Genomic DNA, 57,154 nt, shown 5'->3' with positions numbered 1-57,154 from the left:
TCACTGGTGGCCGTGCGCGTGCGATGCGCAAGCGGCACCTGCTTGCGCTTGCTGCGGAAAGCCTTCAGGCGATCCACCTGCTCACCGCGCAGCTGATGATGCTGGCGCACCGCCTCGGCGAGCTGGTTCTGCACGGAACGCTGTTCACGCGCGGCGTTGTCACGCGCGTTGGACGTCTTCAGGCGCTTCTCGCGCACATCTTCGTAATGCTGCTCGGCGGCCACATGGCTGTCGGCCGTGCGCTGCACGTCTTCCTGCAAGCGCGGCTGCTGCTCGCGGGCTTCGTTGAATTCATCGGCACGATCGGCGAGCTGGCTGCTGGCGCTGGCGCCACGCAGCACGCCTTCGGCATCGCTGGCCTGGGCCATGGCCTGCTTGCGCTCTTCGGCGATCTCACGCAGGCGGGTTTCGACCTCGCGCAGTTTCGCTTCGCCATCGCGCAACTGGCGATCGCGTGCCGCTGCACCGAAGTACATGTCGTCCACGCCAAGATGGCGGCCGCCGCGGCGTTCGCGGAAATACCCTTGCGGCGTGATCCAGTCCTGCTCGCGACCGAACTTCGAGCCTTCGGCGATATCGTCGACGCGGCGGATGCGGTCGAGATTGCGCAGCAGCCAGTCAGGCGCTGCGGCGGAGAATTCCACCACTTCCAGCAGCGAGCCGCGCGTGGCGGCATCGGCCGGCGCGCGGTCGGCCACCACGAAATGCTTGTAGCGCAGCTGTTCGCCGAGCTTCCAGGCCTTTTCGCGGTCGCGCGGGTCGTCCAGCAGCACGACATGGCGATACCCCGCCAGCACGGCTTCCACGGCGGGCTGCCAGCGCGGCTCGATGATTTCGACGATCTCGCTCAGCATGCTGTGGCGGATGCCGGCCTCGTCGAGCGCGCGACGGAACGCGGCTTCGAAATCCGGGGTGTAGCGCCGCCCGCTACGCCATGCGGCGAGCTGCGTGGTGAGCGTGGTGAGCGACTGGCGAAGGTGGGTTTCCTCGCCTTGCAGCACCGTGATCCTGGCGCGGGCTTCGCGGGCAATATCGGCCAGGCGTTCGTGATCGGCGCCGCCCTGTGCGGCGATCATGTCACGCAACCGGGTTTCCTGGCGGATCAGCAGGTCGTTCTGGGCCAGCGCGGCACGCGCGGCGTCGAGGCTCTTCTGCGTGGCCTGACGGCCGATGTCGGCTTCATGCTGTTCGCCGCGCAGCGCTTCGCCGGTGGCGTCCAGCTCGGCCAGTTGGCGGGTGAGTTCGACATCGCGCTGTTCCAGCTCGCTGGCGCGGCGCTTTACGCCGTTGAGCTGCGGACGTGCACCACGCACGCTCGCGCCGAGATCGGCCAGCTCGGTGCGCGGCAGGATATCGGCTACCAGCGTGACGCGCTCGCTCTTGAGTGCGTTCCATTCCTGGAAGGAACGGGCGCGCGCTTCGGCTTCCTGCAGGCTCACGCCAATCAGCGAAAGCTGGTGTTCCAGGCCATGCTGTTCGCGGTCGGCTTCGTCCTGCTCGTTGCGTGCGCGCTGGTAGTCATCGAGTACCACCTTGTCGCCGAACACGTCGAACACGAGATCAAGCAGCGCCTTGGGCGGCAGCTGGCAGAGCTTGTCGGTGGCGCCCTGTTCCAGGGTGAGCACGCGGCGGATCGCCTGCGACAGGCCCGCGCCTTCCAGGCGCACGCGGTAGTCGCGCAGGCCCATGAAGTCGTTGCGTGCCTCGATCTCTTCCACGCTCACGTCGCCGCCGAGCACGGCGTACTGGCGGGTCCACTCGCCACCCTTCTTCTGGATGCGGCAGGCGAGGGTGACCTCGCGGTCCATGATCGGGAAGAAAGGGCGCTCGCCGTTGGGGCCGGGGATATTGCCGACACGGGCCCGCAGCCACGCGAAGGGCTTGCCGTTATGACGCAGGTAGCTCTTGTAGTCGCGGTTGCCGGCGCAGTCGATGGTGAGCAGCGTGCGCAGGGCATCGAGCAGGGTCGTCTTGCCGGAGCCGTTGGGGCCCACGACGGTGACGATGTTGGTGTCCAGCGGCAGGCTGAAACGCTGCCAGTAATCCCAGTGGACGACTTCGAGGCTGCGGAAATCAAACATCGGTGTGTTCCTCCACGCCGGTGTCGTCCAGCGGCTCGTCGTCGGCGTCGTCTACCGGGCCGGCGGATGCGGCGCGCGATGCGGCATCGGCCAGCAGGTCGCCCAGCGCGCCATCGAGGATGCGGCGGGCGGTGCGTTCGTAGTCGAAGGCGAGGTCGAGCAGCGGACCTTCCGCCACTTCGCCCTTGCGGCGCACGATGAAGCCCAGGCGGTTCAGCGTGCCCAGGTTGAAGTTCACGCGCGTCTTGCCGCCGAGCTTGTCGGCGAAGTCGGCGATGAGCGTGCGTTCGGCGATCACCGGGGACAGCGTGGGATCGCGCGGGATGGGCTTTTCTTCGGCGAACATCTGGCTCTGCGACGCGGCGGCATCGGCATCCTGTCGTTCCACCTGGCGCTGGCGCTTGGGCAGCACGATGAGCGCCCAGATCACCACGAGCAGGGCAACGCCGTCACGGTCGAGCTGCAAGGTGTTGGAGATCCAGCTGTCGCTGCCGCCGAACACGGCGCGTTCGCTCTTGCGCGCCACGGCCAGGCCGATATACGCGGCGTAGGGGTGCTCGCGCAGTTGCAGGCCCACGGCGTCGAGGCGGCGGTCCAGTTCATCGCGGTACGCCGGGTCGAGCAGCGCCTTGCGCGCCTGTATGTCATCGCGCGGCAGCCAGCGTTGGGCGAGCAGCCGGGTTACCAGGCTGGCGGTATCGTCATGCATCGGTGGTGTCCTTCGCGTCGCCGCGCGGACGCAGGCGTCCGGCGCTGACCAGCGCGATCTGGGGCAGGTCGGGATCGATCAGCACGGGCTCGATTTCGAGCGCCAGCGGCAGGCGGGCGAGGTCGGCCGTGCCGCCTTCCAGCGCCGCCGACTCGGGGTCGCCGAGCAGGCCAAGCAGGGACAGGCGGTAGGCCGACAGCGCGTAGTCGTCGCCGATCAGGGTCTCCGATAGCTCGCGCGGCGCGGCGATGCCGGCCAGTTCCGCGTGCCAGTCTTCGAGGTGGCGAAGGTCTTCCTCGCCCATGGGCAGGTCGGCCGTGTCCGGCGGTTCTTCCGCGCCCGGCAGGGTGGTGACCTCGGCGGCCAGGCGTTCGCGTTCGAGCAGTTCGAATTCCGCGACGTCGAGCGCGATCTGGTCGTGGATGAAGGGCGCGGGCAGGGGCAGCAGGAGCTGGCCGTCCTCGAAGCCGGCCAGCGTGTCGGCATCCTGTGCGCGCAGCCAGCCGACCAGGTCCGACGACGACAGGCCGGTACGGCCCAGGTGCACGCGGTGCTGGTCGATCTTGTTGAGTTCGCGCTGGAAGGTGCCGGCCTGGCGGAGCAGGGCGCTTTGCGCACGACCGACCGCCTGGGCCAGGCGATGCGCGGCCGGTTCCATCTCGTCGCCCTCGGTGATGGCCGCGACGACGCTCGTGCCTTTCTCCACCCAGGTCCACACCGATTCCAGGCGCTCGGCGGCGCGGCGGATGCGGTGTTCGGAACCGGAGAGCACGGCGCGGTCGAAGTCGTCCTTCAGCTCGGTGAGGCGCGAGAGCAGGTGACCCAGTTCATCGGTGGAAATGCGGCCCACGGCCTGTCCGGCGGCGAGCTGGGCGGTGAGGTAGCCCAGGCCGTCGTCGTCACCGTTCTCGAATTCCAGCATCGTCGCCAGCGCGGCCAGCGCCTTGCGGCCGATCGTGCTGATCCGGTAGCGCATCGTCTCGTTTTCCCACGCGATGAGCTCGTGGTCCTTGAGGCGTTGCACCACCGTTTCGAGCTTCACCGGCTCGACATAGGCGAACTGGTCGCGGATTTCCTGCGGTGCCCAGTCCGGTGCATGCGGGCGGTTGCCCAGCGTGCGAAGCACCAGCAGGCGCAGCAGCACCTGTTCCTCGGTGCCGTGGAACAGCGCCGAGAAGGTGCGCAGCAGGGGACGCCCGCGCAGCAGCGGGAAAAACTCGGGAACATCCTCTGCGACGACGCCGTCGCGGAAGATATCCTGCAGGCGTTCGTCGTGGACGGTAGTGTCAGTGGGTCCGTTCAAGTTCAGCGGCGGTCGACGCCGACGAACCGGAGGAATTCGCCGCGTGTGCGCGGGTCTTCCCGGAAGCTGCCCAGCATCTGGCTGGTGACCATCGACACGCCGCGCTTGTGCACGCCGCGGGTGGTCATGCATTCGTGGCTGGCGTCGATCACCACGCCGACACCGCGAGGACGCAGGGTGTCTTCGATGCAGTGGGCGATCTGTGCGGTGAGTTTTTCCTGCACCTGGAAGCGGCGGGCGAAGCCATCCACCACGCGGGCGAGCTTGCTGATGCCGACGACGCGGTCGGTAGGCACGTAACCGACATGAGCGCGGCCGATGATCGGGGCCATGTGATGTTCGCAGTGGCTTTCGAACTCGATGTCGCGCAGCACGATCATCTCGTCGTAGCCGGCCACTTCCTCGAAGGTGCGGCGCAGGTATTCCGCCGGATCTTCGTCGTAGCCCTTGAACCAGTCGCCGTAGGCCTTGACCACGCGCTTGGGCGTATCGAGCAGGCCTTCGCGTTTCGGATCCTCGCCGGCCCACAGGAGCAGGGTGCGCACGGCTTCCTCGGCCTGTTCGCGGGTGACCGGACGGGACCTGGACTCGTCGCTCATCGGGGCGAATTCCTTACAAGAGACAATCGCGTATTGTAGCCCGCCCACCACCCGATTACCTCACCCCCCGTCGTTCCAGCGAAAGCTGGAACCCAGCGCGATGCAGCCGGTTGTCGCGATAACGCCCCTACGCCAAAGCCGATGCAGCGCCCTCGCCATGCTGACAAACCGGGGCGCTGGGTTCCTGTTTTCACAGGAACGACGGGTGGGGGAGCTAACGCAACCCCGCCCGAAGCCGTCGTTCCAGCGAAAGCTGGAACCCAGCGCGGTGCAGCCGGTTGTCGCGATAACACCCCCTACGCCAGAGCCGATGCAGCGCCCTCGCCGTGCTGGCAAACCGGGGCGCTGGGTTCCTGTTTTCACAGGAACGACGGGTGGGGGAGGTGACGACACCCCACCCGAAGCCGTCGTTCCAGCGAAAGCTGGAACCTAGCGCGATGCAGCCGGTTGTCGCGATAAAGCTCCCTACGCCAACGCCGATGCAACGCCCTCGCCTTACTGGCAAACCGGGGCGCTGGGTTCCTGTTTTCACAGGAACGACGGGGTTAGAGGCCTTCCGACTCGCTATCGCCCTCGCCCGGTTCCTCGTCGGGTACCAGGTCGAGTACACGCTGCGACTCGTCGCCGCCCAGGGTTTCCACGCCGCGCAGCTTGCGCTCGATGGCCCGGGTGCGGACCTCGGCGCCGTCGATGCTCTTGCGCACCGTATCGAGCTGTTTGCGGGTCTTTTCCAGCACCACGCCGAACTTGCCGAACTCGTTCTTCACAGCCCCCAGCACCTGCCAGACCTCGGATGAACGCTTCTCGATGGCCAGGGTGCGGAAGCCCATCTGCAGGCTGTTGAGCAGGGCGGTGAGGGTGGTCGGGCCGGCCACGGTGACCCGGTGCTCGCGCTGGAGCTGGTCGGACAGGCCCGGCCGGCGGATCACCTCGGCGTACAAGCCTTCGGTGGGCAGGAACAGGATGGCGAAATCGGTGGTGTGCGGCGGGGCCACGTACTTGCTGCGGATGCGCTTGGCTTCCTCGCGGACGCGCAATTCCAGGGCCTTTCCGGCGCTGAGGATGCCATCGGCATCGGCGGCATCCTGGGCGTCCAGCAGGCGCTGGTAGTCCTCGACCGGGTACTTGGCGTCGATCGGCAGCCACACGGGCTCGCCGTCGTCGGTGCCGGGCAGGCGGATGGCGTATTCCACGCGCTCGGCCGAGCCGGGTACCGTGGCCACGTTGGACGCGTATTGCTCCGCGATAAGGATCTGCTCCAGCAGGGCGCCGAGCTGCACTTCGCCGAACGTGCCGCGGGTCTTTACGTTGGTGAGCACGCGCTTGAGGTCGCCCACGCCGGCGGCCAGTGCCTGCATTTCGCCCAGGCCTCGCTGCACGGCTTCCAGTCGCTCGGAAACAAGCTGGAACGATTGCCCCAGGCGGGTTTCCAGCGTGGACTGGAGCTTTTCGTCCACCGTGGCGCGCATCTGTTCCAGCTTGGCGGCGTTGTCCTGCTGGATGGCGGCGAGGCGGGTTTCCAGCGTGGCACGCACATCGGCGAGGCGCTTCTCGTTATCCGTGGTGAGTGCCGCCAGGCGCTGGTCGATGCGTTCGCCGAAATGCTTCAGCGTGAGCGAGGATTCCTCGCGGGTCTTGCGCGAGTCGTCGGCCAGGCCCATGCGCAGCGATTGCAGGCCGTTGTCGGTGCGCTCGGTGAGCTGGTCGAGACGACGGCTGAAGCCTTCGATGCGTTCCTGCTGCAGGGTGGAAGCGGCCTGCAATTGCTCCTGCACGTGCCCACGGAACTGGCCGAAGCTGTCGCCCAGTTCGCTGCGGCCTGCGCGCTGTTCTTCACGCAGCACGGCTTCGAGGCGGCGGGAATCATCGCGCAGGGCGTCGAAGCGAGCGGCGCCGTCATCGGTGGCGCGGCTGCGGGTGAGCAATACCACCAGCAGGCCCAGGCAGGCCAGGGCGATGACAAGAAGGGCGATAAGGAGAAGGGATTCGAGCGTCATGCCCCAAGGTTACCCGCTAAATATTGTAGGAGCGCGCCTTGCGCGCGACCGGCATGGCGATAATCTTCACATCATCGCGAACACCGGTCGCGCGCAAGGCGCGCTCCTACAGGGATACTAGATTTCGCGGTTGCCGACGATGACCACGTCGGCCGGGCGGCTGGCGAACAGACCCACGCAGACCACGCCGGTGATCTGGTTGAGCTTGGTTTCCAGGCCCACGGGATCGGCGATGCGCCAGCCGTGCACGTCGATGATCCAGTTGCCGTTATCGGTGGTGACGCCATCGCGCCACACCGGCTGGCCGCCCATGGCCACGATCTCGCGCGCCACGAGGCTGCGCGCCATCGGGATCACCTCGATGGGCAGCGGGAACTTGCCCAGCACATCGACCTGCTTGGTGGCATCGATGATGCACACGAACTTGTCGGACGCCGCGGCGACGATCTTCTCGCGCGTGAGCGCGGCGCCACCGCCCTTGATGAGGCGCTTGTGCGGGTCGCACTCGTCGGCGCCATCCACGTACAGGTCGAGGCGGCCGGCGGCGTTCAGGTCGAGCACGTCGATGCCCAGCTTGCGCAGGCGCTCGCTGGAGGCCTCGGAGCTGGACACGGCCGCCTTGATCTTGTCGCGATACTGCGTAAGTTCGTCGATGAAGAAATTCACCGTGGAACCCGTGCCGACGCCGATGATGCCGCCCTTGAACGCGCCGTTGCCGACGTATTTCAGGGCAGCCGTTTCGGCGGCAAGTCGCTTCTCATTGTCCTGGCTCATCGTTTTTCCAGCGTGAGGATGAAATCCCAGTCGCCCTTGGCGACCGGCATCACGGAGAGGCGGTTGCCCTTGCGCACCAGCGGCATGTCCACCAGTTCGTCGCGACCCTTCAGCTCGTCGAGCGAGATGGTGCGCTTGAGCTTGCGCTCGAATTTCACGTCCACGAGGAACCAGCGCGGTTCTTCGCGCTTGCTCTTCTCGTCGTAGTACTTCGACTTCGGGTTGAACTGGCTTTCGTCCGGATAGGCCGTGGAGGCCACCGTGGCGAGGCCGACGATGCCCGGCACGTCGGTATTGGAGTGGTAGAAAAAGATTTTGTCGCCAACCTTCATGCCGTCGCGCATGAAGTTGCGCGCCTGGTAGTTGCGAACGCCGTCCCAGGGCTCGGTGCCCTTGCGTTCCAGGTCGTCGATGGAAAAGGCGTCCGGCTCGGACTTCATGAGCCAGTACTTCATGCCTTCACGCCCGTGCAGTCGATAAGCTCTTTCTCGGTGGCCACGTAGTCGAGCGCGATGTCCCACTCCGCGGTTTCGAGGGTGGGCACTTCCTGGAACGAATACCCCACGCCCACCAGCAGGGGCTGGGCCGGGCGCTCCTTGTCGCGGAGGAATTCGAAGCTGCGGTCGTAGTAGCCGCCGCCAAAACCCAGGCGATTGCCGCGACGGTCGAAGCCGAGCAGCGGCACCAGCACCAGCTCCAGCTTGTCGGCCTCGATGATGCGCTCGGAGGCCTTCGGCTCGGGAATGCCCAGCTCGTTGGCCTCCACATCCTCGCCCGTGGTCCACGGGGCGAAGCGCAGACGGCGCTTGCCGCCCACCTTGGTGACGATGGGCAGGTAGAAGGTCTGCCCGCGCTCGGCCAGCGGCGCGATGGCGAGGTTCAGCGGCAGCTCGCCGCCCGTGGCCCAGTAACCGGCCACGTGCTTGTCGGTAAGGAATTCGGGGAGCTGTTCCAGCGAGGCACGCAGGCCCTGGGCTGCGGCGACGCGCTCGGCGGGTTTCAGCTCACGGCGCCGCTGGACGAGGTCCGCGCGCAGTTCACGTCTCTCGGGGAGCTTTGACATGGGTGGTTCAGCCGAACGGCACAGGCGGGATTGCCGTCGAGCCGCTCCCTCCGGTGCCGCGGAGGGAACGCTGACCGGTCGCGTGAGACCGGCCGGCGAAGAAAAGGGAGGCGTCCTCCGCCCTGCCGTTGCGCACCAAACGACCTTGATCCAAAGGATCAGGTGGGAGAACCACGTGACTTCAAGGCTTTCCGCACTTGGCGGACATGCGCAACCGTCACGTAAGGTCGACCCGGGGTCGTATGTAGGAACAAGGCAAATGTAAAGTGCACTGTCGAACAGCGCAGAGAACGCCCGACGCTTATTTTACAGAGCCGTCGACGAGCGCATCAAGCTTCTTTCGCAGGGCGGCCAGTCCGTCGGTCAGCACCTGTTCCTGCGAGGTCTGCTCCTTTCGGAGCGTAAGCAGCTCGTGGGCGATGCTCACGGCCGCCAGGACGGCGATGCGGTCGAAGCCGGGCACCTTGGCGTTTGACTTCAGCTCGCGCATCTTGCCGTCGAGGAACTGGGCCGCGGCGACGAGTCCGGCGCGCTCATCGGGCGCGCAGGCGATATGGAATTCGCGATCGAGCAGGCGCAAGGCCACCGGTTCGCTGGTCATGGCATTCATGCTTGGTCTGTCAGCCCGTGTTCTCAAGCGCCTTGAGGCGCTGGATCATCGCTTCCACACGGCTGCGCGCCTGTTCGTTGCGCGCCATGAGGCTGGCCCGTTCACCGGCCAGTTGTTCCTGGCTGTGCCGCAGGCTGCGGTTTTCCTCGGAGAGGCGGCGAACGGTATCGACGAGCCGGTCGAGCGTAGCGCTCAGGGCTTCCAGTTCGGTCTTGAAGGCGTCCGGGGTCGTCATGAGGCGGACTATAACAGGGGAGTTGGCAGCCCGGCAGGTCCGATGCGATGACGGGTGCATTAGAATTCATGGTCTTATCCTGAAGGAGTGCCCCTGTCATGTCGGCCAACCTCACCGTCGATCCAGAAGACATCGCCGAGCTGATCGGGCGCTGCAAGCTTGCCACCAACGTCAGCGAGTTCCACGGCTCCCTGGTGGGCTTCATCAGTTCGGGCGGTCATTTCCCGGGCGACTCCGTGCTCGGCGCGCTGCAACTGGAGCCGGATCCCGCTCCCAGCGCCGATGAGACGGCCATGCTGGTGCGCCTGCGCCACCAGACGCAGGAATGGCTCGCCGATCCGGAGCTTACGTTCTCTCCCTGGCTGCCGGACGACGACGCCCCCATCGCCGAGCGTGCCGATGGCCTGACGGACTGGATCCGCGGCTTCCTCGGCGGACTGGGCCTCGGTGGCTCGGTCGCGCGCAACCAGAACATGAGCGACGACGCGAAGGAGATCCTGAAGGACATGGCCGCCATCGCCGCCACGGAATTCGAATTCGACGCCGACGACGACGTCAACGACGAAAGCCTGATCGAGCTGGAAGAATTCGTCCGCGCGGGCGCCATGCTGCTGCATGCGGAGCTGGCGACGGGCCCGCACCCCACGAGCGACACGCTGCATTGATAGCGCCTGCCGAATACGCCCGGCGGCGCCGGGAGCTCATGCGCATGGTCGGCGAGGATGCGGTACTGATCCTCGCCGCCGCTCCCGAGCGCATGCGCAATGCCGATGCGCCGTGGCCGTACCGGCAGGACTCCGATTTTCACTACCTCACCGGCTTTGGCGAGCCGGAGGCGGTGCTGGCCCTGCTGCCCGGTCGCGCGCACGGTGAGACGGTGCTGTTCTGCCGTGAGCGCGACGCCGAACGCGAGCGCTGGGACGGCGAACGCATGGGCACGGATCGTGCCGCACGCGAGCTGAAACTCGACGACGCGTTTCCCATCGACGATATCGACGACATCCTGCCCGGGATGATCGAAGGCCGTTCGCGGGTGTACTGCCATTTCGGCCAGGAGCCCGACTTCGATGCCCGGCTGCTGGCCTGGATGCGGCGCCTGCGCACCGCGCGCGGCGGTGGCGTGGCACCGAAGGACCTGGTGGCACTGGGTCATCTTCTGCACGACATGCGCCTGTTCAAGTCGCGCGACGAACTGGCCCTGATGCGCCGCGCGGCCGAGGTGGCCGGTGCCGCGCATCTTGCGGCCATGGCCATGGCGCGGCCCGGTGTCGCCGAATACGAGATCGAAGGGGAAATCCTCCGCACCATTCGCAGTCGTGGTGCGGTGCCTGCGTTTCCGCCCACGGTGGCGGGCGGTGCCAATGCCTGCATCATGCATTACCAGCAGAACCGCGCCATGCTGCGCGATGGCGACCTGCTGCTGATCGATGCGGGTGCGGAAGTGGAGTGCTATGCCTCCGATATCACGCGCACGTTCCCCGTAGGTGGTCGCTTCTCGAAAGAACAGCGCGCGTTGTACGACATCGTGCATGAAGCGCAGCTCGCGGCCATCGACGCCGTGCGTCCCGGCCGCTCGTTCGCCGACTCGCATGAGGCCGCGGTGCGGGTCATTGCCAGCGGGCTGTGCGCACTGGGCCTCATCAAGGGCAGTGTGGATCGTGTAATCGCGGAGGGCGCCTACAAGCCGTATTTCCCGAGCAAGACGGGCCACTGGCTCGGCCTCGACGTGCACGACGTGGGCGATTACCGCATCGACGGCGAACCGCGCGTGCTGGAAGAGGGCATGGTGCTCACGGTAGAGCCGGGCATCTACGTGCCACCGGACGATCGCTCGGTACCCGAACGCTGGCGTGGCATCGGCATCCGCATCGAAGACGACGTGATCGTCACCCGCGGCGCCCCCGAAGTGATGACGGCGATCGTCCCCAAGTCCCCCGATGCCCTGTAGGAGCGCGCCTGCGCGCGACCGGGGTTATCGCAAAGCCGGTTGCGCGCAGGCGCGCTCCTACAGAAGTAGGTGATCGCGATATCTGGCAAAGAAAAAGGCCGCCTCACGGCGGCCTTTTCATCTCACGGTCCCTTCGGCAGCACATCCTTGCGTCGATGTGCCTCGTCATCCGAATGCACCTCGTACCACATCGCATTCAGCACGGCGAAGCTGCAGGCGAGGCCGAGGCCGAGAATCCAGGCGAAATACCACATGGCGGCGCTCCTTCAGTACATGCTGTGCGACTTGCGCACGTGTTCGAGAGTGACCCGGCCGCGCATCACGCGGAAGACCCAGCCGGTGTAGAGCAGGATGATCGGCATGAACACCACGGTCACGCAGAGCATCAGGAACAGCGTACCTTCGCTCGACGAGGCATCCCACACCGTGAGGCTCGATGTCGGGCTGGTGGCCGATGGCATCAGGAACGGGAACAGCGCGAAGCCCGCCGAGAGGATCGTACCGGCCACCGCCAGGCTGCTGCAGAAGAAACCCATGAAGCCGCGACGACCGATGAACACCTGAAGACCCAGCGCGCCGGCAAAGGCGATCACGGGAGCGGCCCAGAACAGTGGGTGCGTCAGGTAGCCCGCAAACCACGAGCCACCCATGGCCACCTGCTTGGCCAGCGGATTCGACACGCCATCGGTCACCACCGGACCGGCCACCGCATAGCCGGGAATGCCGTAGGCCAGCCACACGCCGGCGAGCACGAACAACACCACGTACACCAGCGAAGCGATACGCGAAACACGCACCGCGCGCTCGGCGATGACGTGGTCGGCCTTCATCGCCGCCCATGCCGCACCGTGCGCCAGCAGCATGCTGAGGCTCACCAGCCCGCTCAGCAGCGCGAACGGACGGAACAGCTGGAAGAACGTGCCATCCCAGGTCATGCGCAGGTCGCCGTCGAAGTGGAACGGCAGGCCCAGGAACAGGTTGCCGAAGGCCACGCCACAGACCAGCATCACGATGACGCCCGATGCCACCAGGGCGTAGTCCCACACGGCCTTCCACGTGGCGTTGTGCACCTTCTCGCGGAAGTTGAATCCCACCGGTCGGATGATGAAGGCCACCAGCAGCACGAACATCGCCACGTACAGCCCCGAGAACGAGGCGGCGTAGAGCAGCGGCCACGCGGCGAATACCGCGCCGCCGCCGAGAATGAACCACACCTGGTTGCCTTCCCACGTGGGCTCGATGGTTTCAAGTAGCACCACGCGTTCGTGTTCGTCCTTGCCGAGCACGCGCAGCAGGGCGGCCACGCCGAAGTCGAAGCCATCCATGATGGCGAAGCCGATCAGCAGGATGCCGATCAGAGCCCACCAGATGATGCGCAGGGTTTCGTAATCGAACATGTCGTTCTCCTTTACGCCGTCTGCGCCGTGGTGGGAATGGCATCCGGCTTCTTCGGCCACATGCCGAGGCCGTCCGGTCCCTTGCGGGCAAACTTCACCATGAGGTAGCCGTCGATCACGGCAAGCGCGGTGTAGAACAGCACGAAGCCGCCGAGCGAGATCCATACCTGTCCGCTGGTGAGCGACGAGGCGCCCAATGCGGTGGGCAGCACGCCCTCGATGGCCCACGGCTGGCGACCGTACTCGGCCACGATCCAACCCAGCTCCGCCGCTACCCATGGCAACGGCAGGCTCCACAGTGCCACGCGCAGGAAGCGGCGGCCTTCAAGGCGGCGCTTGCTGGCGCGCCAGAACGCGTAGCCGAACAGGAAGATGAACCAGAAACCGCAGGCGACCATGATGCGGAACGACCAGAACAGCACCGGCACGTTGGGAATGGTGCTGTCGGCCGCCTTCTGGATGTCGTCCGGCGAAGCCTTGCGCGGATCATCCATGAAACGCTTCAGCAGCAGCGCGTAGCCCATGTCCTTGTCGTGCGCGGCGAGGATGGCCTTGGCCTGCGCATCGTTCTTGTTCTCGCGCAGGATCAGCATCGCATCGTAGGCCTTGATGCCGTCGGCGATGCGCACCTTGGCATCGTCCACGAGGTCGGCGATGCCCAGGATCGGCTCGTCGATGGAGCGCGTGCCCATCAGGCCCATCACCCAGGGAATCTTCACGGCCGCGTGGGTCTGGTGGTTCTTCACGTCGGGCAGGCCGAACAGCGTGAACGCCGCCGGTGCCGGTTCGGTTTCCCACATGGCCTCGATGGCGGCCATCTTCATCTTCTGGTTTTCCGAGACGGTGTAGCCCGACTCGTCGCCCAGTACCACCACGGACAACGAGGCGGCGAGGCCGAAGCTGGCCGCGACCGTGATGGAGCGCTTGGCGAAGTCGATGTTGCGCCCGCGCAGCAGGTACCACGCACTGATCGACAGCACGAACATCGCACCCATGGTGTAGCCCGCGCTTACGGTATGCACGAACTTCGACTGGGCGACCGGGTTGAAGATCACCTCCTTGAACGAGGTGACCTCCATGCGCATCGTCTCGGCGTTGAAGGCTGCGCCCACCGGGTTCTGCATCCATGCGTTGGCGATGAGGATCCACAGCGCCGACAGGCTGGTGGCCAGGGCGAGGAACCAGGTCACCAGCATGTGCTTCAGCGGCGAGAGGCGATCCCAGCCGAAGAAGAACAGGCCGACGAGGGTGCCTTCGAGGAAGAAGGCCATCATGCCTTCGATAGCCAGCGGGGCACCGAAGATGTCGCCGACGTAGTGGGAGTAGTAGGCCCAGTTCGTGCCGAACTGGAATTCCATGGTGACGCCGGTGGCGACACCCATGGCGAAGTTGATGCCGAAGAGCACGCCCCAGAACTGGGTCATGCGCTTCCATACCTCGCGCCGGGTCATGACGTACACACTTTCCATGATGGCAAGCATGAAGGCCAGGCCCAGCGTCAGTGGCACGAAAAGGAAGTGATAAAGCGCGGTCAGCGCGAATTGCAGGCGCGATAAGCCGACGACATCGGGGTCGACAATCATGGCTGGGTTCCCTGGGTAGAGGCAGAAGCGGGTGCGAGTGCGCGGCTGACGCCGGCGGGCGAAACATCGGCCCGGGGCAGCGGGCGTATGGCCACGTACCAGATGAGCATGAGCACCGCGAGTTTGGCGACGACGATCACCGAAAGCTCGAAAACGAGCTTCTTTAGTGGTTTGTCGCGCCATCGGCGGCGTTTGGTCGGAATGTCGTCAACCATGTGTACGACTCCAGCAATTCCCTTGAATATTCGCCTGGCATCGTAAGCCTGGCGGTTCCGACGCGAGCCATGGCCGATTGTCGCAACGGGCTGACCGCGTATCCTTGCGTTTTCCCCTGTCGCCACAGCATACGCTTCGATGACCCAGAGTAAAGTGCGTTACGCCTCAGTCGATGTACTACGCGGTATCACCGTCGCCGCCATGTTGCTGGTGAACGATCCAGGAGACTGGGGCCATGTCTGGTGGCCCCTGGAGCATGCCGGGTGGAATGGCTTCACTCCCACCGATCTGGTTTTTCCCCTGTTCCTTTTTATCGTGGGCGTGTCGGTCTCGCTCGCCATCGTGCCGCGTGTCGAAGCGGGCGCACCGAAGGCACCGATTCGGCATGCGGCGATACGCCGCGCGCTGCGCATTGCCGGATTGGGGCTGCTGTTGAACGTGGTTGCGTGGCTGGCCATACCGGATGCACACCTGCGCCTGCCCGGGGTCTTGCAACGGATCGGCCTGTGTTTCGCTGCCGCATCGCTACTGGCGATCCATGTGGGGGCATGGACCCGCGACCTGCTGGCGCTGGGGTTGCTGGCCGGCTATGGGGCGTTGCTGTTGATCGGCGGCATGGAGCCATGGACCAACCTGCCCAGCCGGGTGGATACGGCCGTGTTCGGGCCCTTTGTCTATATGACCGACCCGGCGACCGGCCGAGGGCATGACCCCGAGGGGTTACTGGCCACCCTGCCGGCGCTGGCCAGCACCCTGCTGGGAATGCGGGCGGGCGCGTGGCTGGTGCGGGGCGAGGTCCGCCGGCTGGTGATCGCTGGCGTGGTGTTGCTGGCCGCAGGCTGGCTGGCGCAGGGGGTGTGGCCGCTCAACAAGAACCTGTGGACGCCGAGCTATGCCCTGTGGGCCGGGGGCTGGTCGTTCCTGTTGCTGGCGGCAGCCCACATGCTGGTGGACCGTCGCGGCTGGCGACTGCCGGGCCGGGCATTCGGCGTGAATGCCATTGCGGCGTATGCGGGGTCCGGGCTGATGGTCTACATCCTGATCGCCCTGGGCATCACCGAGCCGTTGTACCACTGGGCCTTCGCGTCATGGATGACGCCGCTCTTCGGGCCGTATGTCCCCTCGGCCGCCTGGGGCGTGGCGTTTGTCGCCGTGTGGTGGCTGGTGGTCCGCTGGATGGACCACCGTCGTATCTACCTGAAGGTGTAAAGCGACCGCCCCCTCCCCACCCGTCGTTCCTGTGAATACAGGAACCCAGCGCCCCGGTTTGCCAGCACGGCGAGGACGTTGCATCGGCTCTGGCGTAGGGGGTGTTATCGCGACAACCGTCTGCACCGCGCCGGGTTCCAGCTTCCGCTGGAACGACGGCTTCGGGCGGGGTTGCGTTACCTTCCCTACCCGTCGTTCCTGTGAAAACAGGAACCCAGCGCCCCGGTTTGCCAGCACGGCGAGGGCGCTGCATCGGCTCTGGCGTAGGGGGTGTTATCGCGACAACCGGCTGCATCGCGCTGGGTTCCAGCTTTCGCTGGAACGACGGCTTCGGGCGGGGTTGCGTTACCTTCCTACCCGTCGTTCCTGTGAAAACAGGAACCCAGCGCCCCGGTTTGCCAGTAAGACGAGGGCGCTGCATCGGCTCTGGCGTAGGGGGTGTTAGCGCGACAACCGGCTGCATCGCACTGGGTTCCAGCTTTCGCTGGAACGACGGCTTCGGGCGGGGTTGTCGTTACCTTCTACCCGTCGTTCCTGTGAAAACAGGAACCCAGCGCTCCGGTTTGCCAGTAAGGCGAGGGCGCTGCATCGGCTCTGGCGTAGGGGGTGTTATCGCGACAACCGTCTGCACCGCGCTAGGTTCCAGCTTTCGCTGGAACGACGGCTTCGGGGGCGTTTTCCCAACTTGCCAGCCGTCGTCCCTATGTGCGCGACGCTTACTTCAACAGCGCGAACGCATCCCGCGTCAGGTTTTCCGGCTCGCCCGTGGTGCACACCACATCGTCCTCGATGCGGATGCCGCCGTACTTGCGGAAGCGATCCACCCTGGCCCAGTCGATATCCGCAGCCACCGGCTTGTCCTTCAGTTCGGCCAGCAGCATGTCGATGAAGTACAGGCCCGGTTCGATCGTCACCACCATGCCCGGTTCGAGCTGGCGGGTGAGGCGGAGATAGGGATGACCATCCGGTCGGGCGATGGTGCCGCCGGTTTCCGAGGCCTGGAAGCCGGCCACATCGTGCACCTGCAAACCGATGCCATGACCCAGGCCGTGCGGGAAGAAGGCTGACGACACGCCCGATTCCACGGCACTCTCCGCACTCATGCGAATGAACCCGTGCTCGCGCAGCACACCCGCGATCACGTGATGCGCATGCACGTGCAGCTCGGGATAGCTCTGCCCCGCACGCACCTTCGCCACGAACGAACGCTCGGCGGCGTCCATGGCATCGATCAGCTCCTGGAACTCACCCGCACCCTTGCCCGCATAGGTACGCGTGATATCGCTGGCATAACCCGAGGCGCTGGCACCGGCGTCGATGAGGAACGAGCGGTTTTCCGCCGGGGCGCTGCGATCGAAGTGCGTGTAATGCAGCACGGCGCCATGCTCGTTGAGGCAGACGATGCTGGAGTAAGGCAGCTCGGCGTCGATCTGGCCCACGGCCGCCAGATAGGCCTGGTGGATGCCGATCTCGCTCTGACCATCACGGAAAGCCTGCTCGGCCGCACGATGCCCACGCGTGCCGCGGCGGCTGGCCTCGCGCATCAGCTCCAGCTCGTACGGCGTCTTGAACGAGCGGTGGTAGTGCAGGTGATCGACCACTACCGATGGATTGTTCGGCACCACCGAATCCAGCATCGTGTCGCCGATGATCGCGCAGCGCGACTGCATGGCCGGCAGTTCGGCCAGGGCATCGACGGGCTTGCGCACGATCACGATATCGAAGTGCTCCACCCAGTAGCCGGTAGGCGCTTCGGGCACCACGTGCCAGTAGTCGCGCGGCTGCAGGAACACCAGCTTGGGCTTGTGCCCGGGGGTGTACACCAGCCAGCTGCCCGGGGCATCCACCAGCGGCAGCCAGTGCTTGAAATGCGGGTTGACCACGAACGGGTAGTCCTGGTCATCGAGGAACTTCGTGATCGGCTGGCCGGCGGGTATCACCAGGTGGTCGAAACCACCCCGGGCCAGCGCCGTGTCCGTGCGCTCGCGCAGGGTGGCAAGGTGCTGGGGATAAAGCGCTGCCAGCGCGTCGTTCATCGGTGTTCTCCGGGAGAAGTGGGGCGGGGGAAACGCCAATGGTGCGCTCATGCCGCCGCCACGCCAACCCCGCGCGCCGGATCAGGCGCGGGCAAACACCAGCACGAAGTCACCCGCGAGGTCACCCAGGCTCTGGCGCAGCGCCGTGGCACTGTGGTCGCTGTGACCGGCCAGGCTGCGCAGGTGGGCGCCGAAGAGGGTGATGGCGAAATGCCCCACGGCGAAGTCGTGATCGGGCGAGCGCCAGTCGGCCAGCGGCGTCCAACTGGCGCAGGCGGGGCAGGCGACATAGGCCGAGTCCGGCGCATCGCACCACACGGCCAGGGCTTCTTCCAGGGCATCGCTGCCTTCCTCGCCCGGGGCCAGCACGGCGCGGCAATCGGGGCAGCGGATCCGGAATCCGGCGTCGTAACGACAGAAGATCCCGTTTTCCGGCCCGCCTTCGACGAGATATGCGCCTTCCTCGCCCTCGACCCAGCGATTCCCGGCGGCGTGCAGGCCGATGGCGAGAATGCCTTGCTCGCGCAGGTCCTCGTCGATGGTGCGGAAACGCGGCTCACCGGCGCCGAACAGATGTGGCGAGATCACGCCCTTGCCGACCAGACGCAGGTACAGGTCGGTGGCGGCGGCTGCGGCGTCGTCGCGCTGGAGTCGTGAATCGACCAGGATGGTGGTGGCATCGCTCATGGGTGGATGGTGAGGCGCGCGCCGGTCTACGTAAAGCACGTGTCACGTCATTCGTTCAGTCCGCCTGCGGTCCGATCCATTCCTCGATGAGGTGCAGATGCGCATCCACGATGGCGACGATGCGATGTCCCGACCAGCACTGGGTCGCCGAGGACGCCTGTTCGCGCCACAGTTCGTGGATACCCACTTCGAGCGTCCGCTCCCTTTCGCGCAGGGCAGGCAATGAAAAACGCACCTGGCGCACCGCGCCCGGAGCCGTATCGCCCACGCCCAGCAGCATGAGCCCACCCACCGACAGGTCGCACAACTGCCCCAGTTCCACGCCCGTCATCGCATCGGTGACGGTGATGGGACTGGTCACGCGCTTGCGCGGCGAACGGCGCTGTTCGGCATCGTGTGTCATGCATGGCCCGCCGAGTGTGCGCCGTCGCGGCGCAGGTGGCGGGCCACGGCACGCCATGCGCGATCAACCGGCGGTGTGCGATGTTCGTTCCATTCGCGGGCATCACCGCGCGCTATCTGCGTGGCAAGGCGGGTAAGGTCCATGTCGTCCACGCGCACGCCACGCGAATCCACGAGCAGGCAGCGGGCCGTGGGCGGGGAAAACCAGGCCAGCTTGCGCCGCACGGGGCGGCCGTCCGGCCTGCGGAACTCGAACCACGTTCCGAAACGCGTGCGAGCAAAGCCCTCGTAGATGGCCTGGGAGGCCGGATCGAGCGGAACCGGTTGCACGGGCGGCAACGGTTCGCCATGTGCCGTGCCTTCACCGAGGCGCGGCCTCTGCTTCAGGCGCATGGCGATATCCATCTGCGAGGGCGTTTCCTGGCCCGGCGCATCGAAAACGCCGGCCACCACCTGTGCGGCTTCCGAGGTGGACATGCCCAGGTGTTCCAGCCCGCGTTCGATATCGTGGCGAAGGCGTTGCGGGTCGCCCTGCTTTGCGAGCAACTGCTCGGTGATACCGAGGCAGTGCAGGAAGGATTCGCCTGTTTCGCCACCGCGCAGCAGGTGAAGCGCAAGGACATCCGTCCAGGTCCGTTCCAGCAGGATGCGCAGCACGCCGCGGGGTTCGTTCCGTTCGGTCATGCGTTCGGCCATCAGCTCGGTGGCGTGCTGGCGCGCGCGTTCCAGGCGGTCGCGGCCTTCCATGGCTTCGATCTGTCGCCGCTCGGCGACATGCGCCTTGCGGGTGAGCTGGGCCAGATGCTGTTCGATGTCCTCGCGCCAGGCAGGATCGATGGTCTGCGCCTGTCCCGCATCGGTCACCAGGCGCTCCAGCCTTGCACTCAGTGCCTCGTCCGCTTCGCCTTCCGCCGGGTCGAGCCATGGCTGGGCCGCCCGGCTCACGGTGTCGAGCAACTGGCGTGCCGGATGGGTCGGGTCGTCGAAAAAGCGCCGGTCGTCCATGGCGGAGCGCAGCACGGACCATTGCAGGCTGCCCAGCACGGCCAGGGCAGGACCTTGCCGGGGCAGCTCCCGGGCGAGGTTGTCGAACAGCAGGGCGACGAGGGTGACCGTGTCGTCCTGTAGCTCGGTGAGGCTGGCGGGCGGGGCGCCGGCCGGGCGCGTACGGTCGATCGCCGCCAGCAGTTCATCGTGCAGGCTGCGGGCATCGAGGATGTCGCGACGCTCGACCTGGCTGCCCTGCATGGCCTTGCCTTGAAGAGCATGCAACGCCGCCTGCCATTCGGCGCTCGTCGCAAGCCGGGCACGTATGCGGGTGCCGTGGTCGTGTTCCACATGATCGGCGAGCAGCGTGCGCAGCCCTTCGAGCACGCTGGTGGCGTCATGTGCCCGGTGGGTATCCGATGAGGCTTCCCCCGTGGCCCGCAGGGCAGGCGGCTGTACCACGCGAACGGTGGGGTAGATCCGGAAGCCGGGAAGAATGCCGTGGGAGAGGTAGTGCCCGTTCAAGGCCTCGTAGAAGGTTTCACTGTGGGCCAGCACCTGGGCGTCGATGGCCTGGTACAGGATGATCCGGTGCGCGGCCGGCAACGTCAGCGCTCTCGCGGCGTCCTCCAGCGCGGCCACGAGTGCGCGGGGGCCGAAAGGCAGTGCGGCTCCCTCCAGGGGTGCCGCGCCGGCCAGCACCGCCATGCGATAGCCGAGCTCGAACAGGCTGCCGGCGCTGCGCGACTCGGCCCGCGAGGCCATGCTGGACAAGGTGGCAGCCTGCTCCTGCTCACTGGCGTCGAGCAGGCTCAGTGAGGGGTGATCGTCATGCGAGGGATGGACGCCGGAATGCGCCCCGAGGCGCCGGAAGCGTTCCGCCACCCCGGCGGCAAAGCGATTGCGGAAGGCCGGCCCTTCGCGCTCCAGGATGGCCCGGCTTTCGAAGCAATGCTGCTGGTCCAGATGGTTGCGGCTGGCATCGGCAATGGCGAAGAGCCGGCGGTCGGTATCACGCAGGGCTTCGCGCAATGGGGCATCCAGCCACGCAAGGCACAGCGAAAGACCCTGCTGTACTTCGCGCTCCACGCGCGGGGAGGCAGGCACGGTGGGTGAGACCGTCCGTTCGTCCGGAGGCGATGTGCCAGGGCTCATCGATGACAGTTCCTCCCCCGGACCGGGTCCGGGTCTGGAGGCAGCGTACGCGTTGCGCCGGATGGCGGATGGCGCACATTCGGCCAATGGCGCGAATATGCATATGGACGTCCATACGAAAACGGTTATGGACCGGACTATCGTTCTTTGGCGATGTGTGACGCTCGTCATCACAAACATGAACGGACGCGCGTTTACGGCAGCTCAGTCAGGGTTTGTGTCCAAGATGGATGCGCATATCCAATGTTACGTTGCGCTCGCAGTCGGCGGTGGAGATGGCTGCGCGCTGGCCGGGATGCCATCACTTCCTTCTATCGAGCATGCCCCATGTCAAAGCGACACTCCCCCGCTCCGGCCGACGACCGGCCCTCGGTGGTCCAGCTCGTGCCCGACGAGGCGCGCCTCTACAACCTGTTGATGGAGCCGGGTGAAACCAGTCTTTCTCCCGAGCAACTGCGCGAACATTTCCGCCGTTCCGGCATTCTCGCCGACGATCCGCGCGCGGCAGGTATCTACGATTACCTGGACAAGGCACGCCAGCGCAACGAAACCAGCCTGTCGGTGACCGAGTTCGCCGTGGTGTTTGCCATGAACCCCAGCCTGTTCATGCGCATCGCGGAAGATTCCATGGTGGTTCCCGCGTGGAGCGATTTCGCCCGTTCGGTGGGAAAGATCTTCAACGAACGCCGCTCCAATAATGGCGGCAAGGTGGCGGCGTACATTCCGGAACTGGCGCGCGTACCGGCTGATCGCTACGGCCTCAGCATGTGCAGCGTGGATGGCCAGCGCGCGCATTACGGTGACGCGCAGGAGATGTTCAGCATCCAGTCCATTTCCAAGACGATCAGCTACTGCATCGCCCTGGAAGAAGCCGGCAACGAGCGCCTGCATGAGCGCATCGGACGCGAGCCCAGCGGCCACTCATTCAACGCCATCACGCTCGATCCCCGCCGTCGTCCGCATAACCCGATGATCAACGCCGGTGCCATCGTGAGCTGTTCGCTCATCCGGCCCGGGGATTCGGCTTCTGCGCGTTTCTCGCATGTCTTCGATACCTGGAAGAAGCTGGCGGCCAACGGTGCGGTATCGTTCAACAACACCGTGTTCCTCTCCGAGCGGGATTCGGCCGATCGCAATTTTGCGCTGGCCTATTTCCTTCGCGAGAACGGCGCGTTCTCCAAGGAGACCAACGTGGCCGCGACGCTGGATTTCTACTTCCAGTGCTGTTCCATCGAGATGAACTGCGATTCCATGGCCGTGGTCGCCGCCACGCTCGCCAATGGCGGCGTCAACCCGCTTACCAACGAACGCGTGTTCTCGTCGGGCACGGTGAAGCACTGCCTGTCGTTGATGCACTCTTGCGGCATGTACGACTTCTCGGGTGAATTCGCCTTCCTCATCGGCGTTCCGGCGAAGTCGGGCGTAGGTGGCGGCATCATGGTGGTGGTGCCCGAGAAGCTGGGCTTCTGCGTGTGGTCGCCGCCGCTGGACGAGAACGGCAACAGCGTACGCGGCATCGAGTTCTGCAAGGGCCTCACCTCGATGTACTCGTTCCACAACTTCGACATCGTCACCGGCCATGACGGCAGCGAGCGCATCGACCCGACCCGGCGCAACGTTTCGCTCGACAATGCCCGCCACGTGGACCTGTGCTGGGCCGCCATGCACGGCGACATCAAGGAAATGCAACGCCTGGTCGCCAGCGGCGTGAATCTCAACGGCGCTGACTACGACGGCCGTACGGCACTGCACATCGCTGCGTCGGAAGGCAAGCTGGAATCGGTGCGCTACATCCTGCAGAACGGCGGCCAGTTCGACCGGGTGGATCGCTGGGGCAACTCCGCCGTGCAGGACGCCGAGCGCGGGGAACACCACGCCATCGTCGCCCTGTTCGAGGCATTCGCCAGCGGCGGTCGCAAGACGCGTCTCAGCGCCTGACCATCATTCGCCGGTCGGCGCGATCTCCATGAACGCCTCGATCACGTCGTTAAGAAAGCGCTGACCGAGCGTAGTGGTACGCAACAACGTTGCATCGTCTTCGATCCAGCCCTTGCGCAGGCACTGCGTGAGGACCGGCTCGATGATCGAGTGGTTCAGCCCCGTGCGCTCCGTGAAATCCGCCATCGGCACGCCGTCGATCAGGCGCAGCGCATTGAGCATGTATTCGAAGGGCAGGTCAGCCGCTTCCACGATGGAGTCGCCACCGATGCGCTTCGCCTCGCCCGAGGCGGCAAGGTAGGCGGCGGGCAGGCGGGTCTTCCAGCGGCGGCGCACCGTGTTGGCGTCGCTGATCTTGCCGTGGGCACCGGCGCCGATGCCCAGGTAGTCGCCGAAGCGCCAGTAATTGAGATTGTGTGCGCAACGGCGTCCGTCGCGCGCGTAGGCCGATACCTCGTACTGGGCATACCCGGCGTCCGCCAGGCGATCCTGGCAGGCTTCCTGGATACCCCATGCCGCGTCGTCGTCCGGCAGCGGCGGCGGGTTGGCAGCAAAGGCCGTGTTCGGCTCCAGCGTGAGCTGGTAATGCGAGATATGCGTGGGCGAAAGCGCTACCGCACGATCGACGTCGTTCAGGGCATCGGCCAGATCCTGCTGCGGCAATGCATACATCAAGTCGATATTGATGTTCTCGATGCCGGCGTCCTGCGCGTGGCGCACGGCATCGGCGGCTTCGTTGGCCGAGTGGATGCGGCCCAGGCGATGCAGCTTGTCGTTGTCGAAGCTCTGCACTCCGAACGAGATGCGGTTCACGCCTGCAGCAAGGTAACCATCGAAACGGCCGTGTTCCACGGTGCCGGGATTGGTTTCCAGCGTGATTTCCGCGCCATGCGCGAACGGCAGGCGTTCGCGTGCACCATCGAGGAAGCGCGCAATCAGCTCCGGCATGAACAGGCTGGGCGTGCCGCCGCCGAAGAACACCGTTTCGATCTTGCGGCCACCGATGGCATCGCCGAAGTCGCGCAGGTCGGCATCCATGTCGGCCAGCAGCACATCGACGTAGCGTTCGTACTCGGGCGTGCCACGCACGCCGTGCGAGTTGAAGTCGCAGTACGGGCATTTGCGCACGCACCATGGCATGTGCACATACAACGACAGCGGCGGCAGGATAAGGCTCATGCCAGCTCGGCGAAGCGTGCCTTGAGCACGGCCAGGGCCTGTCCGCGGTGGCTCATGCGGTTTTTCAGGGCGGGTTCGATCTCGGCGGCGCCCAGGTCGGAGCCGTCAGGCAGGAACAGCGGGTCGTACCCGAAACCACCCTCGCCGCGCGGGGCTTCGAGGATGCGGCCATGCCAGCGGCCTTCGGCGATCAGCGGTGCCGGATCGTCCGCATGACGCAGCAGTACCAGCACGGCGATGAAGTAGGCGCTACGCTTTTCCATCGGCACGCCGTCAAGTTCGCGCAGCAGCCTGGCATTGTTGGCGGGGCTGTCGCCGTGTACGCCGGAATAGCGCGCGGCATACAGGCCCGGTGCGCCGTTGAGCGCGTCCACGCAGATGCCCGAGTCGTCGGCCAGGGCGGGCAGGCCGGTGGCACGGGAGGCGTGGCGTGCCTTGATGAGTGCGTTCTCGACGAAGGTGAGCCCGGTTTCATCGGCATCGCTGACACCGAAGGTGCTCTGCGGCAGCAGTTCGACGCCGCTGCCGGCCAGGAGCTGCTCCAGCTCGACCACCTTGCCCGCATTGCTCGACGCGAGAACGATGCGCATCACAGGCCCCCGGTGAATTCGCTGGCGTATTCCACGCGACCGGCGTAACCCGCCAGGCCGTCGATGGTGAGCGGCAGCACCTGGAAGGCGTTGCCGCCTTCGAAGGCATCGTGCAGATCGTGCGCCGAGGCCTTGCCGAAGCCGAAACCCGCGTAATAGGCAGGCGAGCCCAGCACGAAGATCGCGCGCGCATCGGCCACGAAGCAGGCGCCGATGCCTTCCTCGATCAGCTCGCGGCCGATGCCCTGGCGCTGGTGATCCGGATGCACGGCGACCGGGGCGAGGCCGAGGGCCTTGCCGTCGTCACCGTTCTCCACCGTGACCGGCGAGAACAGCACGTGACCCAGCACGGTGTCGTCGTCATCCACGGCCACCAGCGAGATGCTGGCCTTGCCGGCATCCACCAGGCGGCGCACGAGATCGCCCTCGGCCGGGCGGCCGAAGGCGGCGTGGTGCAGGGCCACGATGGCATCGAGGTCGGCGGCGGTGGCCGGGCGCACGTCAGTCATGGCGTGGACTCCAGCGCGGCGCGCTGCGCGGCCACCAACTCGTCGACGCCCTTGGCGGCCAGGTCGAGCATGGCGTTCATTTCTTCACGACGGAAGGCATGCCCTTCGGCGGTGCCCTGCACCTCGATGAGGCCGCCACCGTCGTTCATGACGACATTCATGTCGGTATCGCAGTTGGAATCCTCGGCATAGTCGAGGTCCAGCACCGGCACGCCCTCGTAGATGCCCACGGAAACGGCGGCCACGGCGCCCAGGATGGGGTTGCGCTTGATGGCGTTGCGACGGGTGAGGGTGGCGATGGCATCCACCAGCGCCACATAGGCACCGGTGATGGCGGCGGTGCGGGTGCCGCCATCGGCCTGGAGCACGTCGCAGTCGAGCGTGATCACGCGCTCGCCCAGGGCGGCACGATCGACGCAAGCGCGCAGCGAGCGGCCGATGAGACGCTGGATCTCCATGGTGCGGCCACCCTGGCCGCCACGGGCGGCTTCGCGCTGGGTGCGGTCGCTGGTGGCCCGGGGCAGCATGCCGTATTCGGCCGTGACCCAGCCCTCGCCCTTGCCGCGCAGCCACGGCGGCACGCGCTCTTCGATGGAGGCTGTGCAGAGCACGCGGGTGTCGCCATAGCTCACGAGCACGGAGCCTTCGGCATGGCGGGTGAAGTGGCGTTCGATGCTGACGGTGCGCAGCTGGTCGGCGGCGCGGCCGCTCGGACGGGAAAAGGACATGGGTGGGCCTGATTTGGGCGCGGGCGGTGGGTCAGTTTACCATTGCGCCCCCAGTCACCGCGCGAGCGACCTCCCCATGATCCGTAGCATGACCGCCTACGCGTCCGCCGAAAGCGCGGGCCCGTCCGGCACGCTGACCTGTGAACTCCGCACGGTGAACCATCGCTACCTGGAGATCAGCCCGCGCCTGCCGGACGATCTGCGTAGTTTCGAAAGTGCCCTGCGCGAGCGCATCGCCACCCGCCTGTCGCGCGGCAAGGTAGACGTGACCGTCCGCCTGCGCGGCGAAGCCGGCTCCGGCGATGCCCTGCGCATCAACGGCACGATGCTCTCGCGCCTGTCCGAACTGGCCCTCGACCTGGAACAGCGCTTCCCGCGCATGTCCATCGAATTCACCGAACTGCTGCGCTTCCCCGGCGTGCTCCAGCAGCCCGAATCGGATGCCGACGCCCTCCAGGCCGCACTCATCGACGTGCTCGACCGCGCGCTGGATGCCCTGGCCGACACCCGTGGTCGCGAAGGCAGCAAGCTCGGAGAAATCCTCCGCGAACGTCTCGACGGCATCGAGAAGATCGTCTCCGACGTGCGCGGCTGGCTCCCTGAAATCCGCGCCGCCCTGCGCGCCCGCCTCGAAACCCGCCTGGCCGACATCCGCCAGCCGGTGGAACCGGGCCGCCTTGAGCAGGAACTGGTGCTCCAGGTCACCCGCATCGACGTGGACGAAGAACTCGACCGCCTCGCCACCCACATCTCCGAAGCCCGCCGCGTGCTGGCGCTGAAAGAGCCCATCGGCCGCCGCCTCGACTTCCTCATGCAGGAATTCAACCGCGAGGCGAATACGCTCGGTTCGAAGTCGGTGGACTCCCGTACGACGAATGCGGCGGTGGAGCTGAAGGTGTTGATCGAGCAGATGCGTGAGCAGGTGCAGAATATCGAGTGATGTATCTCAGAGTCTCGGGCGGTCCGTAAATGACCGAAGGACGGGCCGGTTCGCGCTATTTAAGCTGACAGTCGCTCTCTCCATGCCTCTACGCCCAAGAGATCTGTTTCATGACGAAGAATATCGTTAGCCCTTTAGGTATCGCGAGACACGAACTCGCGCATACGCCGTCAAAGGGCCAACAGGCTTTCAACAGGTTGATCGAGAAGATCGAGAAGCGCCGCGCGACGCTGGCCGACTGGGAAGCCTTCGGCGCCGACTTCCGGCGTAAGTTCAACGACGAACTGCTGCCGTTGCGGGGCAGCTTCAACACGTTGCGGATTCAGATGGTGAAGCGCCTGGATCAGGCGCACGGTACCAAAGGCCTGACGAATGCAGAGCGACAGATAGTCGAGGAACTGATCACCCATGTCGCCGGCGATTTACTCGCCGTCGTCGACGACCCCGCTATCAAGGAAATCTTCCAGCGCTACAACGCGGCAAGTGCCGAGGAAGAGGCGGCTGCGATCAAGATGATGCGCGATGCGCTACAGGATGTACTCCGCGTCGATATCCCGGATGACGTCAACTTCGCTTCTATCGACGACATGCGTCTCCACTTTAAGGAGCAGCTGGACCAGGACGGGGAGCGTGAACGCGCCCGTCATGAGGCGAAAGCAGCGCACCACGCGAAGCGCAAGCAGTCACCCAAGCAGGCAGCAGCCGATGAGCGGGCACGCGCCGAGGAGGCAGAGGTGCACCTGTCGATCCGGGAGGTCTACCGCAAGCTGGCCAGCTTGCTTCATCCCGATCGCGAGCCCGACCCCGTCGAGCGGGAGCGCAAGGCCGTCCTGATGCAACGGGTCAACCATGCTTACGCCAACAAGAGCCTCCTCGACCTGCTCGAGTTACAGCTGGAGCTGGAACACATCGATCGGTCCGCACTGGAAAGCGTAAGCGAGGAGAGGCTCAACCGCTGGAACAAGATTCTGAAAGAGCAGTTGCGTGGCCTCGATCAGGAGCTGTCCGAGATTAAGATCGAGTACGCGATACGGAGCGGTATGAGGCCAGGGCATCCCGTTTCGCCAAGGAACGTCAAGTACGCGTTGAACACGAACATCAACCAGCTGCGCAACGGCGTGCGCGTTTTCGAAGAAGACTTGCGTGTGTTTGATGATCCCAGAAAACTGAAGTCCTGGCTCAAGGTCATCAAGCGCGAAATGGCCGCACAGGCCGACTACGACATGCAGTTTTGAGCGAAGATCAAGGGCAGTAGAAGGAGCATGGACGGAATTCAGCAAGGTCCGAGCGGCTCAAGTAGACGAACTCGTTCCAACCTTGCCGGACATCCTGTTTACTGGCTTGGCTCCTGAGTTTGGACGAGTGCCAGGAAGGAAGCCTGACGAACACGTGCTTGATTACACGTTTCGCCTGGCAAAAAGCATCGATGATTCGGCCTGCCTCGACGACCATCTTGGCATAATGACCCTTAAGTAAGATAAGGGCTGCTTTATTGCACCTTATCCTCTCGTTGAGGTGAGAAGCCAAGCCAGGTGCCGAGCCTGGTGCACCACCAGCAACACACCCACCACCACCATCAGCACTCCCGACACCCTGCCCACCCAGCGTGCTGCCGCTGGCCGCGACCCCAGGATCGCCTTCGCGCCGTAGCCCACCGCCAGGTACACCACCATGCACGTCGCCACCTCGACGATGCCCAGCAGCATCATCTGCATACCGGGTGATAGCGGACTGTCGGCCAGCACGAACTGCGGAAGCAGGGCGAGGAACAGCAGGAAGACCTTGGGATTGAGCGCACTTACGCCCCAGCCGCCGACGAGCCAGCGTCTGGCCGAAGCGGCTTGTTCGCCATCCTCGGCAGTGGGTACGGGGGGATTCCGGCTGATCCGCACGCCGAGCACCATGAGGTAGACCGCGCCGGCATAGGTCAGTGCCGACATGGCCGAGGGGTGGGCGTTGAGCATGGCCCCTGCGCCGATGGCCACCACCGTCACCATGGTGAGATGGCCCAGGATCAGTCCGGTGACCGAGGTGAGGATGCCGCGCCCGCGAATGCCGGCAGCGATGGCATAGGCCCAGTCGGCGCCGGGGGTGAGGATCAGGAGGATCGCCACGGCCCAGAAGGCCAGGAGTGCGGTTGCGGTCATGGGGGCTGCCAGTGGCGCGGGGACGCCGGGAATGGAGACATGCCGGGGCGTGCATCCCGGCGACTGGCCCATAGCTTATGTCCCTCGTGTCGGTGACATTCGCCTATTATTGGCGCTTCTGAATGATCTCTTTGGAAGATTCTTCCCCATGGATAAATTCGACAAGAAGATTCTTTCTGAGCTCCAGGCCGACGGACGCCTCACGGTCACCGAGCTGGCCGAGCGGGTGGGGCTCAGCCTGTCGCCCTGCCACCGGCGCTTGCGCGCGCTGGAAGACGCCGGTGTCATCCGCGGCTACCACGCCGATCTCGACCCGAACGCCGTAGGCCTGCGTTTCTATGCGGTGCTGTTCGTGACGCTGAAGGAAACCGTGGAGCGCACGGTGCATGCGTTCGAGGAAGCGCTGTCCGATGTGCGCGAGGTGGTGCATGCGCAGCGCCTGTTCGGCGAGCCGGATTACCTGCTGCATGTCGCGACCGAGGATCTTGCCGCGTTCCAGCGTCTTTACGACCGGCGCCTTTCAGGGTTGCCGGGCGTGTTACGCCTGACCTCCACCCTGGTCATGAAGGAGGTGGTGCCGCCGCGTCCCTTGCCGCTCGGTTGAACCACCTCAGCGGCGGGTGCGGCTCGCCAGTTCAAGGCGGTCGCGCACATCGCGCAGCAAGGCGTTGCCTTTCACGCGTCCGATCGTGCCGCGACCGCTGTCGTAGGCGTCGGCAAGCTGGCCCAGGGGGCGCCATGTGCTGGCCCACTGCACGATGACGCACGCCAGGGCGAACAGGCCGAAGAATGCGATGCCCAGCACAAGATGGAGCGTTTCCGTATCGAGGCTGTGCAGGAAGCCGGTGCGTGAATTGAGCACCACCCACGCGGCATGCCCCTGCGCCGTGTCGAACGGCGTGATCCACGTATCGATAGCGGTCGCTTCGTTGTCCAGCGCGAGTGCCTGGCCTGTCGGGGTCTTTACCGCGAGCACATCGCGCTGGTGCGCACCGAGAAGATCAACGTAACGCGCATCGAGCCCGCCCGAATAAAGCGAATGCGGAGCGAGGGACGTCAGGAGTGCAACATCACCATGCACCAGCCGCGCAAGCTTCGCGAATGAAGCATCGGTGGCACGCGATGCCGTCACCAGGTAGCCCTGCGGCGTGCGACCACGCATCAAGGGATGGATCACCACCCAGGCCATGGCGCCGTTATCGAGCCAGATGCCCTGCGCGGTCTTGCCTTCACTGATGGCTGCGATCACCAGCGGATCGTGCTGGATCACCTCCGGCGTCTTGCCGATCACGCCGATGCCCGTAACTTCCATGCCCTCGGCATCGAGCAGCATGAGAATGTCGTCGCCCTGGCGGCGCTCGTTGAGCAGCCGGCTGATGGAAAGCTTGTCCACCACGCCTCCGAGCTTCGCGTCGGGCACCAGCGACTGGGTGACGTAATCGACAAAGGCCGGATCGCCTGCCAGCACCTGACCGCGCAGGCGCAACAGCTCCCACGACTGGTCCGCGAAGTCATGCACCACTTCGATCGACATGCGCAGGTTCGCCTGGGCGCGCTCGCGAGCGGCATGCTGTGCATTCAGCAACACACCTGCCATGGCGATGGCCACGCCGGCCACCACGAGCACCACGCCCTTGCAAAGGGCTTTCGTCGCAAGCTTCACGATCCGGCTCCCAGATGCAGTTCGGTAGTGACACGCGGCTTGATCGCAACCAGTCGCTGCGTAACGTTCTGCCCATGCGCGGTGACAGCCTGTGTCCTGATCTGGGTGCGCGGATTCCAGAAATAGAGCGTGCCCGGACCGGAAGGCACATGCCGCAGGGTGAAGCTTCCATCGGCGCCCACGGAGCTTGCGTAAGGCGTGGGCAGCACCAGCAGGTCGAATTCCATGAAGTGATGCACGTTGCAGCTCACAAGTACCGGGCCCGGCGTGGTGAAACGACGCTCCACCACATCGCCCACCTTCTGGAACTGGTAGTCGAACACGGAGCCGGGCGTAGACGAATAAACGTTGTGCAGCACCTGGTCGAGATTGGCGAATCTGATCTTGCTGCCAGCCGGCACCACCATGGCGCCCGGGCGGAAATCCATGTCGACCGAGTTCACCGTATAGGCGCCCGGATGCAGGCGCGGCGCACCGGCCGCTGGCACGAAGTACACCACCGTGTCCGTCACTTCGCCCGTGGCGAGGGTCTGGCCGGGGTTGGCCGCCAGCTCTACATGGCCGGCGATATCGCCGCCATCGGCATGCGTCGCTGCCTGGGTCGCCATGCTCACCACGCCCCAGGCCAGTGCCTGGGCCATCCGCCGAACGAACATGCGACCCCCGGTATCACGTCATGATGATGGAAACAGTCCGGGCGCAATCTATCCGGCGCGAAAGCGCCGGTCTTGATGGAATCAAGCCCGACCTCCGGGCAGCGGAACCTTGCTGCCCGGAGATGGGGCCGGGGTTACTCGGTGGGCCACACTGCAGGTGCGGCGTCGAAGTCGGTGGATAGCGTGACCGGCTTCCAACGCTGCATTGTCGCGTGGCGCTGGCTCTCTTTCGTTTCGATCACGTGCCATGCATCCGAGCCCAGCACCAGTCGCGACGGAATCGACGTGCGCGAGGCGAGCGCGACGATGAGCTTCGCGATGCGCTCGGGATCACCCACCTCATGCCCCGCATACGCATCGATCAACGCCTTGAACTCGCCAAGCGAGGCCTCGTAGCCTTCCGGCAGGTGTTCGAGCGTGGTACGCGCTTCGTGGCCCCAGTCGGTACGCATGCCACCGGGTTCCAGCGTGCAGACGTGGATGCCGAACGGCGCCACCTCCTTGCCCACCACATCGCTGAAACCACCCACCGCCCACTTGGCCGCCTGGTAGGCCGACAGCCCTGGCGTGCTGATGCGGCCACCGGCCGACGACACCTGGAAGATATGCCCGCCTCCGCTGGCACGCATCGCCGGGATGGCGGCACGGGTGAGGTTCACCACGCCGAACAGATTGGTTTCGATCTGTGCGCGGAACGCATCGGAAGGCACGTGCTCGAACGGCTGGATATGGCCGTAGCCAGCGTTGTTGACCAGCACATCCAGCTGGCCGAAGCGTTTCACCGCTTCGGCGACGGCATCGCGTGCCTGCGTTTCGTGGGTGACATCCAGCGCGAAGGTGGCGAGTGCTTTGCCATGACGCGCCTGAAGATCGGCGAGGCTACGCGTATCGCGCGCCGTTGCCAGTACCTTGCCGCCGTCCTGCAATGCGGCTTCGACGATGGAGCGGCCAAGCCCGCGGGCCGCGCCGGTGATAAGCCAGGTCTTTGACATGATCGTTCTGCCTTGGGAAAGGGGAGGGATACGGGGGGCTTACGTAGGGTTGAAGCCGCTCTTGCCTTCGATGCCCACGGAAAGCGCCAGATCCTTCTGCGCGCGCAGGGCATCCAGGCTCTTGCCATAGCCGGCTTCCAGCACGGCGTACGCATCGCTGCCCAGGGCCGTGCGTAGCGGCGGTTCCGGCTGTTGGCTGACGGTGTAGATCGCGTCGGCCATCTTTACCGGGTCGCCGGAGATCTGCTCGTCAGCGATTTCGCGGATCTGCTCGCGTAGCTTGCCGACGACACTGTCCTTGTACGCGTCGTGCTGCGCGGTCCAGCGGATATTGGCGATGAAATCGGTCTTGATGGAGCCCGGTTCGATAATGACGGTGCGGATGCCGAAGCCGGCCACTTCCTGGCTCAGCGACTCGGCGAAGCCCTCCAGGCCGTATTTCGCGGCGTGATAGAGCGAACCGCTGGGGAAGGCCGCGCGACCGCCCATGCTGCTCACATAGATCAGCGTGCCGTCTCTGCGCTCGCGCAGGGCAGGCAGGAAAGCACGCGTGACATGGATGGGTGCCAGCAGGTTGAGCGCGATCTGCTGCTGGATATCGTCCTCGCTCATTTCTTCCATCGCGCCGATCACCGCGCCGCCCGCGTTGTTCATCACGACATCGACGTCGGCATGCCGCGCGGCGACGTTGCGGATGGCGGCCGGATCGGTCACGTCCAGCGACTCCACCACCAGCGCTTGCGGGTAAACCTTCGTCAATGCATCCATGGCCTCGACACGGCGCACGGCGGCGATCACGTCGTGGCCCTGTTCCAGCACCTTCTTCGTCAATGCCAGCCCCAGACCGCTGGAGGCACCCGTAATGAACCACTTCTGCTTCGACATCTGCCTGTCCTCGCTATGATGCGTGAGTACGCACGCAATTAAATAAACAAAAAAAGTCAGGCCTTGATGGCCTCCCAGGTCATGCGGAAACCGAGCTGGCGGTGACGTGCCGTGTCCTTGGGAAAGCGTTCGACGTATTCGATGGTGCGCCCGGCGATGTCCTCGATCACCGAGGAAAGCAGGCCCATCGGGGCATCGATGAAGGCGCCGTCTTCCATGGCCTGTTCCATCATCGTGGCGATGGTCTGCATGGACTCCATGCCCCTGATCCGGGTGTCTTCCAGGATGAGGCCGGAGGCCGAAAGCCGGCCCAGGGCCGAGCGTTCCGCCCGGTGCGACAGGCCCCAGTCCACATAGCGCTGGAACACGTGCTGCACGCGATCGCGGTAATCCGCCTTATGGGGGTAATCCGGCATCACCACATCCGCGAGCCCCTGCTTGATATGCAGGTAGAGCTCCTGGAGCAGCACTTCCTTGGTCTCGAAATAGGTAAACAGGGTGCCCTCGGCCACGCCGGCACCCCGCGCGATGCTGGCCGTGCTGGCGAGCACGCCAAGCTCCGCCACGGCATTCACCGCGGACAGCAGCAGGGCTTTGCGTTTTTCGGGACTAAGAGGGCGGGCCACGGACAAACCTGATATAGCTGAGTGTTCGCTCAATTATGGGGCGGGTGTCGGCAGAATTCCAGTCCCTGTTTCGCAGGGGTGTTCACATGTCGGGAAAACGGCGATGGAAGACGGTATGTCGGCGCGCATTGCGCGCGTCGTGCTTCAAGATGTTACGGGGTTTCCCTATGATCCCCGGGCCGCCGTCACCACGGTCGTTCCATTAACCAGGGAGAACCCATGCAGATCCGGTCCAGCGACACCCTTGCCACCCATGTCGAGCGCCTGCTCGTCGCCGCGTTCGAGGCCGCAGGCCTGGAAGGCCGGGGGGTGCGTGCGGTGCCGGCACAGCGACCGGACCTGGCCGACCTGCAATGCAATGCCGCGATGGCGCTGGCCGGCGCGGCAAAGCGGCCGCCCCGTGAGATTGCCGAGGCTGTGGCGACCCTGCTGCGCGAGCATGCGGAATTCACCAGCGTAGATATCGCCGGCCCAGGTTTCATCAACATGCGCCTGTCGCCCGCGCTACTGACCGCACAGGCCACGCGGCAACTGGCCGATCCGCAGGCGGGCATCGCCGGTGAAACGCCGGAAACCATCGTCATCGACTTCGGCGGCCCCAATGTCGCCAAGCCGCTGCACGTGGGTCACCTGCGCTCGCTCGTGCTCGGCGAAAGCCTGCGCCGCATCCTGCTGGCGCAGGGCCATCGCGTGATCGGCGACGTGCATCTGGGCGACTGGGGTTTGCAGATGGGCATGCTCATTTCCGAGCTGTCGCGCCTGTGGCCTGAACTGACCAGCGACGGTGAGTGGACGGCGAATCCGCCGTTCTCCATGAACGATCTCCAGGCGATCTATCCGCGCGTGGCCGCCGAGTGCAAGGCTGACGAAGGGCGCATGACGGAAGCCCGCGCAGCCACCGCGCGCCTGCAAGCTGGCAACGCCGACGATATGCGCCTGTGGGAAACCATCCGGCGCGTATCGCTCGATGCGCAGACGACGGACTTCCACACGTTGGATGCCCACTTCGACGAACTCAATGGCGAAAGCCTCGTGCAGCCGTTGATTCCGGGCATGGTGGAAGACCTTGCGACGCGCGGTGTGGCGAAGCGCAGCGAAGGCGCGCTGATCGTCGAAGTGGCGGAAGAAAGCGACGACTCGCCGATGCCGCCGTTGCTGCTGGAAAAGTCCGATGGTGCCGCGCTGTATGCCACCACCGACCTTGCCACCATTCTTGAACGTCGCGACCGCCTGCATCCGCAGCGTATCGTCTACGTGGTGGATCAGCGCCAGGCACTGCATTTCCAGCAGGTATTCCGTGGTGCACGGCAGGCCGGATATGCCGATGGCATCGAACTGGTGCATGTCGGATTCGGCACCGTCAACGGCAAGGACGGCAAGCCATACAAGACGCGCGAAGGCGGCGTGGCGAAACTTCACGAATTGCTTGATGAAGCCATCGAGCGCGCGGCCGGTCGCCTGGATGAGCGTGTTGACCGTGCCGAGCTGGCACACGCCGTAGGCGTGGCGGCGGTGAAGTTCGCTGACCTTTCCACCTATCGCACCTCGGGCTACGTCTTTGACGCCGAGCGCATGGTGGCCACTGAAGGTCGTACAGGGCCGTATATGCAATACGCATGCGTGCGCGTGACTTCGATCCTGGCCAGGGCCGATGCGGAGTCGGCAGCGATGGGCACCATGGATATCGCCGAAGCCGCTGAACGTACGCTCGTGCTGTTGTGCTCGCGCTTCCCTGAAGCCGTGCAATCCGCTGCACGCCGGTACGCACCGAACGACCTGGCGGACTACGCCTATGATCTTGCCCAGGCATTCAGCCGCTTTTACGCGGAGTGCCCCGTGCTGGCCGCCAGCTCCGCCGAGGTGCGCGCATCACGCCTGTCACTGGTGGCGCTGACACGCCATGTCCTGGGGAAAGCACTGGATCTGTTGGGCATCCGCGTTCCCGAACGCATGTAACCCGGGTTTGGCACTAGCGCAAACCCTCGGTGGGAGATTCCTGGGGATCCGGTCGGTGTGCGCGAGCTTCTCACGATTGGCCGCGACAGGCTTATCGTATGCGGGCAGCCATGGCGTCGTGGCACACGTACATCCTGTCACCGGTATCGCGCATATACCGACTCTCAGGGTTCGCACGCGCGAACAATGAAGACGCTGCCACCCAGGCCAACGGCGCCTGACGATCCGACAAGCATGGCGCGCCCGATGTAGGCATGCTGATCTGTAATCTTCAGCGTATACGACGCGCCGGCCAGTGAGGAAATCGCTGTGGACTGGCTCTCGCCGATGGTAGTCACCTTGCCGTCGGGGGCGACCCAGTGGGCAATGATCCGTTCGCCATCACGCACGCCAAGGCTCGTGTTCCTGTCGAGGCTCTGCAGGTTGATCTGGCCCTTGAAAGTGTGCCTTTCAACGAATGACCTGGCCTCGTCGGCAGTACGAAAAGGCGGGTGGCCGGCGGCCATATCATCCAAGGGGCAGGCCGAGTCGTCAGGCACCATCATGGTGACGTCGCGCAGGCCTCGGAACGCGTCCCAGCCGCCTGCCGTAGCAACAGCCTTCTGAAAAAACGACGTGTTTCGTGTCGCCTGGATGATGGTGCCGATATCCTCGACGGGCGGCGCCATGCCGATGTCCGGGGATGCCGCGATAAATGTGAGGAATGAAAGCGTGGCCGTTCGCCACTTTGCATCGATCATGTGGTGATGTCCGGATAGGTTGGCTTTGCAAAGGGTAGTGCAGCACGTGCGGCACTTTCCGTGATCATCAATGGCCGCTGTTGTGATAGTACTCGTTCATTTAGTCATTGCGACAAGACGCATCGTTGCAGACCACCACGTCGTCCCTGCGAAGGCAGGGACCCAGGCCCGCTGACATGCTGGACCTCTCCAGCACAGGCCTGCTGGGCTCGACGCTGGGCGCAACCTTGCTCTGGCTAATGTCCCGCTAACTCTGTAGGAGCGCGCCTTGCGCGCGACCGGTTGTGTCGTACGTAAGGCGCATAGATTACTTATGCAATGGAATAGTGGACGGATGGTAGAGAGGTATCCGGCTGTGACTTCATACATATGGTTATGAGACTTGAAGCTTATATGGATGGCATTGGCATCAAGCTGTTTCAGACAACGCAGCCACGAAGATGTGATTTCTTCAGCGATGCGGTGATCCGGTTTCGATTCACGCACCCGCGAGGGTGCGACATGTGACGGGTGGCGTAGGTGCGATAGCGGGTCAGGTTTCAATCCACGCACCCGCGAGGGTGCGACTCCCCGGACCCCGAGGGTCAGGCGGTGGGTATGAGTTTCAATCCACGCACCCGCGAGGGTGCGCCCCACCACATCCCCGCTCACTACATCGGGGGTGGTTTCAATCCACGCACCCGCTAGGGTGCGACAAGCGGCGGAGACCACTTACCTTTCGCACCCAGCCGTTTCAATCCACGCACCCGCGAGGGTGTGACGGTGTGCGGATCGAGGTCGAGAGCAAGTCGGCGTGTTTCAATCCACGCACCCGCGAGGGTGCGACCCCAGCCTGTCGCGGGTCGCTGGAGCGCAGGGCGTTTCGATCCACGCACCCGCGAGGGTGCGACGACATGGTCGGTATGTTCATCTACCTTGAGAACAAGTTTCAATCCACGCACCCGCGAGGGTGCGACCGGCTATTGGTAGTTGATATTCGAGGGGTGGAGATGGTTTCAATCCACGCACCCGCGAGGGTGCGACGTTTCGGCCAGTTCCATGATGCCCCTGGTCGTCCCGTTTCAATCCACGCACCCGCGAGGGTGCGACTCAAGCAGATCGCAAACAGCCGCCAAGTGGCCGTGTTTCAATCCACGCACCCGCGAGGGTGCGACGAAGGTCGTCGGCAAGGATGAGGAGGTTGACCAGTTTCAATCCACGCACCCGCGAGGGTGCGACCGCGGCTTGTGGTGACGATCGACGATATGCGGCTGTTTCAATCCACGCACCCGCGAGGGTGCGACAGGCTACAACGGCCCTTCTTGCTGCGAACCTGATCGTTTCAATCCACGCACCCGCGAGGGTGCGACGACAAGACCAGCACCGCGCCCGTGATGTCGTTGAAGTTTCAATCCACGCACCCGCGAGGGTGCGACTACGGATGGCGCGTTGTCGCTGTATCGCCGAATAGTTTCAATCCACGCACCCGCGAGGGTGCGACTCCGGAAGCTGCAAGCGCAACTCATAGGCCACCACGTTTCAATCCACGCACCCGCGAGGGTGCGACGCCGCCCAGCTGGCTTTAGGAGCCGAACATGATCGTTTCAATCCACGCACCCGCGAGGGTGCGACGAGAGCGTCGCGGCCTTCGCGAAGCTGGCCAACGAGTTTCAATCCACGCACCCGCGAGGGTGCGACCAGGCCAGTGGTCAATACTGCGCGGAACGCCTCGTTTCAATCCACGCACCCGCGAGGGTGCGACGTACGGACTCGAAAATAGTACGTATCCGCCATGGGTTTCAATCCACGCACCCGCGAGGGTGCGACACGCTTGGGGAGCTCGTCAGCCTCATCGTTCACCGGTTTCAATCCACGCACCCGCGAGGGTGCGACGCGGGCAAACCAGACACCCGTCACCACCGACACGTTTCAATCCACGCACCCGCGAGGGTGCGACCTAAACCGATTTCAGCAGGTCATGGTACCCGCCATAGTTTCAATCCACGCACCCGCGAGGGTGCGACCATTGATAGTTGAATTGAGTTATCGACGGTCAAAGTTTCAATCCACGCACCCGCGAGGGTGCGACCTCTGGCGTTCCGCTGCCGCGCGTGCGGATCCGTGTTTCAATCCACGCACCCGCGAGGGTGCGACCCGCATGGCCGCGCGATTCATGGCGACTGCCTTGTTTCAATCCACGCACCCGCGAGGGTGCGACACGATGGACGCAGCCGAACTCACCCTTGCAGCCATGTTTCAATCCACGCACCCGCGAGGGTGCGACTCCCCTCATCATAAACGCCGAATTCCAAAGGCCAAATACCATCAATTCCGCGAACCTGGTCTTTGAACTACCGGGAAGCCGATCCATCCCAACCTCCGGATCGGTAAACATAAGAAAAATCATAAACTTGAGCTAATCGCGAACCTCCTGGGATTTCCCCGGACGCTTTCGGTTCGCGCTCGATAGACCTTGCCTGTCACTTACAAGGAATAACGTCAACCCCATTTTTGAGAATCCTTCCATTCCATACCGTCATGCCTGTTGATTAGGATGTCCCCCGCGCACAGGCGACAAGAGTCAACAACATCTGTCGCAGTCCATGAGACGAGTGTGTGTACCTTAAGGACACAGCAGTTCGGTAGCCATCATGAACAGGGAGCAGGGATGGAGTTCTACGCACATTCAACATCGCGAACAGACCGATCGGATTGGCAGCTGCTACGGGTGCACCATCGCAACGTTGGCGATTTGGCCGGGGATTTCGGGGCGGCTTTCGGCGCACGCGAGCTGGCAAGGGTTCAAGGGCTTCTGCACGACCTCGGCAAATACTGCGAGCGATTTCAGCGGGATCGTCTCTCCGGTCAGGGGCCGTCGCTGGATCATTCCACCCGGGGCGCCCAGATCGTTGTAGAGCGCTACAAAACCGGGGGCGTCATGCTGGCCTATGGCATCGCCGGACACCATGCCGGACTGGCCAACGGTCAGCTTGGTGAAGGACGCCGCGCCTTATTCGATCGTCTATCCAAGGATTCACTGGCCGAGTTACCGCCCCTGCTCCCCGATTGGGAGGGAGAGGTCGATTTGCCAGAGAAACTCGGTCTGCCCGAGGGGTTTCGCGTCGACAAATCCTGCGCCATGTTTCAGCTGACTTTGCTGACCCGGATGCTGTTCTCATGCCTTGTGGATGCGGACTTCATCGATACCGATAATTTTTATCGGTCCATTGAAGGTAAGCCACCCAGGCCATCCCATGGCCGGCCCTCTCTGGTAGCACTGCGAGATCAGCTAAATGCACATCTGGCAGGGCTGAATACCGAAGGTACTATCAACCATCAGCGGAAACATATCCTTGATCATGTGAGATCGGGTGCCAGCCAGTCCCCTGGCTTGTTCTCCCTGACTGTACCCACAGGAGGCGGCAAGACGCTTGCATCCATGGCGTTTGCGTTGGATCACGCCATTGCGCATGGGCTGGAGCGCATTATCTACGTGATTCCCTACACAAGCATCGTCGAACAGAATGCCAGTGTCTTTGAGGAGGCATTTGGTGATCTCGGGAAAGACGCGGTCGTGCAGCATCACAGTGCTTTTTTTGATGATCCTAGCGAAAAACTCGAATCCATTGAAAAACGCAAGCTCGCGACGGAGAACTGGGATGCTCCGGTCATCGTTACCACGGCAGTGCAATTTTTTGAGAGCCTGTTTGCAGACCGCCCTTCGAAATGCAGGAAGCTTCATAACATCGCCGGGAGCGTTGTCATCCTTGATGAAGCGCAGACGATGCCGCTGGAGCTCCTGAAGCCTTGCGTCACCCTGCTCAAGGAGCTGGCTCACAACTACCGTGTCAGTCCCGTCATATGCACGGCCACCCAACCTGCATTGGACGAAGACAAGGGCTTTGAGGACGGGTTTACCGGCGTGCGTGAGTTGGCGCCTTCACCTGAGGCCCTGTACGAAACATTTCGACGTGTCACGGTGAAGCATATAGGCGATGTGGATGACGACGAGCTTGAGAGTCATCTTCGCCGCCGTGAACAGGTGCTTTGCATTGTCAATAATCGGCTACATGCAAGGCAGTTGTTTGAGTCCATCGCCGACGAACCGGGTGCGTGTCATCTGACGACGCTCATGTGTGCAAAGCATCGGAGCGAGGTGTTGAGTGATATACGTCAGCGTCTTAAAGATAAAAAGCCCTGTCGGCTGATCGCCACATCGCTAATTGAAGCGGGAGTGGATGTCGATTTTCCCACCGTGCTTCGAGCAGAAGCAGGGCTTGATTCCATTGCTCAGGCGGCCGGGCGTTGCAATAGGGAAGGGCTGCAGAAGGCTGAGGACAGTGAAGTGTTGGTGTTCAGGACACTTGCCTCCGAACATAAGCCGCCGCAGAGCTTTAGGCCGCTAGTGGAGGCTTTCAATTTAGTCCGGCCTAAACATAAAAAAGACTTGCTGGGACCGCAGGCGATTACGTCTTACTTCCAGGAGGTCTATTGGAGAAAGGGTGCTCGACTGGATCAAAAAAGTATTCTGAAGCTGGTTCAGGATTCTGGACCAGAGAGCATGCCGTTAGAGACCCTGGCAACCTACTTCAAAATGATGCCCGAGAATATGCGGCAGATCATCATTCCGTTTGACGTTAACGGGCAGGTCGATCCAGGCATCACATCGATATTTAACGATCTCTCTAAAGATATCTCCAATGGACCTGGGGCTGCGCGCAAGTTGCAACCTTTCGTGGTGCAAGTTCCTCAGCAAGCCTACGATCTCCTTTGGCAATTCGGTGCTATTGAAGTGGTCAGCCCCAAGTACGGAGAGCAGTTCGTGAAGTTGAGTAAGTCCAAGCTGTATGACCGGCACAGCGGGCTGCATTGGGACAACCCGCAATTCGTTGAAGCTGAGCGAACGATATGGTGAAGACAGGACGAAGTCTATTTCGTCCTTTAGTGAATGTCTACAACCATAGGGAGGAGACATTCATAAGAATATTTGACATGCCCGTAAAATGTGGATAGCCTCCCTGCGCATTGAGGATAACTTCCTCAAAAAAAACAGCCCCTGGTTAGCGGACCAGGGGCTGTCTAGGGCAGGTGATCTCACGCCGTCGGGGCGTGTCATTGACGGCACTGATGTGCCGACAGGAGGGTGCGTATATGTCGCATAGCAATATGTTCAGAAGAGCATGAGGCCAACTGCCGTTGCCGAGCACTTGCTCGACGTTGTCACCTTACCCGGGTGCTGGCGCATCGGCAATGGCAGCCGTGGGGTGTGGATAGAAACAGTGATTGTCTCCCCCATAGGGAAGAGAAGTGTGTTGGAGCCCCCCACGGCCTGGCCGTGGGGGGCTGTTCAAGGACTCAACACAGGGAAAACCATGGCATACGGTATCAAGCTCCACATCTGGGGCGACCGGGCGCTGTTCACGCGGCCGGAGATGAAAGTAGAGCGCATGTCTTTTGATGTCATCACGCCATCGGCGGCGCGGGGCATTCTGGAGGCGATCCATTGGAAGCCGTCCATACGCTGGGTGATTGACGGCATCCGGGTGCTCAAGCCTGTTCGCTTTGAATCGATACGACGCAACGAGGTGGGCGGCAAGCTGTCTGCAGCGAGTGTCGGCAAGGCGATGAGGGCGGGGCGTACGGATTCGGTCGTAGCCTATGTGGACGAAGACCGTCAGCAGCGTGCGGCCACCATCCTTCGTGACGTGGGTTATGTCATCGAAGCGCATTTCGAACTCACCGCGAAGGCGGGTCCAGACGATAACGAGGGTAAGCATCTGGATATCTTCCAGCGGCGTGCCCGTCGTGGTCAGTACTTCCACGCGCCCTGCATGGGTACGCGTGAATTTCCGGCACATTTCGCGCTCATCGAAGACGGCGAGCCGGGGCCCGTGCAGCATGAAAGTCTGCGAGAGCTGAGTCGCGACTTCGGCTGGATGTTGCACGATATCGATTTCGCTTGCGGCAACAATGCGCGATTCTTTCGTGCGCAGATGGTCGATGGGCTGATCAAGGTGCCGCCCTTCGATAGCCCCGAGGTGCGATCATGATTCTCGCCGCGCTGAACGACTATTATGACCGCCTGCTGGATGATCCAAAGTCTGGTATTGCCCCGCCCGGGTACAGCACGGAACGAATCGGATTCGCGATCCTGCTGGATGCCGATGGCACGGTGACCGCGGTTCATGACCTGCGCGATAAAAGCGGCAAGAAATCCATCGACACATCAATGGCAGTGCCAGCCTCATTTAAGCGTCCCGGCATTGGATCGAAGGCCTTCTTTCTCTGGGACAAGACCAGCTACGTACTTGGTGTCAGCAGCAATCCTGCACGAGCACCACAGGATCATGAGGCATTCAAGGCGCTTCACAGGGAGGCTTTGCAAGGGCAGTCCGATCCTGCACTGAAAGCACTGCTGGCATTCCTGGACAGTTGGGAGCCGGCACAGTTCGCCACGCACCCGCAGTTTGTGCCACACGGTGAAGGTATTCTCGATGCCAATATCGTGTTCCGTTTCGGCACGGAGCGTAACTACCTGCATGATCGCCCGGCGTCACGAGATGCCTGGAGCGACCTGCAAGCCGTGGCATCGGGAGCTACGCGGGGGATGTGCCTGGTGACCGGAAAGGAGGCCGCCCTGGCTCGGTTGCATCCCGCTATCAGGGGCGTGAACGGAGCCCAGAGTTCAGGTGCGTCCATCGTATCGTTCAATCTTGAATCCTTCACTTCCTACAAGAAGTCTCAGGGCGAGAATGCGCCGGTCTCGGAAAAGGTCGCAGAAGCCTATACCTCGACCCTGAATCACCTGCTTCGACGTGACCCTTCCAATCGCCAGCGGCTTCAGATCGGCGATACCACGGTCGTGTTCTGGGCTCAGGCAGCGACGAACGAGGCAGCGGAAGAGGCGGAAGACCTGTTCGCGGCGGCATTTTCCTCAGGATCGGGCGACGATAAGGCGACGACACGCCTGGGTAACGTGCTGGGCCAGATCCGGCAGATGCGTCCGCTACGGGAGCTTCCCGGCCATCTGGATGACGGCACACGCATCTATGTGCTGGGTCTGGCTCCCAATGCCTCCCGCCTGTCGATCCGGTTCTGGGAGACGCAGGACCTGGCGACCTTCGCCCGCCGGTTGGCGGATCACTATGACGATCTCGAACTGAGGCCGCTTCCCAAGGGCTGGCCGCCGTCACCTTCCTACCTGGCCTTGCAGACGGCGCCGTTTTTCGAAGGGCGAGGAAAGGCAGAGGACATTCCACCGCAGCTGGCAGGAGAGCTCACCCGGGCCATCCTGTCCGGTTCCCGTTACCCCCGCAGCGTGCTTGCCAATCTGATCATGCGTTTTCGCATGGACGGCCACGTCTCGGCGATTCGTGTCGCACTGTGCCGTGCCGTACTGGCTCGCGAAGCGCGACTGGATGCATCACCAAAGGAGATACCCCCTGTGAGTCTCGATATAGACAATAAGGAACCTGGCTATGTACTGGGGCGGTTGTTTTCCGCATTGGAAAACATCCAGCAGGCCGCATTGGGATCAAAAGTGAACGCGACGATTCGCGATCGCTATTATGGCGCTGCCTCTGCGACGCCAGCGGGCATTTTTCCGGTGCTGATTCGCAATACGCAGAATCATCTCGGCAAGATCCGTAAAGATAAGCCGGGGTTGTCCATTACCCTGGAAAAGGATATGCGCCTCATCGTAGACGCGTTGCCGCCCCATTTTCCGCGCACCCTCGACATTCGCAAGCAAGGCCAGTTTGCCATTGGCTACTACCACCAGACCCAGGCGCGTTTCACTTCCAACGACAGCCAGGACGTCACTGACAACGCCTCCGAAGGAGATTCCGAATGAGCGTCATCGCCAATCGCTACGAGTTCGTTTACCTTTTCGACGTCACCAACGGCAATCCCAATGGTGACCCGGATGCAGGCAACCTGCCACGCCTCGACCCGGAGACCAACCAGGGTCTTGTGACCGATGTCGCCTTGAAGCGGAAGATCCGGAACTACGTGGCTCTGGAGACGGAAGGTAAGCCGGGTTACGCCATTTACATGCAGGAGAAGTCGGTGCTGAACAATCAGCACAAGCTGGCTTACGAGGCCAAGGGCATTCAGTTCGAGTCTAAGAAACTACCAAAGGACGAGGCCAAGGCGCGGGAACTGACGGCATGGATGTGCGCTAATTTCTTCGACGTGCGTACGTTCGGCGCTGTCATGACGACCGATGTCAATGCCGGTCAGGTTCGTGGCCCGGTGCAGATGGCATTTGCCACATCCATCGAGCCCGTACTTCCCATGGAGGTCGCCATTACGCGTGTTGCCGTTACCAACGAGCGCGATGTAGAGAAGGAACGGACCATGGGCCGGAAGCATGTGCTTCCGTATGGCCTGTACCGGGCTCACGGTTTCATTTCGGCCAAACTGGCCGAGCGTACCGGCTTTTCCGAAGACGACCTGCAGCTCTTCTGGCGCTCACTCACGAATCTGTTCGAACATGACCGCTCTGCGGCTCGTGGCGAGATGTCAGCTCGTAAGCTCATTGTCTTCAAACACGAGCACCCGATGGGTAACGCGCCGGCTCACGTCCTGTTCGACAAGGTGGCCGTGCGACGCGCAACGGATGCGGAAGGCCCGGCCAGGCGCTTTGCTGACTATCAGGTAGAGATTGACCGTAACCTGCCGGCCGGCGTGACAGTGGAAGAACTCTTCTGACGCAAGGGAGCGCGGTGATGGTCAACGACGACGATCTGATTCCAATTTCCGCGCTCCAGCACTATCTGTTCTGTCCACGCCAATGCGCGCTGATCCACATAGAGCAGCAGTGGGCAGAGAGTCGCGAAACGGCCGAGGGTCGGCTTTTGCATGAGAGGGCCGACCTTCCTGCTGTTGAGAGGCGTCGGGGCGTACGGGTAGTTACTGCCATGCCACTGTTATCCCTGGAAGAGGGTATTACGGGAAAGGCAGATGTTGTCGAGTTTCACGACATGGATGGCATCCAGGTTCCCTTTCCTGTCGAATACAAGCGAGGACGGCCGAAGGCTCATCGGGCTGACGAAGTTCAGCTTTGTGCCCAGGCGCTGTGTCTGGAATCCATGATCGCCGTATCCGTCGAGCATGGGGCTCTGTTTTACGGTCAGACGCGCCGGCGAAAGGACGTAGAATTTAATAACGAGCTGAGGATTTTGACGCGGGATGTCATAAGGGCGACTCGCGACATGTTCAGCACGGCAATCACACCGTCGGCAGAGTATGAGGCGAAGCGATGTGACCGCTGCTCTCTTATGGATGTATGCCAACCCAGGTGGCTTTCTCATGGAAGCGTCGCCGATTGGTTGACCCATCGCCTGGATGAGGAGGAGTAAGGATGCGTCGGCAACTGAACACGTTATATGCAACTACGGATGGCGCCTGGCTGCGGAAGGATGGCGCCAATATCGTCATGGAGGTTGAGCGGGAAGAACGGGTTCGCCTTCCGGTCCATATGCTCGAAAGCCTTGTGTGCATCGGGCGGGTTGCGGTGTCGCCTCAGTTGCTTGGCTATTGCTCTGAACAAGGCATATCCATTTGCTACCTGACGCCTCAAGGGCGTTTTCTTGCGCGTGTTGAGGGGCCGGTGTCCGGTAATGTGTTGCTCCGTAGGGAGCAATATCGGCGAACGGATAATCCGGCGCAATGCGCTGCTATCGTGAGAAATATTCTTGCGGGTAAGATCCACAATCAACGTGCGGTTCTGGCGCGAGGCTGGCGTGACCATGGGAAACATCTTCGTGATGTGCCTGGATTTCGGCACGCTTTGCAGCGTTTGAAGCGAATTCCCTCTCGTTTATTGGTCGAAGGTGATGTTGACGTGTTACGAGGGCTGGAAGGTGAGGCGGCGCAGGCCTACTTCGGCGTCTTCGGGCATCTGATCCGGGCTGAGTCGCCGCTTTTACAGTTTAACGGGCGGAATCGCAGGCCACCGCGTGATGCATTCAATGCGCTGTTGTCGTTTCTGTACACGTTGCTGACACACGACTGCCGATCCGCCCTGGAAACGGTGGGCCTGGATCCTGCGGTAGGTTTTCTTCATCGTGACAGGCCGGGGCGCCCCAGTCTGGCGTTGGACCTGGCGGAAGAGTTTCGGCCTTTGCTCGGTGAACGGCTCGCCTTGTCATTAATCAACCGAAGGCAGCTGAATGAAAAGGACTTTAAGGTATTTGATAGCGGTGCGGTTCAATTAAAGGACGATGCGAGAAAAACGGTTCTTGTTGCTTATCAAGAACGAAAGCGTGAGAAATTACAGCATGCCTATCTCGATGAACCGGTTGAGATAGGTCTATTGCCATTCATCCAGTCGCAGCTCCTTGCGCGATATTTGCGAGGTGACCTGGATGGATATCCTCCTTTTTTATGGAAATGAGGGAGTGGGCTATCCATGATGATGCTGGTCAGCTACGACGTTCGAACCTCTACGGAGGATGGCCCGGGTCGCCTCCGCAGGGTTGCCAAGGCATGCCTCGATTTTGGACAGCGGGTTCAGTACTCCGTATTCGAGATTGAGGTGGAGCCGGCGCAGTGGGTCGCATTGAGGAAGCGCCTGTGCGACATCATTGATCCGGAGGTGGATAGTCTGCGGTTTTATCATCTTGGATCCCGCTGGCAAGATAAGGTGGAGCATATCGGTGCAAAGCCGGTACTGGACCTCAAGGGGCCGTTGATCTTCTAGCGCGAACCGGTAGCGTCCTGGATAATCCCGGGAGGTTCGCGAATTTTTATCTTGTTGATTTTACCGGTTATCTGTTCGTCTCAAGGGCGCGGTGATCTGACCCGCGCCTATTCTTCGTGAGGTTTGCGAATTTTCGGGATTTTTTCCTTTGTTGGCATTGGCTTATGCTGGCGGAGTCACGCCCTCGCGGGCGTGTGGATTGAAACGTAGTCCAGGGTAGCTACCATGTCTTCGCCAACGCGTCACGCCCTCGCGGGCGTGTGGATTGAAACGCGATGGTCCATCGTGTAACCCAGTCCGCGCACGAGGTCACGCCCTCGCGGGCGTGTGGATTGAAACGTGAAGGTCTACGAGAAGGCCATGCATCGGCGGCGGTCACGCCCTCGCGGGCGTGTGGATTGAAACAAGGGTTGAAGCGTTTAGACGCTGCCTACGAGAAGTCACGCCCTCGCGGGCGTGTGGATTGAAACGTCTGCGGGGCACCAAGGGACGAGCGGAGGAACGCGTCACGCCCTCGCGGGCGTGTGGATTGAAACGTCACGGACCTTGCCGTTGTACGCAACGCCGTGGGGTCACGCCGTCGCGGGCGTGTGGATTGAAACCCGAAGCCCGTAGCGGCACATCCCATCACGGAGTGTCACGCCCTCGCGGGCGTGTGGATTGAAACGTTCGGGGTTACAACGGAGATTTTCTGCATGGCCTGTCACACCCTCGCGGGCGTGTGGATTGAAACTCGACCACCGGGCTGGTGTCCTGCGGCGTGACGGATCAAGCCCACGCCGGCATGTGATTGAAACCAGGACGCTCCCGCGGTTATACCGGATGTCCGTGGCTATACCCTTGTAGGAATCAGAGAGATGATGGTGTGTCAAAAGTACTTACGCCTCACACGCTTCTGATGTTTATGTAGCGAAACTTGAGCGATATCCGCCGGCCTCAGCCTTCGGTCGCCTCGATATTGTTGAGGGCCTTATGGCGGCATAGTTAATTCTTCGCGACAACCGGTCGCGCGCAGGCGCGCTCCTACGGGGGAGGTGGGGTGGTTTGGCACTTGACGGTGGAATGGGCGTGGCCGGTAGCATCGGGGATGATTTTCGGGGGAGGGTGACGATGAAGCCTTGTTCGTTGCGGCTGGCCGTGGTGCTGGCGGTGCTGTTGATGCCTGCGGTGCGCGCGGCGGATGTGTCGGTGGAGCGCACGCAGCGTATGGCTCGGGCTGTGACTATCGTTCGCGATGACTGGGGTATTGCGCATGTCCATGGCACGACGGATGCGCAGGCGGTTTTCGGTGCGGCCTATGCACAAGCCGAAGATGACTTCAATCGTGTCGAGACGAACTATCTGGTCTCGCTGGGTCGTCTTGCCGAGGCTGAGGGGGAATCCGCGCTGTGGAAGGATCTTCGTCAGCGCCTGTTCGTTGACGAGGACGAATTGAAGCGGCTGTATGCTCGTAGCCCGTCATGGCTCAGGTCCTTGATGGATGGCTGGGCAGATGGCCTGAACTACTATCTCGCGAAGCACCCCGAAGTCCACCCGCGCGTGATCACGCATTTCGAGGCGTGGATGGCCCTGAGCTTTAGCGAGGGAAGCATCGGTGGCGACATTGAACGGGTGTCCACGAAGGATTTGCAGGTGTTCTACGGCAAGGACCCGGCAGGTGCGCTGGCCCAGGTCACGTCGCCTTCGAGCTGGTGGGAGCCCACCGGGTCTAACGGTATTGCCATTGCGCCGAAGATCACCGCTGACGGTCATGCGCTGTTGCTGATCAACCCGCACACGTCGTTCTTCTTCCGCTCCGAATTGCAGATGAGCAGCGACGAGGGGCTGAACGCCTATGGTGCGGTTACCTGGGGGCAGTTCTTTATCTACCAGGGGTTCAACCCGCACCTTGGCTGGATGCACACCTCGTCGGGTGTGGATGTGGTGGACGAGTTTGCGGAAACCATCGTGCGCAACGGCGATAAGCTGACGTATCGCTATGGCAAGGAGAACCGGCCGGTCCGCACTCGGGAGATTACCGTCAAGGTCAAGGGCACGGATGGCGGCATGACCGAACGCCGCTTTACCACCTATGCCACCCATCATGGCCCGGTGGTTCGCGAAAAGGACGGTCGCTGGATTGCTGTTGCTCTGATGAACAAGCCGCTGGATGCCTTGCAGCAGAGCTGGTTGCGCACCAAGGCGACGGACTTCGCCAGCTATATGAAAGTGGCTGAGCTGAAGGCCAACTCATCGAACAACACGCTCTATGCCGATGACAAGGGCAACATCGCCTATCTGCATCCGCAGTTCATTCCGAAGCGCGACGATCGTTTCGACTATACGAAGCCTGTGGACGGCAGCGATCCTGCCACCGACTGGCAGGGTCTGCTGCCGCTGGACAAGGCGCCCCGTGTGCTCAACCCGCGCTGTGGCTGGGTCTATAACACCAATAACTGGCCCTACTCGGCGGCAGGCAAAGACAGCCCACGGCGTGATGCTTACCCGCGTTACATGGATGCCGTGGGTGAAAATCCGCGTGGCCTGCATGCCATTCGCGTACTGACGGGGCAACGTGACATGACGCCAGCATCGCTGATCGCCGCCGCCTTCGACTCTTATCTACCGGCGTTTGAGCGTCAGCTTCCCTTGCTCATCCGGGACTACGACGCGCTACCGAGCACCGACCCGCTCAAGCACCGGCTTGCCGGCCCCATCGGTCTGCTGCGCAGCTGGGACTATCGCTGGGGTATCGCTTCGATGCCGACCACCCTCGCCGTGTACTGGGGCGACAACCTGTGGGATGCCGTGAGCAAGGACGATACGCAGGAAGGCCTCACCATCTACGACGTGATGGCGGAGCGAGCGGGTTCACAGCGACGGCTCAAGGCGCTTTCGGATGCCGTGGACAAGCTGGAGCTGGACTTCGGTAGTTGGGGCGTACCGTGGGGCGAGGTCAATCGCTACCAGCGAAATGATGGAGCTATCGCGCAGACCTTCGACGATGCAGAGCCCAGTATTTCAGTGCCATTTACCTCATCGCGCTGGGGTTCGCTGGCGTCCTTCGGTGCGCATCGCTGGCCCGGCACGAAGCGCTATTACGGCACCAGCGGCAACAGTTTCGTGGCGGTCGTGGAGTTCGGTCCGAAAGTGAGCGCCCGGGCCATCACGGTTGGTGGCGAAAGCGGCCATCCGGATTCCCCGCATTTTGCCGACGAAGCCGAGCGCTACACGAAAGGCAACCTGCGCAAGGTGTATTTCTGGCCGGAAGACCTGCAAGGCCATGTTGAGCGGACCTATCATCCGGGCGAATGAGTCATCATGACGATGCGTTCCCCCAGACACGGTGTGGGAATGCATCCCTTCGGCGACGACATCCACCTGTAGGAGCGCGCCTGCGCGCGACCGGGCTTAGCGATATCCGTCAACGTTTCTGTATCACCGGTCGCGCGCAGGCGCGCTCCTACAAGAGCACGGTGCGCCGGTTTTTATCCGCACGAACACCGCAGGCCGGCGCGCCACGGTGGCGACCCGACGGCTCTTCTCCGCTACGTAGCAGCGCCGCGTGCGAGGCCGAAGGCGAGCCCTTCCTACGCAGCGAAACTTCCAAAGGCTGCTTTCCTGCGGAGCGTAAGAGCATCGCCGATGCGATCGGCTTCCACCAAGCCACTACCACGCAATCGTGCGGGCATTGCGATAAACGGTCGCGCGCAGGCGCGCTCCTACAGGGGTTCGGTGCGGAGGGCTTTTAGCAGGCCGGCCATGTAGAGGATGAGCACGACGGAGAATGGGAGGCCGCAGAGGGTCACTGCGGTTTGCATGGCGCCGAAGTTGCCTGCCAGCAGCAGGCCGATGCTGAGGACGCCGATCATCACCGACCAGAAAACGCGTACCCACGCGGGGGCGTCGGCATGCTCGTCGGACGATGGCGTTACGTCATGCCGCATCGACAGATTCGAGATCATCAGCGTGCCGGAATCCACCGGCGTCAGGAACAGCACGAAACCGATCACGATCACCGCGCCGGCCACCCACGGTGCCCAGGGCAGGTATTCCAGCAGCTTGAACAGCGTCATGGCCGCATCCGTTTTTGCCACCGCCGCCAGGGCATCCTGGCCCTTGTTCAGCACGAGGTTGATCGCGGTGTTGCCGAAGATGGAAAGCCACGCCAGGGTGAAACCCAGCGGAATCAGCATCACGCCGAGGATCACTTCGCGGATGGTACGTCCGCGCGAGATGCGCGCCACGAAGAGGCCCACGAACGGCGCCCACGCAATCCACCACGCCCAGTAGAACACCGTCCACGCGCCCAGCCAGTGACGGCCGGCCTTGTCGTTGTTGTACATGTCGAAGGTCTTGCCGACGAAGCGGGACAGATAATCGCCTGTGTTCTGCAAGAGGCCGTCGAGCAGGTAACGCGTGGGGCCGCTGAACAGCACGAAGGCCAGCAGCAACACCAGCAGGCGCACGTTGAGGTTCGACAGCCACACGATGCCTTTTTCCACGCCGGTCACCACCACCAGCGTCGCGACGATCATCATCACCAGCACGATCGCTACCAGCACCTGCGGGGTGTTCGGCACGCCGAACAGGTAGACGAGGCCGGAATGGAGCACCAGCGCACCGATGCCGAGGTTGGTGATCATCGACACCAGCGTCGCCACGATGCCGAAGCCATCCACGAAGTGACCGATGCACCCATGGATGCGCTCGCCGAACAGCGGTTCCAGCGCGGAACGCAAGGCCAGCGGCAGGTTGCGGCGATACGCGAAGTAACCCAGCGTCACGCCGACCAGTGCATACAACGCCCAGCCATGCAGGCCCCAGTGAAGGAAGGTCAGCACCATGGCGTCACGGGCGGCGGATACGGTGCCGCCCTGGCCGGTGGGTGGCTCGACGAAATGATCCAGCGGCTCGAACGCCCCGTAATAAAGCATCGCGATACCGATGCCTGCGGAGAACAGCATCGACACCCACGCCGTGTAGCCGAACACCGGCTTCTCGCCGTCCTGGCCCAGCGGCACCTTGCCGTAGCGCGAGCATGCCAGCCAGATCACGAAGGCCAGGGTGCTGGCGACCAGCAGCATGTAATACCAGCCAAAACTGGTGCCGACCCAGGTCTGCGCCGATTCGAGCCAATGCTCGGCCGCCTGTGGAAAGGCCACGGTGAGGCCGCCGAGGATGGCGGCGACAAGGGCGGAACTGATGAAGACGGCGCGGTTCAGTCGCATGGGCGCGTGCGACGCAGGGGCAGGACGGGACATCGGGGAAGGTCTCTGGAAGAGATGGAGCCAATACCAGGCGTTTCGCCTCCTCGACTTCCCTTGTCGGGCCAAGGCGCCGAATGATCCTACGCTTTGTTGATTGAACGTTCAATCAATGTCCGTTAAAGTGTTCGGACTGCCCGGCCGCCCAGGCGGTCACGATGGAGTGATTCCCGTGCCCAAGCGTGGTGTTGAACCCCTGCGACGCGAACAGCTGATCCGCGCCACCCTCCAGTCCATCGACCAGAAGGGGCTGGCGGAGACCACGGTCGCCACCATCGCCAGCAAGGCCGGCCTGTCCACGGGCATCGTGGCGCACTACTTCGGCGACAAGGACGGCCTGCTTAACGCCGCCATGCGCACGATCCTGCGCGACCTGAAGGATGCCGTGGCGCGTTACCGCGCCCAGGCGCCCAGTGATTCGCCGCGCGATCACCTGCGCGCCATCGTCGATGGCAACTTCGACGATAGCCAGGTGAACTCCGAAGCGATGCGCGTGTGGCTCACCTTCTGGTCGGCCTCGATGCACCAGCCGCCTCTGGCGCGCCTGCAGCGGGCCAACGACAAGCGCCTGTACTCGAACCTGGCGCACCAGTTCAGCCGTGTGCTGCCGCGCGAACGCGCGGTCAGCGCGGCACGCGGCCTCGCCGCGATGATCGACGGTCTGTGGCTGCGTGGCAGCCTGGTCGGAAAGGAATTCGACGCGGATAACGCCCGCCGCATCGCCTATGACTACATCGACAGCCAGCTGACGCCGTAAGGCCCGCGCTGTCGCCCGACCCAAGGAGCGTTATGTCCCTTCCCCTGCACAAGCTTTACATCCACGGCCGTTACTCCGATGCGGAAGGCGGCGCCACGTTCGACACCGTGAACCCCGCCACCGGCGAAGTCATCGCAAAGGTGGCCAGCGCCTCGCGCGCCGACGTCGAGCGTGCCGTGAAGAGCGCGTCCGAAGGCCAGAAGGTGTGGGCCGCGATGACGGCCATGCAGCGCTCGCGCATCCTGCGCCGCGCCGTGGACATCCTGCGCGAGCGCAACGACGAACTGGCCCACCTGGAAACGCTGGACACCGGCAAGGCCATCGCCGAAACGAGCACCGTGGACATCGTCACCGGTGCCGACGTGCTGGAGTACTACGCCGGGCTCGCCACCGTGGTCGAAGGTATCCAACTGCCGCTGCGCGAAAGCTCGTTCTTCTACACCCGTCGCGAGCCGCTGGGCGTGGTGGCTGGTATCGGCGCGTGGAATTACCCGATCCAGATCGCCATGTGGAAGTCCGCCCCGGCGCTGGCTGCCGGTAATGCCATGGTTTTCAAGCCGTCGGAAGTCACCCCGCTCACGGCGCTGAAGCTGGCAGAGATCTACACCGAGGCCGGCGTGCCCGATGGCGTGTTCAACGTGGTGCAGGGCCCGGGCCGCGACGTGGGCCAGTGGCTCACCGAGCATCCGGTGATCGAGAAGATTTCCTTCACCGGTGGCGTGGAAACCGGCAAGAAGGTGATGTCCAGCGCGGCGGCTTCGTCGCTGAAGGAAGTCACCATGGAGCTGGGCGGCAAGTCGCCGCTTATCGTGCTCGACGATGCCGACCTCGACCGCGCCGCCGACATTGCAGTCATGGCTAACTTCTTCAGCTCGGGCCAGGTGTGCACCAACGGCACCCGCGTGTTCGTGCCGCGCGCCATGCAGGCGGCGTTCGAGCAGGCCGTGGTGCAGCGCGTGAAGCGCATCCGTATCGGCGATCCGCTGGACGCGGACACGAACTTCGGCCCCATGGCCAGCTTCCCGCACATGGAAAAGGTGCTGTCGATGATCGAGTCGGGCAAGGCCGAAGGCGCCCGCCTGCTCATCGGCGGCGGTCGCGATACGGAAGGCGCGCGTGCACAGGGTGCCTATGTGCTGCCCACGGTGTTCAGCGATTGCCGTGACGACATGACCATCGTGCGCGAGGAAATCTTCGGGCCGGTGATGAGCATCCTCGTCTACGACACGCTCGACGAAGCCATCGATCGTGCCAACGACACGCATTTCGGCCTTGCGGCCGGCGTGGTCACGAAGAACGTCGCCGACGCGCATCGCGTCATCCATCGCCTCCAGGCCGGCATCTGCTGGATCAACACCTGGGGCGAATCGCCGGCGGAAATGCCGGTGGGCGGTTACAAGCAGTCGGGTGTGGGTCGCGAGAACGGCCTGTCCACCCTGGCCCATTACACCCGCATCAAGTCGGTGCAGGTCGAGATGGGCGAGTTCGCCAGCGTCTTCTGACGAACCTCAAGGCGCGCCGCGGTCGTGGCGCGCCTTTCCACACTCACGCGGGATCGTGGCCAGGCGCCGCGATGGTGCCGCACGTTCGAGGAAAACGTCCATGACCCAGCCAAACGAATACGACTACATCATCATCGGCGCCGGTTCCGCGGGTAATACGCTCGCGACGCGCCTGACCGAGGATGCCGACGTCACCGTGCTCCTGCTCGAAGCGGGCGGCCCGGATTACCGTCTCGATTTCCGCACGCAGATGCCGGCTGCGCTCGCGTATCCCTTGCAAGGCCGTCGCTACAACTGGGGTTACAAGACCGACCCCGAGCCGCATATGAACAACCGCGTGATGGATTGCGGTCGCGGCAAGGGCCTGGGTGGTTCGTCGCTGATCAACGGCATGTGCTACATCCGCGGCAACGCCATGGATTACGACAACTGGGCCAAGGCCGAGGGCCTTGAGCACTGGCAGTACAACCAGTGCCTGCCGTACTTCCGCAAGGCGGAAACGCGTGACATCGGCCCCAACGATTACCACGGTGGCGACGGCCCGGTGTCGGTCACCACGCCGAAGCGCGGCCATAACGAGCTGTTCCAGGCGATGGTGGATGCCGGTGTGCAGGCGGGTTATCCGCGCACCGACGATCTCAACGGTTACCAGCAGGAAGGCTTCGGCCCCATGGACCGCACGGTGACGCCGCAGGGCCGTCGTGCCAGCACGGCACGCGGTTACCTCGATCAGGCCCGTCCGCGTCCGAACATCACCATCGTCACCCATGCGCTCACCGACCGCATCCTGTTCAACGGCAAGCGCGCCGAGGGCGTGGCGTGGCTGAAGAACGGGGAGGGCGAATTGCAGAAAGCCTTCGCCCGTCGCGAAGTGCTGCTGTGCAGCGGCGCCATCGCTTCGCCCCAGGTGCTCCAGCGTTCCGGCGTGGGCCCGGCCGCGTTGCTGCGCTCGCTGGATATCCCGGTGGTGCACGATCTGCCCGGCGTGGGGGCGAACCTGCAGGACCATCTGGAGATGTACCTCCAATACGAGTGCAAAAAGCCCGTGTCGCTGGCGCCCGCACTGAAGTGGTACAACCAGCCGGCCATCGGCGCGCAGTGGCTGTTCATGGGCACGGGTATCGGTGCGAGCAACCAGTTCGAGGCGGGTGGCTTCATTCGTACCGAAGACGAGTTCGAATGGCCGAACCTGCAGTATCACTTCCTGCCGGTAGCCATCAATTACGACGGATCCAACCCGATCAAGGTGCATAGCTTCCAGATGCACGTAGGCTCCATGCGTTCGCCCAGCCGTGGCCGCATCCACGTACGCTCGCGCGATCCGCGCGTGCATCCGAGCATCCTGTTCAACTACATGTCGCACGAGCAGGACTGGCGCGAGTTCCGCTCGGCCATCCGCATCACGCGTGAGATCTTCGCGCAGCCGGCCCTGTCGGCCTACAGCGGCAAGGAAATCTCGCCGGGCCAGCACCTGCGTACGGATGCGGAACTGGATGCCTTCGTGCGCGAGCACGCCGAGACGGCGTATCACCCGTCGTGCTCGAACAAGATGGGCCCGGCCAGCGATCCGATGGCGGTGGTGGATGGCTACGGTCGCGTGCACGGCATGGAAGGGCTCCGCGTCATCGACGCGTCGATCATGCCGCAGGTGGTCACGGGCAATCTCAATGCGCCCACGATCATGATCGCAGAGAAGATGGCCGACGCCATCCGTGGCCGCACTGCGCTGCCGCCCAGCCTGGCGCCTTACTACAAGGCCAACGGCGCTCCGGTCCGTCGCACGCGGTAGCCGCGGGTGACGCTGCGACCGATCCTGTGTGCCTGCGCGCTGGTGGCGATGCCGCCAGCGCGTGCGGCCAGTGACTGGGCTCTTTCTGGCAACGTGGGTTTGCGCAGCACCTATGTATCGCGAGGCATCGGGCAGACGGACGGCAACCCGTCGCGGTTCTTCGGTGCCGACGTGGCATGGCGGGATACGTTCTATGTCGGCACGTGGTCGTCGAACGTGGATTTCTCGGCCTCCGGCGATCGTCATACGCAGCGCGAGTACGACGTGTATGCCGGCTGGCGTCGGACGCTGGGGGTGTTTACGCTCGACCTTGGCTATGCCCGGTACATCTACAGCCACCAGCCCCGCGACGGAAGGCTGGGATATGCCGAGTGGTATGTGCGCGGCAGTGTTCCCGCGGGGCCCGTGTTGCTGGGGCTTTCAGTGAACTATTCGCCGGACTATCCCGGCATGGCGGGGCGTGCGTATTACACGGAAGCCAGTGCCGCCTGGGCCATCGACGCGGCGTGGACGCTGTCAGGTGTGGTGGCGCGGCAGCAGGAAGCCCATGCGATGTTTCACGGCAACGGGCGCATCGGTGCATTTGGCTACAACGCGTGGAATATCGGTGTGACGTGGCGATTCAGCCCGATGTGG

General features: G+C 63.4%; 50 protein-coding genes, 1 other RNA gene and 2 CRISPR repeat arrays (2 of these 53 only partly in view). Of the genes, 20 read left to right on the top strand and 31 right to left on the bottom strand.

The window, feature by feature from the left end; genetic code table 11:
- The 11 genes from HBF25_RS20285 to HBF25_RS20235 all read right to left on the bottom strand — a co-directional run.
- Positions 1-2,081, bottom strand: the 5' portion of a protein-coding gene (locus tag HBF25_RS20285; RefSeq protein WP_166952092.1) for an AAA family ATPase. The gene continues 712 nt to the left of window position 1, outside the view; the window shows 2,081 of its 2,793 coding nt (coding positions 1-2,081); it begins with the start codon at positions 2,079-2,081; the stop codon falls past the left edge of the window.
- The gene (locus HBF25_RS20280; RefSeq protein WP_166952089.1) at positions 2,074-2,790 is read right to left on the bottom strand and encodes a hypothetical protein; all 717 of its coding nucleotides are present in this window, start codon (positions 2,788-2,790) and stop codon (positions 2,074-2,076) included. Before HBF25_RS20280 ends, HBF25_RS20285 begins: the two co-directional genes overlap by 8 nt.
- A complete protein-coding gene (locus HBF25_RS20275; protein ID WP_166952087.1) occupies positions 2,783-4,093 on the bottom strand; it encodes a hypothetical protein in 1,311 nt (436 codons plus the stop codon). Before HBF25_RS20275 ends, HBF25_RS20280 begins: the two co-directional genes overlap by 8 nt.
- Before the next feature lie 2 nt (positions 4,094-4,095).
- Positions 4,096-4,692: a GTP cyclohydrolase I FolE gene (gene folE, locus HBF25_RS20270; protein ID WP_166952084.1), complete on the bottom strand. Its 597-nt coding sequence runs from the start codon at positions 4,690-4,692 to the stop codon at positions 4,096-4,098.
- Positions 4,693-5,237: 545 nt separating this feature from the next.
- A complete protein-coding gene (locus tag HBF25_RS20265) occupies positions 5,238-6,689 on the bottom strand; it encodes a DNA recombination protein RmuC (RefSeq protein WP_166952082.1) in 1,452 nt (483 codons plus the stop codon).
- Positions 6,690-6,806: 117 nt separating this feature from the next.
- Positions 6,807-7,463, bottom strand: coding sequence for a ribose-5-phosphate isomerase RpiA (rpiA, locus tag HBF25_RS20260; protein ID WP_166952080.1), 657 nt, complete (start codon positions 7,461-7,463; stop codon positions 6,807-6,809).
- Entirely contained in the window at positions 7,460-7,918 is a 459-nt protein-coding gene (locus tag HBF25_RS20255) for an EVE domain-containing protein (RefSeq protein WP_166952079.1), read from the bottom strand. Before HBF25_RS20255 ends, rpiA begins: the two co-directional genes overlap by 4 nt.
- Entirely contained in the window at positions 7,915-8,526 is a 612-nt protein-coding gene (locus HBF25_RS20250; protein ID WP_166952078.1) for a 5-formyltetrahydrofolate cyclo-ligase, read from the bottom strand. The genes HBF25_RS20255 and HBF25_RS20250 overlap by 4 nt, the downstream gene beginning before the upstream one ends.
- Before the next feature lie 110 nt (positions 8,527-8,636).
- A non-coding RNA gene (gene ssrS / locus HBF25_RS20245) (6S RNA) lies at positions 8,637-8,819 on the bottom strand.
- Positions 8,820-8,827: 8 nt separating this feature from the next.
- Positions 8,828-9,136: a cell division protein ZapA gene (locus HBF25_RS20240; RefSeq protein WP_166952076.1), complete on the bottom strand. Its 309-nt coding sequence runs from the start codon at positions 9,134-9,136 to the stop codon at positions 8,828-8,830.
- Between the two features lie 10 nt (positions 9,137-9,146).
- Positions 9,147-9,371, bottom strand: coding sequence for a TIGR02449 family protein (locus HBF25_RS20235; RefSeq protein ID WP_166952074.1), 225 nt, complete (start codon positions 9,369-9,371; stop codon positions 9,147-9,149).
- 98 nt (positions 9,372-9,469) lie between these two features.
- Between HBF25_RS20235 and HBF25_RS22300 the strand changes: the two genes are divergently transcribed.
- Positions 9,470-10,036 (top strand): UPF0149 family protein, encoded by a 567-nt coding sequence (locus HBF25_RS22300; RefSeq protein WP_243853337.1) that lies wholly within the window; start codon positions 9,470-9,472, stop codon positions 10,034-10,036.
- The gene (locus tag HBF25_RS20230) at positions 10,033-11,319 is read left to right on the top strand and encodes an aminopeptidase P N-terminal domain-containing protein (protein ID WP_279588229.1); all 1,287 of its coding nucleotides are present in this window, start codon (positions 10,033-10,035) and stop codon (positions 11,317-11,319) included. Before HBF25_RS22300 ends, HBF25_RS20230 begins: the two co-directional genes overlap by 4 nt.
- A gap of 122 nt (positions 11,320-11,441) precedes the next feature.
- Here HBF25_RS20230 and cydX read toward each other — a convergent pair whose 3' ends face one another.
- Genes cydX through cydP form a run of 4 tightly spaced genes read right to left on the bottom strand, consistent with a single transcriptional unit; the run spans position 11,442 to position 14,514 of the window.
- Complete coding sequence (gene cydX, locus HBF25_RS20225) at positions 11,442-11,573, bottom strand: cytochrome bd-I oxidase subunit CydX (protein ID WP_166952069.1); 132 nt, start codon at positions 11,571-11,573, stop codon at positions 11,442-11,444.
- A 12-nt stretch (positions 11,574-11,585) separates the two neighbouring features.
- Positions 11,586-12,716 carry a cytochrome d ubiquinol oxidase subunit II gene (gene cydB, locus HBF25_RS20220; protein ID WP_166952066.1) on the bottom strand — a complete coding sequence of 377 codons (1,131 nt, stop codon included), beginning with the start codon at positions 12,714-12,716 and terminating at the stop codon, positions 11,586-11,588.
- A gap of 11 nt (positions 12,717-12,727) precedes the next feature.
- A complete protein-coding gene (locus HBF25_RS20215; RefSeq protein ID WP_250879119.1) occupies positions 12,728-14,296 on the bottom strand; it encodes a cytochrome ubiquinol oxidase subunit I in 1,569 nt (522 codons plus the stop codon).
- Positions 14,296-14,514 carry a cytochrome oxidase putative small subunit CydP gene (cydP, locus tag HBF25_RS20210; RefSeq protein ID WP_166952060.1) on the bottom strand — a complete coding sequence of 73 codons (219 nt, stop codon included), beginning with the start codon at positions 14,512-14,514 and terminating at the stop codon, positions 14,296-14,298. The genes HBF25_RS20215 and cydP overlap by 1 nt, the downstream gene beginning before the upstream one ends.
- A gap of 139 nt (positions 14,515-14,653) precedes the next feature.
- Here cydP and HBF25_RS20205 point away from each other — a divergent pair, with 139 nt between their 5' ends.
- Complete coding sequence (locus HBF25_RS20205) at positions 14,654-15,724, top strand: acyltransferase family protein (protein WP_166952057.1); 1,071 nt, start codon at positions 14,654-14,656, stop codon at positions 15,722-15,724.
- Positions 15,725-16,440: 716 nt separating this feature from the next.
- Here the strand turns inward: HBF25_RS20205 and pepQ are convergent.
- The 4 genes from pepQ to HBF25_RS20185 form a co-directional block, all read right to left on the bottom strand.
- The gene (gene pepQ, locus HBF25_RS20200; protein ID WP_166952054.1) at positions 16,441-17,760 is read right to left on the bottom strand and encodes a Xaa-Pro dipeptidase; all 1,320 of its coding nucleotides are present in this window, start codon (positions 17,758-17,760) and stop codon (positions 16,441-16,443) included.
- Between the two features lie 81 nt (positions 17,761-17,841).
- Positions 17,842-18,447 (bottom strand): hypothetical protein, encoded by a 606-nt coding sequence (locus HBF25_RS20195; protein ID WP_166952051.1) that lies wholly within the window; start codon positions 18,445-18,447, stop codon positions 17,842-17,844.
- 55 nt (positions 18,448-18,502) lie between these two features.
- Positions 18,503-18,850: a PilZ domain-containing protein gene (locus tag HBF25_RS20190; RefSeq protein WP_166952049.1), complete on the bottom strand. Its 348-nt coding sequence runs from the start codon at positions 18,848-18,850 to the stop codon at positions 18,503-18,505.
- Positions 18,847-20,991: a DUF1631 family protein gene (locus HBF25_RS20185; RefSeq protein ID WP_166952047.1), complete on the bottom strand. Its 2,145-nt coding sequence runs from the start codon at positions 20,989-20,991 to the stop codon at positions 18,847-18,849. Before HBF25_RS20185 ends, HBF25_RS20190 begins: the two co-directional genes overlap by 4 nt.
- Positions 20,992-21,318: 327 nt before the next feature.
- On the opposite strand from HBF25_RS20185, the gene glsA reads away from it, so the two are divergent.
- A complete protein-coding gene (glsA, locus tag HBF25_RS20180; protein ID WP_166952045.1) occupies positions 21,319-22,929 on the top strand; it encodes a glutaminase A in 1,611 nt (536 codons plus the stop codon).
- Between the two features lie 3 nt (positions 22,930-22,932).
- On the opposite strand, the gene hemW is transcribed toward glsA, so the two are convergent.
- Genes hemW through rph form a run of 4 tightly spaced genes read right to left on the bottom strand, consistent with a single transcriptional unit; the run spans position 22,933 to position 25,935 of the window.
- Entirely contained in the window at positions 22,933-24,108 is a 1,176-nt protein-coding gene (gene hemW / locus HBF25_RS20175; RefSeq protein ID WP_166952043.1) for a radical SAM family heme chaperone HemW, read from the bottom strand.
- Positions 24,105-24,698, bottom strand: a complete 594-nt coding sequence (gene rdgB, locus HBF25_RS20170; protein ID WP_166952041.1) for an RdgB/HAM1 family non-canonical purine NTP pyrophosphatase — start codon at positions 24,696-24,698, stop codon at positions 24,105-24,107. Before rdgB ends, hemW begins: the two co-directional genes overlap by 4 nt.
- The gene (locus tag HBF25_RS20165) at positions 24,698-25,207 is read right to left on the bottom strand and encodes a GNAT family N-acetyltransferase (RefSeq protein WP_166952039.1); all 510 of its coding nucleotides are present in this window, start codon (positions 25,205-25,207) and stop codon (positions 24,698-24,700) included. Before HBF25_RS20165 ends, rdgB begins: the two co-directional genes overlap by 1 nt.
- The gene (gene rph / locus HBF25_RS20160) at positions 25,204-25,935 is read right to left on the bottom strand and encodes a ribonuclease PH (RefSeq protein WP_166952037.1); all 732 of its coding nucleotides are present in this window, start codon (positions 25,933-25,935) and stop codon (positions 25,204-25,206) included. The genes HBF25_RS20165 and rph overlap by 4 nt, the downstream gene beginning before the upstream one ends.
- 76 nt (positions 25,936-26,011) lie before the next feature.
- Here rph and HBF25_RS20155 point away from each other — a divergent pair, with 76 nt between their 5' ends.
- Together HBF25_RS20155 and HBF25_RS20150 are read left to right on the top strand one after the other, a co-directional pair.
- Entirely contained in the window at positions 26,012-26,875 is an 864-nt protein-coding gene (locus tag HBF25_RS20155; protein ID WP_166952034.1) for a YicC/YloC family endoribonuclease, read from the top strand.
- Between the two features lie 110 nt (positions 26,876-26,985).
- Positions 26,986-28,110 (top strand): J domain-containing protein, encoded by a 1,125-nt coding sequence (locus HBF25_RS20150; protein WP_166952032.1) that lies wholly within the window; start codon positions 26,986-26,988, stop codon positions 28,108-28,110.
- Between the two features lie 264 nt (positions 28,111-28,374).
- Here the strand turns inward: HBF25_RS20150 and HBF25_RS20145 are convergent, their stop codons facing one another.
- Entirely contained in the window at positions 28,375-29,022 is a 648-nt protein-coding gene (locus HBF25_RS20145; protein ID WP_166952029.1) for a LysE family translocator, read from the bottom strand.
- Positions 29,023-29,170: 148 nt separating this feature from the next.
- Here HBF25_RS20145 and HBF25_RS20140 point away from each other — a divergent pair, with 148 nt between their 5' ends.
- A complete protein-coding gene (locus tag HBF25_RS20140; RefSeq protein WP_166952026.1) occupies positions 29,171-29,626 on the top strand; it encodes an Lrp/AsnC family transcriptional regulator in 456 nt (151 codons plus the stop codon).
- Between the two features lie 6 nt (positions 29,627-29,632).
- On the opposite strand, the gene HBF25_RS20135 is transcribed toward HBF25_RS20140, so the two are convergent.
- The 5 genes from HBF25_RS20135 to HBF25_RS20115 form a co-directional block, all read right to left on the bottom strand.
- Positions 29,633-30,685 (bottom strand): hypothetical protein, encoded by a 1,053-nt coding sequence (locus HBF25_RS20135; RefSeq protein ID WP_166952023.1) that lies wholly within the window; start codon positions 30,683-30,685, stop codon positions 29,633-29,635.
- Complete coding sequence (locus HBF25_RS20130; RefSeq protein ID WP_166952020.1) at positions 30,682-31,341, bottom strand: cupredoxin domain-containing protein; 660 nt, start codon at positions 31,339-31,341, stop codon at positions 30,682-30,684. The genes HBF25_RS20135 and HBF25_RS20130 overlap by 4 nt, the downstream gene beginning before the upstream one ends.
- Positions 31,342-31,475: 134 nt before the next feature.
- Complete coding sequence (locus tag HBF25_RS20125; RefSeq protein ID WP_166952017.1) at positions 31,476-32,333, bottom strand: SDR family NAD(P)-dependent oxidoreductase; 858 nt, start codon at positions 32,331-32,333, stop codon at positions 31,476-31,478.
- Positions 32,334-32,372: 39 nt separating this feature from the next.
- Positions 32,373-33,218: an SDR family NAD(P)-dependent oxidoreductase gene (locus tag HBF25_RS20120; protein ID WP_166952014.1), complete on the bottom strand. Its 846-nt coding sequence runs from the start codon at positions 33,216-33,218 to the stop codon at positions 32,373-32,375.
- A gap of 56 nt (positions 33,219-33,274) precedes the next feature.
- On the bottom strand, positions 33,275-33,844 hold the full coding sequence (locus HBF25_RS20115; protein WP_166952011.1) for a TetR family transcriptional regulator: 570 nt from the start codon (positions 33,842-33,844) through the stop codon (positions 33,275-33,277).
- 219 nt (positions 33,845-34,063) lie between these two features.
- On the opposite strand from HBF25_RS20115, the gene argS reads away from it, so the two are divergent.
- The gene (argS, locus tag HBF25_RS20110; protein WP_166952008.1) at positions 34,064-35,800 is read left to right on the top strand and encodes an arginine--tRNA ligase; all 1,737 of its coding nucleotides are present in this window, start codon (positions 34,064-34,066) and stop codon (positions 35,798-35,800) included.
- A gap of 164 nt (positions 35,801-35,964) precedes the next feature.
- On the opposite strand, the gene HBF25_RS20105 is transcribed toward argS, so the two are convergent.
- Positions 35,965-36,540, bottom strand: a complete 576-nt coding sequence (locus tag HBF25_RS20105; RefSeq protein WP_166952005.1) for a hypothetical protein — start codon at positions 36,538-36,540, stop codon at positions 35,965-35,967.
- Positions 36,541-37,010: 470 nt separating this feature from the next.
- Positions 37,011-38,803: direct repeats of the CRISPR family, unit length 31 nt; unit sequence GTTTCAATCCACGCACCCGCGAGGGTGCGAC.
- A 384-nt stretch (positions 38,804-39,187) separates the two neighbouring features.
- Here HBF25_RS20105 and HBF25_RS20100 point away from each other — a divergent pair.
- From HBF25_RS20100 to HBF25_RS20065, 8 genes are all read left to right on the top strand, one after another.
- A complete protein-coding gene (locus HBF25_RS20100) occupies positions 39,188-41,434 on the top strand; it encodes a CRISPR-associated endonuclease Cas3'' (RefSeq protein ID WP_166952002.1) in 2,247 nt (748 codons plus the stop codon).
- A 265-nt stretch (positions 41,435-41,699) separates the two neighbouring features.
- The gene (cas5c, locus tag HBF25_RS20095) at positions 41,700-42,569 is read left to right on the top strand and encodes a type I-C CRISPR-associated protein Cas5c (RefSeq protein WP_279588228.1); all 870 of its coding nucleotides are present in this window, start codon (positions 41,700-41,702) and stop codon (positions 42,567-42,569) included.
- Complete coding sequence (gene cas8c / locus HBF25_RS20090; protein ID WP_166951999.1) at positions 42,566-44,371, top strand: type I-C CRISPR-associated protein Cas8c/Csd1; 1,806 nt, start codon at positions 42,566-42,568, stop codon at positions 44,369-44,371. Before cas5c ends, cas8c begins: the two co-directional genes overlap by 4 nt.
- Entirely contained in the window at positions 44,368-45,231 is an 864-nt protein-coding gene (gene cas7c / locus HBF25_RS20085) for a type I-C CRISPR-associated protein Cas7/Csd2 (RefSeq protein ID WP_166951996.1), read from the top strand. The genes cas8c and cas7c overlap by 4 nt, the downstream gene beginning before the upstream one ends.
- Positions 45,232-45,248: 17 nt before the next feature.
- Positions 45,249-45,881 (top strand): CRISPR-associated protein Cas4, encoded by a 633-nt coding sequence (cas4, locus tag HBF25_RS20080; RefSeq protein ID WP_166951993.1) that lies wholly within the window; start codon positions 45,249-45,251, stop codon positions 45,879-45,881.
- Positions 45,882-45,883: 2 nt separating this feature from the next.
- Positions 45,884-46,918 (top strand): type I-C CRISPR-associated endonuclease Cas1c, encoded by a 1,035-nt coding sequence (cas1c, locus tag HBF25_RS20075; RefSeq protein ID WP_166951990.1) that lies wholly within the window; start codon positions 45,884-45,886, stop codon positions 46,916-46,918.
- Positions 46,919-46,933: 15 nt separating this feature from the next.
- Positions 46,934-47,224, top strand: a complete 291-nt coding sequence (cas2, locus tag HBF25_RS20070; RefSeq protein ID WP_166951987.1) for a CRISPR-associated endonuclease Cas2 — start codon at positions 46,934-46,936, stop codon at positions 47,222-47,224.
- Between the two features lie 175 nt (positions 47,225-47,399).
- A CRISPR array of direct repeats spans positions 47,400-47,958; the repeat unit is 32 nt; unit sequence GTCACGCCCTCGCGGGCGTGTGGATTGAAACG.
- 424 nt (positions 47,959-48,382) lie between these two features.
- On the top strand, positions 48,383-50,518 hold the full coding sequence (locus tag HBF25_RS20065; RefSeq protein WP_425483514.1) for a penicillin acylase family protein: 2,136 nt from the start codon (positions 48,383-48,385) through the stop codon (positions 50,516-50,518).
- A gap of 407 nt (positions 50,519-50,925) precedes the next feature.
- Here HBF25_RS20065 and HBF25_RS20060 read toward each other — a convergent pair whose 3' ends face one another.
- Positions 50,926-52,434, bottom strand: a complete 1,509-nt coding sequence (locus tag HBF25_RS20060) for a BCCT family transporter (RefSeq protein ID WP_243853332.1) — start codon at positions 52,432-52,434, stop codon at positions 50,926-50,928.
- 208 nt (positions 52,435-52,642) lie between these two features.
- On the opposite strand from HBF25_RS20060, the gene betI reads away from it, so the two are divergent.
- The 4 genes from betI to HBF25_RS20040 form a co-directional block, all read left to right on the top strand.
- The gene (gene betI, locus HBF25_RS20055; protein WP_166951982.1) at positions 52,643-53,227 is read left to right on the top strand and encodes a transcriptional regulator BetI; all 585 of its coding nucleotides are present in this window, start codon (positions 52,643-52,645) and stop codon (positions 53,225-53,227) included.
- Between the two features lie 32 nt (positions 53,228-53,259).
- Positions 53,260-54,729, top strand: a complete 1,470-nt coding sequence (gene betB, locus HBF25_RS20050; RefSeq protein ID WP_166951979.1) for a betaine-aldehyde dehydrogenase — start codon at positions 53,260-53,262, stop codon at positions 54,727-54,729.
- Between the two features lie 100 nt (positions 54,730-54,829).
- Entirely contained in the window at positions 54,830-56,518 is a 1,689-nt protein-coding gene (gene betA / locus HBF25_RS20045) for a choline dehydrogenase (protein ID WP_166951976.1), read from the top strand.
- Positions 56,519-56,524: 6 nt separating this feature from the next.
- Positions 56,525-57,154 carry the 5' portion of a TorF family putative porin gene (locus HBF25_RS20040; protein ID WP_166951973.1) on the top strand. 93 nt of this gene lie beyond the right edge of the window, so 630 of the gene's 723 nt are visible here — the first part of the coding sequence; the start codon lies at positions 56,525-56,527; its stop codon lies beyond the right edge, outside the window.

The organism is Luteibacter anthropi (genome assembly GCF_011759365.1).
Taxonomy (GTDB): domain Bacteria; phylum Pseudomonadota; class Gammaproteobacteria; order Xanthomonadales; family Rhodanobacteraceae; genus Luteibacter; species Luteibacter anthropi.
Note: the sequence above shows the minus strand (reverse complement) of the source record. Positions and strands in the feature narration are given on the sequence as shown.

What these genes read in the sequence shown, in the direction of transcription:
- HBF25_RS20280 (WP_166952089.1), bottom strand. Translation starts at nt 2,790, where the DNA reads ATGCATGACGATACCGCCAGCCTGGTAACCCGGCTGCTCGCCCAACGC.
- folE (WP_166952084.1), bottom strand. Translation starts at nt 4,692, where the DNA reads ATGAGCGACGAGTCCAGGTCCCGTCCGGTCACCCGCGAACAGGCCGAG.
- HBF25_RS20265 (WP_166952082.1), bottom strand. Translation starts at nt 6,689, where the DNA reads ATGACGCTCGAATCCCTTCTCCTTATCGCCCTTCTTGTCATCGCCCTG.
- rpiA (WP_166952080.1), bottom strand. Translation starts at nt 7,463, where the DNA reads ATGAGCCAGGACAATGAGAAGCGACTTGCCGCCGAAACGGCTGCCCTG.
- HBF25_RS20255 (WP_166952079.1), bottom strand. Translation starts at nt 7,918, where the DNA reads ATGAAGTACTGGCTCATGAAGTCCGAGCCGGACGCCTTTTCCATCGAC.
- HBF25_RS20250 (WP_166952078.1), bottom strand. Translation starts at nt 8,526, where the DNA reads ATGTCAAAGCTCCCCGAGAGACGTGAACTGCGCGCGGACCTCGTCCAG.
- HBF25_RS20240 (WP_166952076.1), bottom strand. Translation starts at nt 9,136, where the DNA reads ATGAATGCCATGACCAGCGAACCGGTGGCCTTGCGCCTGCTCGATCGC.
- HBF25_RS20235 (WP_166952074.1), bottom strand. Translation starts at nt 9,371, where the DNA reads ATGACGACCCCGGACGCCTTCAAGACCGAACTGGAAGCCCTGAGCGCT.
- HBF25_RS22300 (WP_243853337.1), top strand. Translation starts at nt 9,470, where the DNA reads ATGTCGGCCAACCTCACCGTCGATCCAGAAGACATCGCCGAGCTGATC.
- cydX (WP_166952069.1), bottom strand. Translation starts at nt 11,573, where the DNA reads ATGTGGTATTTCGCCTGGATTCTCGGCCTCGGCCTCGCCTGCAGCTTC.
- cydB (WP_166952066.1), bottom strand. Translation starts at nt 12,716, where the DNA reads ATGTTCGATTACGAAACCCTGCGCATCATCTGGTGGGCTCTGATCGGC.
- cydP (WP_166952060.1), bottom strand. Translation starts at nt 14,514, where the DNA reads ATGGTTGACGACATTCCGACCAAACGCCGCCGATGGCGCGACAAACCA.
- HBF25_RS20205 (WP_166952057.1), top strand. Translation starts at nt 14,654, where the DNA reads ATGACCCAGAGTAAAGTGCGTTACGCCTCAGTCGATGTACTACGCGGT.
- pepQ (WP_166952054.1), bottom strand. Translation starts at nt 17,760, where the DNA reads ATGAACGACGCGCTGGCAGCGCTTTATCCCCAGCACCTTGCCACCCTG.
- HBF25_RS20195 (WP_166952051.1), bottom strand. Translation starts at nt 18,447, where the DNA reads ATGAGCGATGCCACCACCATCCTGGTCGATTCACGACTCCAGCGCGAC.
- HBF25_RS20190 (WP_166952049.1), bottom strand. Translation starts at nt 18,850, where the DNA reads ATGACACACGATGCCGAACAGCGCCGTTCGCCGCGCAAGCGCGTGACC.
- HBF25_RS20185 (WP_166952047.1), bottom strand. Translation starts at nt 20,991, where the DNA reads ATGAGCCCTGGCACATCGCCTCCGGACGAACGGACGGTCTCACCCACC.
- glsA (WP_166952045.1), top strand. Translation starts at nt 21,319, where the DNA reads ATGTCAAAGCGACACTCCCCCGCTCCGGCCGACGACCGGCCCTCGGTG.
- hemW (WP_166952043.1), bottom strand. Translation starts at nt 24,108, where the DNA reads ATGAGCCTTATCCTGCCGCCGCTGTCGTTGTATGTGCACATGCCATGG.
- rdgB (WP_166952041.1), bottom strand. Translation starts at nt 24,698, where the DNA reads ATGCGCATCGTTCTCGCGTCGAGCAATGCGGGCAAGGTGGTCGAGCTG.
- HBF25_RS20165 (WP_166952039.1), bottom strand. Translation starts at nt 25,207, where the DNA reads ATGACTGACGTGCGCCCGGCCACCGCCGCCGACCTCGATGCCATCGTG.
- rph (WP_166952037.1), bottom strand. Translation starts at nt 25,935, where the DNA reads ATGTCCTTTTCCCGTCCGAGCGGCCGCGCCGCCGACCAGCTGCGCACC.
- HBF25_RS20155 (WP_166952034.1), top strand. Translation starts at nt 26,012, where the DNA reads ATGATCCGTAGCATGACCGCCTACGCGTCCGCCGAAAGCGCGGGCCCG.
- HBF25_RS20150 (WP_166952032.1), top strand. Translation starts at nt 26,986, where the DNA reads ATGACGAAGAATATCGTTAGCCCTTTAGGTATCGCGAGACACGAACTC.
- HBF25_RS20145 (WP_166952029.1), bottom strand. Translation starts at nt 29,022, where the DNA reads ATGACCGCAACCGCACTCCTGGCCTTCTGGGCCGTGGCGATCCTCCTG.
- HBF25_RS20140 (WP_166952026.1), top strand. Translation starts at nt 29,171, where the DNA reads ATGGATAAATTCGACAAGAAGATTCTTTCTGAGCTCCAGGCCGACGGA.
- HBF25_RS20130 (WP_166952020.1), bottom strand. Translation starts at nt 31,341, where the DNA reads ATGTTCGTTCGGCGGATGGCCCAGGCACTGGCCTGGGGCGTGGTGAGC.
- HBF25_RS20125 (WP_166952017.1), bottom strand. Translation starts at nt 32,333, where the DNA reads ATGTCAAAGACCTGGCTTATCACCGGCGCGGCCCGCGGGCTTGGCCGC.
- HBF25_RS20120 (WP_166952014.1), bottom strand. Translation starts at nt 33,218, where the DNA reads ATGTCGAAGCAGAAGTGGTTCATTACGGGTGCCTCCAGCGGTCTGGGG.
- argS (WP_166952008.1), top strand. Translation starts at nt 34,064, where the DNA reads ATGCAGATCCGGTCCAGCGACACCCTTGCCACCCATGTCGAGCGCCTG.
- HBF25_RS20105 (WP_166952005.1), bottom strand. Translation starts at nt 36,540, where the DNA reads ATGATCGATGCAAAGTGGCGAACGGCCACGCTTTCATTCCTCACATTT.
- HBF25_RS20100 (WP_166952002.1), top strand. Translation starts at nt 39,188, where the DNA reads ATGGAGTTCTACGCACATTCAACATCGCGAACAGACCGATCGGATTGG.
- cas5c (WP_279588228.1), top strand. Translation starts at nt 41,700, where the DNA reads ATGAGGCCAACTGCCGTTGCCGAGCACTTGCTCGACGTTGTCACCTTA.
- cas8c (WP_166951999.1), top strand. Translation starts at nt 42,566, where the DNA reads ATGATTCTCGCCGCGCTGAACGACTATTATGACCGCCTGCTGGATGAT.
- cas7c (WP_166951996.1), top strand. Translation starts at nt 44,368, where the DNA reads ATGAGCGTCATCGCCAATCGCTACGAGTTCGTTTACCTTTTCGACGTC.
- cas4 (WP_166951993.1), top strand. Translation starts at nt 45,249, where the DNA reads ATGGTCAACGACGACGATCTGATTCCAATTTCCGCGCTCCAGCACTAT.
- cas1c (WP_166951990.1), top strand. Translation starts at nt 45,884, where the DNA reads ATGCGTCGGCAACTGAACACGTTATATGCAACTACGGATGGCGCCTGG.
- cas2 (WP_166951987.1), top strand. Translation starts at nt 46,934, where the DNA reads ATGATGATGCTGGTCAGCTACGACGTTCGAACCTCTACGGAGGATGGC.
- HBF25_RS20065 (WP_425483514.1), top strand. Translation starts at nt 48,383, where the DNA reads ATGCCTGCGGTGCGCGCGGCGGATGTGTCGGTGGAGCGCACGCAGCGT.
- HBF25_RS20060 (WP_243853332.1), bottom strand. Translation starts at nt 52,434, where the DNA reads ATGCGACTGAACCGCGCCGTCTTCATCAGTTCCGCCCTTGTCGCCGCC.
- betB (WP_166951979.1), top strand. Translation starts at nt 53,260, where the DNA reads ATGTCCCTTCCCCTGCACAAGCTTTACATCCACGGCCGTTACTCCGAT.
- betA (WP_166951976.1), top strand. Translation starts at nt 54,830, where the DNA reads ATGACCCAGCCAAACGAATACGACTACATCATCATCGGCGCCGGTTCC.